The 57,671-nt window shown below is 69.5% G+C and carries 47 protein-coding genes (1 of these 47 running past the window's edge); 21 read left to right on the top strand and 26 right to left on the bottom strand.

All coding sequences use genetic code 11. The features are described from left to right. Positions 1–38 precede the first annotated feature (38 nt). The gene (locus tag QF027_RS36125; RefSeq protein WP_306975188.1) at positions 39–404 is read left to right on the top strand and encodes an NTP pyrophosphohydrolase; all 366 of its coding nucleotides are present in this window, start codon (positions 39–41) and stop codon (positions 402–404) included. Positions 405–568: 164 nt separating this feature from the next. Here QF027_RS36125 and QF027_RS36120 read toward each other — a convergent pair whose 3' ends face one another. The 10 genes from QF027_RS36120 to ngcE all read right to left on the bottom strand — a co-directional run bounded on the left by QF027_RS36120 (position 569) and on the right by ngcE (position 14,104). Further along, positions 569–1,999, bottom strand: a complete 1,431-nt coding sequence (locus QF027_RS36120; protein ID WP_307079323.1) for an ArnT family glycosyltransferase — start codon at positions 1,997–1,999, stop codon at positions 569–571. A gap of 74 nt (positions 2,000–2,073) precedes the next feature. Then, entirely contained in the window at positions 2,074–3,573 is a 1,500-nt protein-coding gene (locus QF027_RS36115; protein WP_306975193.1) for an amino acid permease, read from the bottom strand. Between the two features lie 136 nt (positions 3,574–3,709). Continuing rightward, positions 3,710–5,629, bottom strand: coding sequence for a 1-deoxy-D-xylulose-5-phosphate synthase (gene dxs, locus QF027_RS36110; RefSeq protein ID WP_307079321.1), 1,920 nt, complete (start codon positions 5,627–5,629; stop codon positions 3,710–3,712). A 132-nt stretch (positions 5,630–5,761) separates the two neighbouring features. Further along, a complete protein-coding gene (locus tag QF027_RS36105) occupies positions 5,762–7,093 on the bottom strand; it encodes a sugar ABC transporter permease (RefSeq protein WP_306975197.1) in 1,332 nt (443 codons plus the stop codon). After that, positions 7,090–7,881 carry an ATP-binding cassette domain-containing protein gene (locus QF027_RS36100; RefSeq protein WP_306975199.1) on the bottom strand — a complete coding sequence of 264 codons (792 nt, stop codon included), beginning with the start codon at positions 7,879–7,881 and terminating at the stop codon, positions 7,090–7,092. Before QF027_RS36100 ends, QF027_RS36105 begins: the two co-directional genes overlap by 4 nt. A gap of 273 nt (positions 7,882–8,154) precedes the next feature. Further along, entirely contained in the window at positions 8,155–9,246 is a 1,092-nt protein-coding gene (locus QF027_RS36095; RefSeq protein ID WP_306986498.1) for a sugar ABC transporter substrate-binding protein, read from the bottom strand. Between the two features lie 133 nt (positions 9,247–9,379). Further along, positions 9,380–10,579 carry an ROK family transcriptional regulator gene (locus tag QF027_RS36090; RefSeq protein WP_307082628.1) on the bottom strand — a complete coding sequence of 400 codons (1,200 nt, stop codon included), beginning with the start codon at positions 10,577–10,579 and terminating at the stop codon, positions 9,380–9,382. Positions 10,580–10,772: 193 nt separating this feature from the next. Continuing rightward, positions 10,773–11,696, bottom strand: coding sequence for a carbohydrate ABC transporter permease (locus QF027_RS36085; RefSeq protein WP_306975201.1), 924 nt, complete (start codon positions 11,694–11,696; stop codon positions 10,773–10,775). A 4-nt stretch (positions 11,697–11,700) separates the two neighbouring features. Next, positions 11,701–12,627 (bottom strand): carbohydrate ABC transporter permease, encoded by a 927-nt coding sequence (locus QF027_RS36080; RefSeq protein ID WP_306975203.1) that lies wholly within the window; start codon positions 12,625–12,627, stop codon positions 11,701–11,703. 16 nt (positions 12,628–12,643) lie between these two features. Beyond that, positions 12,644–14,104, bottom strand: coding sequence for an N-acetylglucosamine/diacetylchitobiose ABC transporter substrate-binding protein (gene ngcE, locus QF027_RS36075; RefSeq protein WP_306975205.1), 1,461 nt, complete (start codon positions 14,102–14,104; stop codon positions 12,644–12,646). 408 nt (positions 14,105–14,512) lie between these two features. On the opposite strand from ngcE, the gene QF027_RS36070 reads away from it, so the two are divergent. Together QF027_RS36070 and QF027_RS36065 are read left to right on the top strand one after the other, a co-directional pair. Then, on the top strand, positions 14,513–18,241 hold the full coding sequence (locus tag QF027_RS36070) for a GH92 family glycosyl hydrolase (RefSeq protein WP_307082626.1): 3,729 nt from the start codon (positions 14,513–14,515) through the stop codon (positions 18,239–18,241). Between the two features lie 20 nt (positions 18,242–18,261). After that, a complete protein-coding gene (locus QF027_RS36065) occupies positions 18,262–20,208 on the top strand; it encodes an alpha-glucuronidase (RefSeq protein WP_307079318.1) in 1,947 nt (648 codons plus the stop codon). A gap of 167 nt (positions 20,209–20,375) precedes the next feature. On the opposite strand, the gene QF027_RS36060 is transcribed toward QF027_RS36065, so the two are convergent. From QF027_RS36060 to QF027_RS36035, 6 genes are all read right to left on the bottom strand, one after another. Continuing rightward, positions 20,376–22,385, bottom strand: a complete 2,010-nt coding sequence (locus tag QF027_RS36060) for a beta-galactosidase (protein WP_307079316.1) — start codon at positions 22,383–22,385, stop codon at positions 20,376–20,378. Beyond that, on the bottom strand, positions 22,382–23,005 hold the full coding sequence (locus QF027_RS36055; RefSeq protein ID WP_307082624.1) for a DUF624 domain-containing protein: 624 nt from the start codon (positions 23,003–23,005) through the stop codon (positions 22,382–22,384). The genes QF027_RS36060 and QF027_RS36055 overlap by 4 nt, the downstream gene beginning before the upstream one ends. Before the next feature lie 149 nt (positions 23,006–23,154). Then, positions 23,155–24,666: a GH39 family glycosyl hydrolase gene (locus QF027_RS36050; protein ID WP_307082622.1), complete on the bottom strand. Its 1,512-nt coding sequence runs from the start codon at positions 24,664–24,666 to the stop codon at positions 23,155–23,157. Further along, the gene (locus QF027_RS36045) at positions 24,666–26,321 is read right to left on the bottom strand and encodes an ABC transporter substrate-binding protein (protein ID WP_307079314.1); all 1,656 of its coding nucleotides are present in this window, start codon (positions 26,319–26,321) and stop codon (positions 24,666–24,668) included. The genes QF027_RS36050 and QF027_RS36045 overlap by 1 nt, the downstream gene beginning before the upstream one ends. A 37-nt stretch (positions 26,322–26,358) precedes the next feature. After that, positions 26,359–27,231, bottom strand: coding sequence for a carbohydrate ABC transporter permease (locus tag QF027_RS36040; RefSeq protein ID WP_306975212.1), 873 nt, complete (start codon positions 27,229–27,231; stop codon positions 26,359–26,361). Next, on the bottom strand, positions 27,225–28,205 hold the full coding sequence (locus tag QF027_RS36035; protein WP_306975214.1) for an ABC transporter permease: 981 nt from the start codon (positions 28,203–28,205) through the stop codon (positions 27,225–27,227). Before QF027_RS36035 ends, QF027_RS36040 begins: the two co-directional genes overlap by 7 nt. 203 nt (positions 28,206–28,408) lie before the next feature. On the opposite strand from QF027_RS36035, the gene QF027_RS36030 reads away from it, so the two are divergent. Then, on the top strand, positions 28,409–29,422 hold the full coding sequence (locus QF027_RS36030) for an acetylxylan esterase (RefSeq protein ID WP_307079313.1): 1,014 nt from the start codon (positions 28,409–28,411) through the stop codon (positions 29,420–29,422). A gap of 339 nt (positions 29,423–29,761) precedes the next feature. Here QF027_RS36030 and QF027_RS36025 read toward each other — a convergent pair whose 3' ends face one another. Further along, positions 29,762–30,826, bottom strand: coding sequence for a lytic polysaccharide monooxygenase (locus QF027_RS36025; RefSeq protein WP_307079311.1), 1,065 nt, complete (start codon positions 30,824–30,826; stop codon positions 29,762–29,764). 196 nt (positions 30,827–31,022) lie between these two features. Continuing rightward, a complete protein-coding gene (locus tag QF027_RS36020) occupies positions 31,023–31,604 on the bottom strand; it encodes an HD domain-containing protein (RefSeq protein WP_307079309.1) in 582 nt (193 codons plus the stop codon). Between the two features lie 594 nt (positions 31,605–32,198). On the opposite strand from QF027_RS36020, the gene QF027_RS36015 reads away from it, so the two are divergent. Beyond that, on the top strand, positions 32,199–32,336 hold the full coding sequence (locus QF027_RS36015) for a hypothetical protein (protein ID WP_306975223.1): 138 nt from the start codon (positions 32,199–32,201) through the stop codon (positions 32,334–32,336). A gap of 29 nt (positions 32,337–32,365) precedes the next feature. Here the strand turns inward: QF027_RS36015 and QF027_RS36010 are convergent, their stop codons facing one another. The 3 genes from QF027_RS36010 to acnA all read right to left on the bottom strand — a co-directional run bounded on the left by QF027_RS36010 (position 32,366) and on the right by acnA (position 37,512). Next, the gene (locus tag QF027_RS36010) at positions 32,366–33,937 is read right to left on the bottom strand and encodes a sensor histidine kinase (RefSeq protein ID WP_307079307.1); all 1,572 of its coding nucleotides are present in this window, start codon (positions 33,935–33,937) and stop codon (positions 32,366–32,368) included. Beyond that, positions 33,934–34,659, bottom strand: a complete 726-nt coding sequence (locus tag QF027_RS36005; protein WP_306975227.1) for a response regulator transcription factor — start codon at positions 34,657–34,659, stop codon at positions 33,934–33,936. Before QF027_RS36005 ends, QF027_RS36010 begins: the two co-directional genes overlap by 4 nt. A gap of 135 nt (positions 34,660–34,794) precedes the next feature. Beyond that, positions 34,795–37,512: an aconitate hydratase AcnA gene (acnA, locus tag QF027_RS36000; RefSeq protein ID WP_307079305.1), complete on the bottom strand. Its 2,718-nt coding sequence runs from the start codon at positions 37,510–37,512 to the stop codon at positions 34,795–34,797. Between the two features lie 314 nt (positions 37,513–37,826). Between acnA and QF027_RS35995 the strand changes: the two genes are divergently transcribed. The 3 genes from QF027_RS35995 to QF027_RS35985 all read left to right on the top strand — a co-directional run bounded on the left by QF027_RS35995 (position 37,827) and on the right by QF027_RS35985 (position 40,064). After that, positions 37,827–38,027: a DUF4236 domain-containing protein gene (locus QF027_RS35995; protein WP_307079303.1), complete on the top strand. Its 201-nt coding sequence runs from the start codon at positions 37,827–37,829 to the stop codon at positions 38,025–38,027. Between the two features lie 83 nt (positions 38,028–38,110). After that, on the top strand, positions 38,111–39,640 hold the full coding sequence (locus tag QF027_RS35990) for a helix-turn-helix domain-containing protein (protein WP_307079302.1): 1,530 nt from the start codon (positions 38,111–38,113) through the stop codon (positions 39,638–39,640). Positions 39,641–39,713: 73 nt separating this feature from the next. Further along, positions 39,714–40,064 (top strand): hypothetical protein, encoded by a 351-nt coding sequence (locus QF027_RS35985; protein ID WP_306975233.1) that lies wholly within the window; start codon positions 39,714–39,716, stop codon positions 40,062–40,064. A gap of 523 nt (positions 40,065–40,587) precedes the next feature. Here the strand turns inward: QF027_RS35985 and QF027_RS35980 are convergent. Next, a complete protein-coding gene (locus QF027_RS35980) occupies positions 40,588–40,980 on the bottom strand; it encodes a DUF6114 domain-containing protein (protein ID WP_307079300.1) in 393 nt (130 codons plus the stop codon). Positions 40,981–41,077: 97 nt separating this feature from the next. Between QF027_RS35980 and QF027_RS35975 the strand changes: the two genes are divergently transcribed. From QF027_RS35975 to QF027_RS35955, 5 genes are all read left to right on the top strand, one after another. Beyond that, positions 41,078–42,577, top strand: a complete 1,500-nt coding sequence (locus QF027_RS35975) for an MFS transporter (protein ID WP_307181186.1) — start codon at positions 41,078–41,080, stop codon at positions 42,575–42,577. A 49-nt stretch (positions 42,578–42,626) separates the two neighbouring features. Continuing rightward, a complete protein-coding gene (locus QF027_RS35970; RefSeq protein WP_307079296.1) occupies positions 42,627–42,905 on the top strand; it encodes a hypothetical protein in 279 nt (92 codons plus the stop codon). A gap of 9 nt (positions 42,906–42,914) precedes the next feature. Continuing rightward, positions 42,915–43,484, top strand: a complete 570-nt coding sequence (locus QF027_RS35965) for a TetR/AcrR family transcriptional regulator (RefSeq protein WP_306975242.1) — start codon at positions 42,915–42,917, stop codon at positions 43,482–43,484. 290 nt (positions 43,485–43,774) lie between these two features. Continuing rightward, positions 43,775–43,921: a hypothetical protein gene (locus QF027_RS35960; protein ID WP_307079294.1), complete on the top strand. Its 147-nt coding sequence runs from the start codon at positions 43,775–43,777 to the stop codon at positions 43,919–43,921. 420 nt (positions 43,922–44,341) lie between these two features. After that, a complete protein-coding gene (locus QF027_RS35955; RefSeq protein ID WP_307079293.1) occupies positions 44,342–46,987 on the top strand; it encodes a glycosyl hydrolase in 2,646 nt (881 codons plus the stop codon). A 33-nt stretch (positions 46,988–47,020) separates the two neighbouring features. On the opposite strand, the gene QF027_RS35950 is transcribed toward QF027_RS35955, so the two are convergent. Continuing rightward, positions 47,021–47,275, bottom strand: coding sequence for an acetyl-CoA synthetase (locus tag QF027_RS35950; RefSeq protein ID WP_306975246.1), 255 nt, complete (start codon positions 47,273–47,275; stop codon positions 47,021–47,023). A gap of 526 nt (positions 47,276–47,801) precedes the next feature. On the opposite strand from QF027_RS35950, the gene QF027_RS35945 reads away from it, so the two are divergent. After that, positions 47,802–48,191 carry a TOBE domain-containing protein gene (locus tag QF027_RS35945; protein ID WP_307079291.1) on the top strand — a complete coding sequence of 130 codons (390 nt, stop codon included), beginning with the start codon at positions 47,802–47,804 and terminating at the stop codon, positions 48,189–48,191. 17 nt (positions 48,192–48,208) lie between these two features. On the opposite strand, the gene QF027_RS35940 is transcribed toward QF027_RS35945, so the two are convergent. Continuing rightward, the gene (locus QF027_RS35940) at positions 48,209–48,898 is read right to left on the bottom strand and encodes a M24 family metallopeptidase (RefSeq protein WP_307079289.1); all 690 of its coding nucleotides are present in this window, start codon (positions 48,896–48,898) and stop codon (positions 48,209–48,211) included. 212 nt (positions 48,899–49,110) lie between these two features. Between QF027_RS35940 and modA the strand changes: the two genes are divergently transcribed. The 4 genes from modA to QF027_RS35920 all read left to right on the top strand — a co-directional run bounded on the left by modA (position 49,111) and on the right by QF027_RS35920 (position 52,644). Next, positions 49,111–49,935 carry a molybdate ABC transporter substrate-binding protein gene (gene modA, locus QF027_RS35935; protein WP_306975252.1) on the top strand — a complete coding sequence of 275 codons (825 nt, stop codon included), beginning with the start codon at positions 49,111–49,113 and terminating at the stop codon, positions 49,933–49,935. Then, positions 49,932–50,795: an ABC transporter permease gene (locus QF027_RS35930; protein ID WP_306975254.1), complete on the top strand. Its 864-nt coding sequence runs from the start codon at positions 49,932–49,934 to the stop codon at positions 50,793–50,795. Before modA ends, QF027_RS35930 begins: the two co-directional genes overlap by 4 nt. 176 nt (positions 50,796–50,971) lie before the next feature. Next, entirely contained in the window at positions 50,972–52,063 is a 1,092-nt protein-coding gene (locus tag QF027_RS35925; RefSeq protein ID WP_307079287.1) for an ABC transporter ATP-binding protein, read from the top strand. A 386-nt stretch (positions 52,064–52,449) separates the two neighbouring features. Beyond that, on the top strand, positions 52,450–52,644 hold the full coding sequence (locus tag QF027_RS35920; RefSeq protein WP_057611223.1) for a DUF5999 family protein: 195 nt from the start codon (positions 52,450–52,452) through the stop codon (positions 52,642–52,644). A 409-nt stretch (positions 52,645–53,053) separates the two neighbouring features. Here the strand turns inward: QF027_RS35920 and QF027_RS35915 are convergent, their stop codons facing one another. After that, positions 53,054–53,452: a RidA family protein gene (locus QF027_RS35915; RefSeq protein ID WP_307079283.1), complete on the bottom strand. Its 399-nt coding sequence runs from the start codon at positions 53,450–53,452 to the stop codon at positions 53,054–53,056. Next, positions 53,449–54,621: an acyl-CoA dehydrogenase family protein gene (locus QF027_RS35910; RefSeq protein WP_307079281.1), complete on the bottom strand. Its 1,173-nt coding sequence runs from the start codon at positions 54,619–54,621 to the stop codon at positions 53,449–53,451. Before QF027_RS35910 ends, QF027_RS35915 begins: the two co-directional genes overlap by 4 nt. 135 nt (positions 54,622–54,756) lie before the next feature. Here QF027_RS35910 and QF027_RS35905 point away from each other — a divergent pair, with 135 nt between their 5' ends. The 3 genes from QF027_RS35905 to cysC form a co-directional block, all read left to right on the top strand. Continuing rightward, a complete protein-coding gene (locus QF027_RS35905) occupies positions 54,757–56,349 on the top strand; it encodes an AMP-binding protein (RefSeq protein ID WP_307079279.1) in 1,593 nt (530 codons plus the stop codon). Positions 56,350–56,364: 15 nt separating this feature from the next. Beyond that, complete coding sequence (locus QF027_RS35900) at positions 56,365–57,177, top strand: PaaX family transcriptional regulator (protein ID WP_306975266.1); 813 nt, start codon at positions 56,365–56,367, stop codon at positions 57,175–57,177. Positions 57,178–57,290: 113 nt separating this feature from the next. Further along, a protein-coding gene (gene cysC, locus QF027_RS35895; protein ID WP_306975268.1) for an adenylyl-sulfate kinase crosses the window boundary here: on the top strand, positions 57,291–57,671 show its 5' portion. 171 nt of this gene lie beyond the right edge of the window; only the first 381 of its 552 coding nucleotides appear in the window; it begins with the start codon at positions 57,291–57,293; the stop codon falls past the right edge of the window.

Here is a 57,671-nt window from a genome sequence, read left to right as displayed (position 1 = left end):
GCCGTCTTCGGGTGGGCCGGTCGTGGGACGCTGGACGCATGAGTGACGTGCTGCTGGTCGTCGTGGATGCCGCGAACGTCGTCGGGTCGGTGCCGGACGGGTGGTGGCGGGACCGGCGGGGGGCGGCGGAGCGGTTGCGGGACCGCCTGGCGGTGGACGGGGTGCCGGGGCGGGACGGTGCGGTGGAGATCGTGCTGGTGGTGGAGGGGGCGGCTCGCGGGGTGGAGTCCGTGCCGGGGGTTCGGGTGGAGTCTGCGGTGGGAAGCGGCGACGATCGGATGGTGGAACTGGTGGCGGAGGCGGGTGAGCGGCCGGTGCTGGTGGTCACCGCTGATCGTGAACTTCGGCGGAGGGTCGGGGAGTTGGGGGCGGAGGTGGCGGGGCCGCGGACCGTTCGTCCGTGAGCGCCTTCCCCGACGTGCCGCGCTGTGTCGTGTGGCGGCTGCGGGCCGGTGGGGGCCTGTCGCGCGGTTCCCCGCGCCCCTGAAGGTGGGTCCAGTGCACGTGCCTCAGGGGCGCGGGGAACCGCGCGACCAGCCACGACGCACCCGCAGCCGACCATGAACCCCTACCGCCGTTTCACGTACAGCACCGCCCCGTCCACCGTCCCCGCCTCCTCGTACCCCGCCGCCAGCAACCGCCGTAGGCCCCGCACCCGTTCCGGCGCGTACGGCTTGCCGCGGGAGTCGTCCACCACCAGGGCCGCCGAGACCGCCTCCCGCCGGAACACCGTCCATGTACCCCGCACGGCATACCTCTCCCCCACGCGCCCGCCGTCCCGGCCCCCGCTGTAGTTCGTGAGGAGACCCGCCGTCAGATAGCGGGTGGCCGGCGCCCGGTCCGCCAGCCAGTACGTCTCCGGGTGCATCCCCCAGACCAGGACCGGATCGCCCGGCGGCGTACGGGACGACACCGCCTGCGCGACACGGCGTGCGTGGTCGAGGTCGGTGCGAGGGGCCAGCACACCCCACGTCAGGAACAGCGCGCACGCGCAGGCCGATGCGAGCACCGCCGTGAGCGTGCGGTCGTACGGCACCGCGCGCAGCGCCCCCGTGGCCAGGAGCGCGGCTGGCGGGAGGAGTTGGAGGTAGTAGTGGCCGAAGAAGTGGAGGCCGAGCAGCACTGCTCCCGCCGACGCGAGCAGCCACAGCCACAGATCAGTGGTCGGTGCGCGCCGGGCCCGTACGACAGGCGCGATCAGGCCCGCGCAGGCCACCGCCACGATCCCGGTGTTGACCAACCCCCGTCCCAGTACGTGGAGTTCGGAGCCGGTCAGCGTCGCGTACGCCCCCGAACCCGTCACCGTCCAGAACAGGAAACCCGCCGGGTCCGTCACCAGCGCCGCGCACAGCACCGGCGTCAACGCCCCCGCCACGAGCCGCTGCGCCGCCCGTCGTCCCGCCCCCGAGGCGACGTACAGCCAGAGCACGGGCAGCAGCACCGCCCCGCCCGTCTGCTTCGTGAGGAACGCGCACGCGACCGCCGTTCCCGCCGCACCCCAGCGCCGCCGGTCCGCGCACCACATCGCGGCCGCCGTGCAGGGCAGGAGGAACACCTCGAAGGTCGCGGCCTGCGCGTCCTCGGGGTTCAGGCCGACGGAGATCAGCAGATACAGCACTCCGGCGGTACGGCCGGACGTGTCGCCCCAGCGGCGGCGGGCCAGGGAGGCCAGCAGGACGGCGGTGAGGAGTTGGGCCAGGACCGCCAGGACCCGCACCCCGGCCAGCGTGCCGGAGCCCGTCACCGCGAACGCGGCCTCGTAGAGCCACGGTACGAACGGCGGCTTGCGGTCGACGACCGTCTCGTAGAGCTGTCCGCCCTGCGCCAACAGCCGTGCCTGTACGGCGAGATAGCCCTCGTCCGGGTTCCAGAGGGGGCGCGTGAAGGACGGGACGCGCGTCACGCAGGCCAGGGCCGCGAGCGGGGGCAGCAGTCGGCTCCAGTACGCCGTACGGGAACCGGGTACGGAATGTGACGGGAGCAGGAGCTCTGCAGGCATGAGCAGCACGCTATCCGGCCCCGCACATCCTCACCGAACAGGACATACGGGGCCGGGGAGGCGGAACGTATGTGTTACTCCGTGTCGTTGGCCGTCGCCGCCGCGCGCCGTCCGAGAAGGCTGTGGCTACGGCCGTAGAGGAAGTAGACGAGGAAGCCGATGACCATCCAGATCGCGAACCGCAGCCAGGTCTCGGCCGGCAGGTTGAGCATCAGCCAGAGGGAGGCCAGGACCGAAAGGATCGGGATGACCGGCACCCAGGGGGTGCGGAAGGCGCGGGGCAGGTCGGGGCGGGACTTGCGGAGGATGACCACACCGATGGCGACCACCACGAACGCGAACAGGGTGCCGATGTTGACCAGTTCGGCGAGTTCGCTCAGGGGTGTGAAGCCGGCGACGATCGCGATGATCACGCCGAGCAGGATGGTCGGACGGTGCGGGGTCCTGAACTTCGGGTGGACGTGGGAGAAGAACGTCGGCAGCAGTCCGTCGCGGCTCATCGCGAAGAAGACCCGGGTCTGGCCCAGGAGCAGGATCATGCAGACCGTCGTCAGGCCGACGGCGGCGCCGAAGCTGATGAAGCCCGCGAACCAGGGGTGGCCGGTGGCCTTGAAGGCGTCGGCGAGCGGGGCCGTGACGGACAGGTCGGTGTACTTCTGCATGCCCGTCACGACGATCGAGACGGCGACGTAGAGGGTCGTGCAGATGAGGAGGGAGCCGAGGATGCCGCGGGGCATGTCGCGCTGCGGGTTCCTGGTCTCCTCGGCAGCCGTGGCCACGACGTCGAAGCCGATGAAGGCGAAGAAGACGACGGAGGCGGCGGTGAAGATGCCCATCACGCCGAAGTTGGAGGGTGCCCAGCCGAACATCAGCTGGATCAGCGGTGACTGGAGACTGTCACCGGCCGCCACCTCCTGGGCCTTCGGGATGAACGGGTCGTAGTGGTCGCCCTCGATGAAGAAGGCGCCCGCGATGATCACGGTCAGCACGACCGTCACCTTGATGGCGACGACGATCGAGGTCACGCGCGCGGAGAGCTTGGTGCCGAGCACGAGGATGCAGGTCAGCACCAGGACGAGCGCGGCGGCGAGGATGTCGAAGCCGAAGCCGTCGGCCCCGTCGCGGCTGCCGAGCGCCTCCGGCAGATGCCAGCCCGCGTTGTCCAGCAGTGAGGCGATGTAGCCGGACCAGCCGACGGACACCACCGCCGTGCCCAGCGCGAACTCCAGGACCAGGTCCCAGCCGATGATCCAGGCGGGCAGTTCACCGAGGGAGGCGTAGGAGAAGGTGTATGCCGATCCCGCCACCGGGACGGTGGAGGCGAACTCGGCGTAGCAGAGCGCGGCGAGCGCGCAGACGACGCCGGCCACGACGAAGGCCAGGGCCACCGCCGGTCCGGCGTTGTTCTTGGCGACGGTGCCGGTCAGGACGAAGATGCCGGTGCCGATGATGACGCCGACGCCGAAGACGGTCAGATCCAGCGCGGACAAGGACTTCTTGAGCGCGTGTTCTGGCTCCTCGGTGTCGAGGATGGACTGCTCGACCTTCTTCGTCCGGAAGAGGGTGCTGCTCACGGGTACCTCCCACGCTGTGTCGTCCTCGACATGATCGAGAGGGGGCGTAGGTCGTATGCCCCGGCGCGGGGGGATTCACGCGAATGGGCCGGCCGTACCACTGTCACGAGTGGTACGGCCGGCCCATTCGGCCGTGTCAGTCGCGGGCGGGCTCCGCCTCGGCCGCGCTGTCGCTGTACCGCCCGTCCAGCCTGGAGACCAGGCCGGTGACCTGGCGGGCGATGTCGGGGGCGGTGAGGCCGATCTCCGCCATGACCTCGGCACGGGAGGCGTGGTCGAGGAAGCGCGGCGGGATGCCGAAGTCGCGCAGTGGGACGTCGACGCCCGCGTCACGCAGGGCCTGCGCGATCGCCGAGCCGACGCCGCCGACCCGGCTGTTGTCCTCGACGGTCACGACCACGCGGTGCCGCTCGGCGAGCGGGGCCATGGCCTCGTCGACGGGCTTGACCCAGCGCGGGTCGACGACGGTGGTGGAGATGCCCTGCTTGTCGAGGAGCGTGGCGATCTCCAGGCACATGGGGGCGAGGGCGCCGACGGAGACGAGGAGCACGTCGGGTGTGCCGGTGCCCGGCTCGCGCAGGACGTCCATGCCTCCGACGGTGCCCACGGCGGGGACGGCGGGACCCACGACGCCCTTGGAGTAGCGCAGCACGGTCGGCGCGTCGTCGACCTGGACGGCCTCGCGCAGCTGGGCGCGCAGTTGTTCGGCGTCGCGCGGGGCGGCGAGCCGGAGCGTCGGGACGACCTGGAGCATCGACATGTCCCACATGCCGTTGTGCGAGGCGCCGTCGTCGCCGGTGACGCCGGCCCGGTCGAGCACGAAGGTCACACCGCACTTGTGCAGGGCGACGTCCATGAGGACCTGGTCGAAGGCACGGTTGAGGAAGGTGGCGTAGACGGCGAAGACGGGGTGCAGGCCACCGGTCGCGAGGCCCGCCGCCGAGACGGCCGCGTGCTGCTCGGCGATGCCGACGTCGTAGATGCGCTCCGGGAAGGTGTCCGCGAACCTCTTCAGTCCGACCGGCTGGAGCATGGCCGCGGTGATGGCGACGATGTCCTCGCGCTCCCGGCCCAGCTTGACCATCTCGTCGCCGAAGACGGAGGTCCAGCTGGCCGCGGAGGCCTTGATCGGCAGGCCGGTGTCCGGGTGGATGGGGCCGATGCCGTGGAAGCGGTCGGCCTCGTCCTGCTCGGCGGGCTCGTAGCCGCGGCCCTTCTCGGTGAGGCAGTGCACGATGACCGGGCCGCCGAACCGCTTGGCGCGGGCCAGCGCCGACTCCAGCGCCTCGAGGTCATGGCCGTCGATGGGGCCGACGTACTTCAGGCCGAGGTCCTCGAACATGCCCTGGGGCGCGATGAAGTCCTTGAGGCCCTTCTTGGCCCCGTGCAGGGTCTCGTAGAGCGGCCTGCCGACGACGGGGGTGCGCTCCAGCAGGTCCTTGCCGCGGGCGAGGAAGCGCTCGTAGCCGTCGGTGGTGCGCAGGGTGGCCAGGTGGTTGGCGAGGCCGCCGATGGTCGGCGCGTAGGACCGCTCGTTGTCGTTGACGACGATGACCAGCGGCCGGTCCTTGGCGTCGGCGATGTTGTTCAGCGCCTCCCAGGCCATACCGCCGGTCAGGGCACCGTCACCGATCACGGCGACGACGTGGTCGTCCCGTTTGAGCACCTGGTTGGCCTTCGCGAGCCCGTCGGCCCATCCGAGGACGGTCGAGGCGTGGCTGTTCTCGATGACGTCGTGCTCGGACTCGGCGCGCGAGGGGTAGCCGGACAGCCCGCCCTTGGAGCGCAGCTTGGAGAAGTCCTGCCGCCCGGTGAGCAGCTTGTGCACATACGCCTGGTGGCCGGTGTCGAAGAGCACCCGGTCCCTGGGCGAGTCGAACACCCGGTGCAGGGCGATGGTCAGCTCGACCACACCGAGGTTGGGGCCGAGGTGGCCGCCGGTCTTGGAGACCGCGCCGACGAGGAAGCTCCTGATCTCCCCCGCCAGCTGGTCCAGCTCCTCAAGGCTGAGCCGGTCCAGATCACGCGGTCCCCTGATGCGGGTCAGCAGCGGCACCCGTGCCTCCTTGCAGTAGAGCTGATCGAGCTTTGCCGGGCGTGTCGAGTCTAATGTTCTGCGAGAACAATCTTGCCCGGCACCTTGTGGGTGCCGGGCAAGGGGATCGACCCGAAGGGGCGCGATCAGGCGCTATCCGCGACCGGCCGCCTTCTGAGACTTTCGAGACACCGAGTCGATGACGACCGCTCCCAGCAGAACACCACCGGTGATCATGTACTGGATCGACTGGTTCATGTTCAGCAGGTCCAGACCCGTCTGGATCGACTGGATCACCAGCATGCCGAGCAGCGCCGACCACACCGAGCCACGCCCACCGAACAGCGACGTACCACCGATGACGGCCGCCGCGATGGCGAGCATCAGCGTGTTGCCGCCGCCGGCGCTCAGCGTCGCGCTGGCGGTCTGACCGGCGAAGAACATACCGCCGATGGCCGCGAACCCGCCGGAGATGGCGAAGACGGTGATCCGGATCATGGGCACGCTGATACCGGCACGACGGGCCGCCTCGATGCCGCCGCCGACCGCGAAGACCTTGCGGCCGTACGTGGTACGACGCAGCACGAAGTCCACGATCACCAGCGCCGCCAGGAAGATCACCAGGGCGTTGGAGACACCCGCGGCGTCGTTCAGCACGGCCGCCGTCAGGAAGGACGCCACCGCGAGCGCGCCGACGCGCACCAGGATCTCGCCGGTCGGCCGGAAGGGCACGCCCGCGGCCTTGCGGCGCCGCTGCTCGCCGAAGTTGCCGACCAGGGTCAGTACGACACCGAGACCGGCCAGCAGGTACGCGCCGATGATGGCCTGGTCCATGAAGAACGAGTTCTGGCCGAGCAGGTGGACCGGACCCGAGTCGGACGGGATGTTGATGGTGCCGCTGGAGCCCAGCAGCCACAGCATCAGGCCGTTCCAGCCGAGGAAGCCGGCCAGGGTGACGACGAACGCCGGTACCCCGATCTTGGCGAAGAACCAGCCCTGCAGCGCACCGACGGCGATACCGGTGAGGACCGCCAGGACCAGCGCCAGCCAGGCGTTCATGCCGTGTTGCACGACGTACACCGCGAACAGGGTCGACGCCAGACCGCTGACCGAACCGACCGACAGGTCGATCTCGCCGAGCAGCAGGACGAACACCAGGCCGATGGCGAGCATGCCGGTGGCCGAGAGGTAGTAGCTGATGTTCGAGAGGTTGTCGGCGCTCAGGAAGCGGTCGTTCTGCAGCTGGAAGATCGTCCAGATGACGATCAGTCCGATCACGACCGGCAGCGAGCCCAGCTCACCGCCCTTGACCTTGCGCGTGAACTCGGTCCAGTAGCCCTTGAGGCCCTCTTCGCGGACCAGCAGCCGGGGGTCGACCACCGAGACCGGCGCGGCGGTGGGATCGTCGGAGGGGGCAACCGTCGACTGCTGTGCCTGCCCCTTCGTCCCGGCGTCCGCCTTGGAAACCTTGGATGTGTCGCTCACTTCGCGGCCTCCGTGCTGCGACGCCCCGCACGACGGGTCACGGCGTTGTCCGTGGCACCCGTGATCGCGGAGATGATCTCTTCCTGACTGGTGTCCTTCACCGAGAAGGAACCGTTGTTCCTGCCCAGCCGCAGCACGGCGACGGTGTCGGCGACAGCCTTCACGTCGGCCATGTTGTGGCTGATGAGGATGACGCCGAGGTTGCGCTCGCGCAGCCGCTCGACGAGGTCGAGGACCTGTGCGGTCTGCTCGACACCGAGGGCGGCGGTGGGCTCGTCCAGGATCACGACCTTGGGGTCGCCGATCAGGGCGCGCGCGATGGCGACGACCTGGCGCTGACCGCCGGAGAGGCTCGCGATCGGGATGCGCACACTCGGGATGCGGATGGAGAGCGTGCTCAGCAGCTCGCGGGCCTTCTGCTCCATCGAGACCTCGTCGATGATGCCGCGGCGCAGCAGCTCTCGTCCGAGGTAGAGGTTGCCCACCACGTCGAGGTTGTCGCACAGCGCGAGGTCCTGGTAGACCGTCGCGACGCCGAGTCCCTGGGCGTCGTGCGGCTTGTTGATGCTGACCGGGCTGCCGTCCCACTCGATGACGCCTTCATCGATGGGATGCACACCGGCGATCGTCTTGACCAGCGTGGACTTTCCAGCGCCGTTGTCGCCGACGAGGGCGACCACTTCACCGGCGTGGACCTCCAGTTCGACATCGGTGAGGGCCTGCACCGCACCGAATCGCTTGGAGACTCCGCGCAACGCCAGCACGGGCGTAGCGGACACGTTAACCATCTCCTTCGCCGCCTGACCGGCGGGGATGCCGCGCTTGGGGTAGGCGCGGAGGGGGTGTGCTTTTAGCACTTACTTACGAGTTGTGCTGTCAGCACGGATTTACAAGTCGAACATGCGCGCGGCCGATGCCTCTTGGCAACGGCTGCGTCCGCGATGCTTCCGTCCGGCGCCCGCCCCGCAGCGGGGTATGAAGGCGGTGCGGGCGCCGGACAGGCTCTGTGCCTGCCAGTCGGGGCGGGTCCTCGAAGGACTCGCCCCGGGGCTCAGCGGCTCTTACTGAAGGCCGGCCTTCTTGCACGCGGCGGCGTAGTTCGCGGTGCAGATGTCGGCGACGGTGTACAGACCGTCCTTGACGACCGTGTCCTTGATGTTCTTGACGGTCACCGAGACCGGCGTCAGCAGCTTGGCCTGGACCTTGTCACCGGAGCCGCTGGTGACCTCGGTGTCGGCCAGGGACTTGATGTCCTTGCCCTGGAGCAGGTTGACCGCGAGCTCGGCGGCGGTGTCGGCCTCCGGCTTGTAGGCCTTGTAGACCGTGGAGGACTGGGTGCCGGCGACGATCCGCTGGATGGCCGCGAGCTCGGCGTCCTGACCGGTCAGCGGGATGGTGCTGATGCCCGCACCCTTGAGGGTGTTGGCGATACCACCGGCCATGCCATCGTTGGCGGCGTAGACGCCCGCGATGTTCTTGGCGCCCAGTTGGGTGATGGCCGCGGACATCTTCTGCGCGGCGACGGTGTCCTTCCACAGGCCGGACTGCTCGTAGGCGATGTCGACCTTGCCGTCGAGGACCTTGTGGGCGCCCTCCTTGAACTGGCCGGCGTTCGGGTCGGCGTCGTCACCGTTGATCATGACGACCTTGGACTTCGCGGTCGCCTTGGAGCCGAGCGCGTCGAGCAGGGCCTGACCCTGGAGCTCGCCGACCTTGACGTTGTCGAAGGAGACGTACGCGGAGACCGGGCCCTGGGCCAGACGGTCGTACGCGACGACCTTGACGCCCTTGCTCACCGCGGAGGCGATGGAGGACTTGATGGCGGCGGAGTCCTGCGCCGAGACCACGATCACCTTGACACCCTTGGTGACCATGCTGCTCATCTGCTGGGCCTGCTTGCCCGGGTCGGCGGCGGCGTTGGCGTAGGAGACGGTGCAGTCGCTGCACAGCTCCTTGACCTTGGCCTCGAAGTACGGCTTGTCGAACTTCTCGTACCGCGCCGTGACGTTGTCGGGCAGGAGCAGGCCGATCGACTTGCCGCCCGAGCCCGAGCTGCTGCTGTCGCTGCCGTTGTCGTCGTCGCCGGCCTTGCCACAGGCGGCGGCCGAGACGGCGAGCGCCGAGATCGCGACGGATACGGCCACACGACGCATGAGCGTGTTCACTTTTGAAACCTCCCTGACGAGGCCGCGTCGTTGCGGCCGAGGTGGCTGGAAGTCAACTCGGCCGCACGTGCGACGTCAAGAAGTAAATACTTAACGAGATGGCAACGGCGTCCTGCGTTCTCTAAGTGAAGGCAGGTGTCGCTGCGTGCAGCGTGCTGTCCAAAAGGGTCGAATCACCCATCTCGCTGAGTGCGAGGGCGAGTGCTCCGAGCACCTCCGCACGACCCCCAAGTGCCCCGGGAAGCACGCTCAGTTGGCGTGCCGCACTGGGGATCGCATAGCGGCCGACAGACTCCCTGATCGGCCCGAGCACCAGCTCACCGGCCTCGGCGAGATCACCGCCCAGGACGACTCGGCTCGGGTTCAGCAAGTTGCAGAGATTGGCGACTCCACTGCCGATGTGTCGGCCGACGTCGGCGATCACCCGACGGCAGCCAGGGTCTCCGTCCCGTGCGAGTCGAACAACGCCTTCCATGGTGAGATCGGTGCCGTGGCTGGACTGGAGGAGCGGGAGCACATAGCGCGCGGCCGCGAAGGTCTCCAGACAGCCGCGGTTGCCGCAACGGCAGACGGGGCCGGACTCATCAAGAGTAATATGCCCGATTTCTCCCGCTGTGCCACCCGGGCCCCGGTAGATCTTGCCGCTGATGACCAGTCCGGCGCCCACACCGCTCGCGACCTTGATGTACGCCAGGTCCCGCACCCCCCGGCCACTGCCCCAGACCAGCTCACCCAGGGCGCCCAGGTTGGCGTCGTTGTCCACGTGCACGGGCACGCCCAGGCGCGCCTGGAGCTCCTCGGCGGGCTTGGTGCCGATCCAGCCCGGCAGGATGGCGGAGGAGCCCAGGGAGCCGGACTCCAGGTCGATGGGGCCGGGCACGCCGAGGCCCACCCCGGCGATCTTCGAGCGGTCCACGCCGGTCGCCTCGATCAGCCGGTTGACCAGCTGTTCCGCCCGGTCGAAGCCCTGGGTGGAGGAGGCGTCCACGTCCAGCGGCTCGGACTCCTCGGCCAGCACCTGATGGGCGAGGTTCCCGATCGCGACGCGCAGATGGGTGTGCCCGAAGTCCACCCCTATGACGATGCCGGCGTCCCCGCTCAGGGAGACCGCGCGGGCCCGCCTGCCACCCGCCGAGGTGGGCGTGACCTCGACGGTTCCGCCTTCCTTGAGCTCGCGGACGATGTTGGAGACGGTCGCGGCGGACAGTCCCGTGGTGCGTGCGATCTCCGCCTGCGTGAGCGACCCGGCCAGCCGGACGGCACGTACGACCCGCTCCAGGTTGGCTCGGTGCAGTGACGACTGCGACCCCGGAGTCTCCACGACGACCTCCTGCGCGCGGGACCGCAGCGATGAGGCCCCGTCTATGTCCAACTAGTGAACTCTAAGCTGAGCCGTTAGGGTCGCCTCCCGTCAAGAGGTTGAACAGTATCCGCGTTCTTGCCCATGCCGAAGGGGCGCCGCCCGTTCAAGATCCGGATCTTGAAGGGGTGACGCCCGTGCGGGCGGCCGAGCTCTACTTCAGGGCGCCCGCCGTCAGTCCGGCCACCACCTGTCGCTGGAAGATGATGTAGGCCACGAGGACCGGGATCATCGCCATCACCAGACCGGCGAACAGGCCCGACCAGTCGCCCTTGTAGCCCTGGCTGGCCGCGAGTTGGACCAGCCCCTGGGTCAGCACCCGTTTGTCCGGGTCGGTGTTGAGCACCGTCGGCAGCATGTACTGGTTCCACTGGCCCAGGAAGTTGAAGATCCCCACGCTGATCAGGCCCGGCTTGGCCATCGGCAGCATGATCTGGAAGAACGTCCTGGAGTGCGAGGCCCCGTCCACGAAGGCCGCTTCCGCCACCGAGGTCGGCAGGGTGCGGAAGAACGCGGTCAGGAAGAAGACCGTGAACGGCAGTGAGTAGGCGATGTAGACCAGGATCAGACCGTGGATCGTGTTCAGCAGGCCCATGTTGTTCACGACGTAGAACAGCGGGACCAGCGCCAGCATGATCGGGAAGCTCATGCCGCCGATGAACAGGAAGTAGATGAAACGGTTGCCCGGGAAGTCGAACCGGGCCAGCACGTACGCCGCCATCGAGCCGAGCACCAGGGTGCCGATGAGCGAACCCGCCACCACCAGAATGGTGTTGAGGAAGTAGTCGCTCATGTTGGCGTCGGTCCAGGCGCGCGACCAGTTGTCGAAGTGCAGCTTGTCCGGCAGCGCCCAGGGCGAGTTGAAGATAGAGCTGTCGTCCTTGAAGGACGTCATCACCGCCCACAGCAGCGGCATCACGACCATGAACGCCCACAGGATGAGCATTCCGTGCGAGAAGACGTTGAGGACGCCGCCCTCCTTCTTCTCCTTCCGGGCCGGGCCGCCTCGGGTGTCGGTCTTGGCGACGGGAGTACCGGACTCGGCCGGTACGGGGGCAGGGGTGTCGGTCGTCTTCATCGGATCAGTACTCCAGCCGCTCGCGCCGGCCCAGCCGCATCACCAGCGCGGCGAACGCCAGCGTGACGACGAGCAGGGCGACGCCGATGGTGGTGGCATAGGCGGCCTGCCCGTCACGGAACGCCTTCTGGTACACGTACAGGACCATGACGGTGGTCGAGTAGTCGGGGCCGCCGGGCCCGGTCGTCATGATCTGTACGACCGCGAACGACTCGGCGCCGAGAGCCAGGATGCCCATGTAGACCCAGCCGGACTGCACGGTGTCCCACAGCAGCGGCAGGGTGATCCGGAAGAACGTGCTGGCCCGCCCCGCCCCGTCGAGCAGCGCGGCCTCGTACAGGTCCGCCGGGATGGAGGCCATACCGGCGCTGAACAGGACCACGAAGAAGCCGACCGTGGACCACACGAGGACCGCCATCACGGCCCACAGGGCGAGGCTCGGGTCGCCCAGCCACAAAGGCTGGACGCTGCCGAGCCCGATTCCGCGCAGGATCGAGTTGATGGCACCGCTGTCCGGGTTGTACGCGAAGGCGAACAACAGGGCGACGATCGCGATCGAGAGGACCTGCGGGAAGAAATACACGATCTTGTAGAAGGAGGAGCCCCGGACACCGGTGACGACCGGGCCTCCCCTTCTCTTCCGTCCGCCGACATTGATCATGAAGGAGAAGAACAACGCCAGGCTGATCGTCACCAGCGGCAGCACGAGCGCGAAGATCAAGCTGTGCTGCAAGGACTTCCAGAAGATCTCGTCGTCCAGCATCCTCCGGTAATTGTCCAGGCCGACCATCTTGAATTCGGGGCTCAGGCCGGTCCAGTCCGTGAACGAGTAGTAGATGGACTGGATGAACGGCCAGACCACGAATAGCGCGTACAGTCCCAGGGGCAGCGCCAGAAACCCCACGATGAACCGGTACTTGCCGTGCTGCATCGCCGCTCCGTTGCCGTTACTGGTGCTTGTAGTGCTTGATCGACGAGTCCTTCGCGGCCGCGTCGGCGAAGCCCTGGATCTTCTTGATGGCCTCCGCCGGAGTGAGCCGTCCTGCCATCATCTCGCCGAGGCCCGCCACACCGATCTGCTCCTTCTGGAGCTGGACGTACCAGTCCTGCAGACGCGGGTTCACCACGTTGTCGCCGGCCTTCTCCAGCGCGGCCACACCGGACTTCAGGCCCGGGGTGAGGGTGATGCCGTCGGTGCCGCCGTTGTAGGCGGTCAGGGACTTGACCTTGGACGTGAAGTTCTTCGAGGACGCCTCGCTGAGCATGATGCGCAGCTGCTCCATGCCGCCCGCGGTGTTCTTCGCCTTGGCCGGGACGATGAAGGGTTCACCGCCGGAGGCCCAGATGGTGCCGAAGGGCATCTTGTCGGAGGAGTCGATGCCGGTGGGCGCGGAGACCGCGAGGTCGAAGTCCTTGGGGATGACGTTGGCCGACTCGTTCTCCACCCAGGAGCCGTTCGGGATGAACAGCGCCTTGCCCTGGGCCCAGGCGGTCTGCGACTGGATGTGGTCGAGGCCGGGGGTGCCCTTGAGGACGTAGCCCTTCTTGTAGAGCTCGTAGTAGGCGTCGAAACACGCCTTGACCGCCGGGTTCTTCCAGGCGTTCGGCTCCAGGTTGTCGATGGCGTCGAGGACCTCGACACCGCCGACCTTGGCGATCATCGGGTAGAGCGAAAAGGGGATGTAGTACGGGTACTTGCCCGCGTACGTCCAGCCCGCCATGCCCTTCTTCTTGGCCTTCTCGCACACCGCGAGCATCTGGTCCCAGGTCTCCGGGTACTGCTCGTCGAGCGAGTCGAGGGCCTTCTGGGAGTACCAGACGCCGTAGACCGTGTAGGCGTAGTACATGATCCACACCGGGTCGCCGTCGAACTGGCCCATCTCGACGATGCCGGGGCGCAGGGTGTCGCGGACCTTCTTGTTCGGGTCGTCGTAGGACGGGGCGTCCAGGAGCGGGGTGAGGTCGGCGAGCTGGTTCTTGCCGACCAGGACGCCCATGTCCATCTGCTCGGCGCCGGAGTTGTCGATGAGGTCCGGCGGGGTGCCCTGGTTGAAGCGGGGCTGGAGCGTGGACTGGATCTTCTGGGTGGCGGAGAACTTCACCTTGGCCTTGGGGAAGTTCGTCTCGTAGATCTTCACGGCGTCCTCGGCGTACTCCTTGCCGAAGCCGCCGTCGAACAGGACGAACTCCATCTGCGCGGTGTCGTTGACGGCCAGGGGGTTCTTGGCGGTCTTCTTGCCCGCCTTGGCCTTGTCACCGCTGTCGTCGCCGCCACTGCTGGCGCACGCGGACAGAAAACTCATCGTCGGGACGGAGATCAGACCGAGTGCGGCCGACCGCTTGATCAGATCGCGGCGGCCTACACCCGCGCTGCCGTTGTTGCTGTTCTCGGCGGAAGTGGATCCCATGCTCAAGTCCTCGCCTTCTCCAGGACTCAGGCGGTGAACCGGATCCTCCCCGGCACCGCGGTCAGGTCAAGCAGGTTCGTACAAGAGGGGTGAATCGCCGACAGGTATAGTCCACTTCCGGTCGGCGGAGCAAGATCGAACGCAATGTTGGCCTCGGGTGTTCTCTAGTTGAGACCTCGCGGAAATATGAGCGCCCTGTGCGAAGCTTGCCGGAAAAATCCGCGACATACGCCCCGAATGCCACAGCCAACCCCCTTGACATCCCTGTCCACTTGGGCCACTACTGATCCTTGCACGGATTGTGTGACAACGTTGTCCGTCCTTGTGCAGGGAGGGTACTCGCCGATGGCTCGGTACAGAACTCGGCTCAGACGTAGTACGGCGGTCGTGATCACGGCCGCCTTTTGCGTGACCGTGGGCTCGCAGGGCGCGGCGGTCGCCCTGCCCGAGGCCCCGGCCCCGGCGGACCGGGGATTCACCTCCTCCTTCGAGGCCGGCGAACCGGCACCCGACTGGACCAGCAGCGTCGACGGCGACCGGGCTTCCGGCGTCGACGGCGGCTACAGCACCGGCATCCCGGGCAATGTCACCGACCAGGTCACGGACGTCCGGGCGAGCGCCGAGAACCCCGGCGGCGGCGAGGTGAAGGAGAACCTCGTCGACGGCGAGCCCGGTACCAAGTGGCTGGCCTTCGAGTCCACCGGCTGGGCCGAGTTCGACCTGGCCGAGCCGCTCAAGGTCGTCACCTATGCGCTGACCTCGGCCAATGACTTTGCCGAGCGTGATCCCAGGGACTGGACGCTGAAGGGCTCGACGGACGGCAAGGACTGGAAGACCCTCGACACCCGCTCCGGCGAATCGTTCGACGAACGGTTCCGGACAAAGTCGTACGACATCGCGGATCCGGCCGAATACCAGCACTTCCGGCTCGAGATCACGAAGAACAACGGCGCCTCCGGCATCCTCCAGCTGGCCGATGTGCAGTTGTCCACGGGCGGCGGCGAGGGGCCGGTGCCGTCGGACATGCTCTCGCTGGTCGATCGCGGTCCGAGCGGGTCGCCCACCGCGAAGGCGGGCGCCGGATTCACCGGAAAGAGGGCCCTGCGTTACGCCGGACGGCACACCGCGGACGGGCGGGCGTACTCGTCCAACAAGGTCTTCGACGTGGACGTGGCGGTGGATCCGCTGACCCGGCTGTCGTACCGGATCTTCCCGTCGATGGCGGACGGCGACCGGGACTACGACGCGACGAACGTCTCCGTGGACCTGGCCTTCACCGATGGCACCTTCCTGAGCGATCTCGGGGCGCGTGACCAGCACGGATTCGCGCTGTCGCCCCAGGGGCAGGGCGCTGCCAAGGTGCTCTACGTCAACCAGTGGAACAACGTGGTCTCGCGGATCGGGTCGGTCGCGGCCGGGAAGACCGTCGACCGGATCCTCGTCGCGTACGACTCCCCGAGCGGGCCGGCGAGGTTCCGGGGCTGGCTGGACGACGTGACGCTGGAGCGGGCCGCGCCGGAGAGGCCGAAGGCGCATCTGTCGGACTACGCGCTCACCACCCGCGGCACCAACTCCAGCGGCGGCTTCTCGCGCGGCAACGACTTCCCGGCTACGGCCGTGCCGCACGGTTTCAACTTCTGGACGCCGGTGACCAACGCGTCCTCGCTGAGCTGGCTCTACGACTACGCCCGCGCGAACAATGCGGACAACCTGCCGACGGTCCAGGCGTTCAGCGCGAGCCATGAGCCGAGTCCGTGGATGGGCGACCGGCAGACCTTCCAGGTGATGCCGTCGGCCGCCTCGGGCACTCCGGACACCGGCCGTGAGGCGCGGGAGCTGGCGTTCCGGCACGAGAACGAGACCGCGCGGCCGTACTACTACGGGGTGCGGTTCGCGAACGGGCTGAAGGCGGAGATGACGCCGACCGACCACGCGGCGGCCCTGCGCTTCACCTACCCGGGCGACGACGCGAGCGTGCTCTTCGACAACGTGACGGACCAGGCGGGGCTGACGCTCGACAAGGACGCCGGGGTGATCACGGGGTACTCGGACGTGAAGTCCGGTCTGTCCACCGGGGCGACCCGGCTCTTCGTGTACGGCGTCTTCGACAAGCCGGTGCAGGACGGTTCCGCCGCCGGGGTCAAGGGCTATCTGCGCTTCGACGCCGGTTCGGACCGGACGGTCACGCTGCGGCTCGCGACCTCGCTCATCAGCCTCGACCAGGCGAAGGACAACCTGCGCCAGGAGATCCCGGACGGCACGTCCTTCGAGACGGTCCGGGACCGGGCCCAGCGGCAGTGGGACCGGCTGCTGGGCAAGGTCGAGGTGGAAGGTGCCACGCAGGACCAGCTGTCCACGCTGTACTCCAGCCTGTACCGGCTGTACCTGTACCCCAACTCGGGCTTCGAGAAGGTCGGTTCGAGGTACCAGTACGCCTCGCCCTTCTCCCCGATGCCGGGCCCCGACACCCCGACGCACACCGGGGCGAAGATCGTGGACGGCAAGGTGTACGTCAACAACGGTTTCTGGGACACCTATCGGACGACGTGGCCGGCGTACTCGCTTCTGACGCCCTCTCAGGCCGGCGAGATGGTCGACGGGTTCGTCCAGCAGTACAAGGACGGCGGCTGGACCTCGCGCTGGTCCTCCCCCGGGTACGCGGACCTGATGACCGGCACCTCGTCGGACGTCGCCTTCGCGGACGCGTACGTCAAGGGCGTCGACTTCGACGCGGAGTCGGCGTACGACGCGGCCCTGAAGAACGCGACCGTCGTGCCGCCGTCGTCCGGCGTGGGCCGCAAGGGCATGGAGACCTCGCCCTTCCTCGGCTACACCAGCACCGACACCCACGAGGGCCTGTCCTGGGCGCTGGAGGGCTACCTCAACGACTACGGCATCGCGCGGATGGGCCAGGCGCTCTACGCGAGGACCGGCGAGAAGCGCTACAAGGAGGAGTCGGAGTACTTCCTCAACCGGGCCCGCGACTATGTGAACCTCTTCGACGCGAGGGCGGGCTTCTTCCAGGGCCGGGACGCCGACGGCAAATGGCGTGTGGAGTCGTCGGGTTACGACCCACGGGTGTGGGGCTACGACTACACCGAGACCAACGGCTGGGGCTACGCCTTCACCGCCCCGCAGGACAGCCGGGGCCTCGCCAACCTGTACGGCGGCCGCTCCGGGCTCGCGGAGAAGCTGGACGAGTACTTCGCGACGCCCGAGACGGCCTCGCCGGACTTCGTCGGCTCCTACGGCGGGGTCATCCACGAGATGACGGAGGCGCGGGACGTGCGGATGGGCATGTACGGGCACTCCAACCAGGTCGCCCACCACGTCACCTACATGTACGACGCGGCCGGTCAGCCGTGGAAGACGCAGCGCAATGTCCGTGAGGTGCTGTCCCGCTTGTACGTCGGCAGCGAGATCGGTCAGGGCTATCACGGTGACGAGGACAACGGCGAGCAGTCGGCCTGGTATCTGTTCTCGGCGCTGGGCTTCTACCCGTTGGTGATGGGCAGCGGCGAATACGCGGTCGGCTCACCGCTGTTCACCAAGGCGACGGTCCATCTGGAGAACGGGCGGGACCTGGTGGTCAGGGCGCCCAAGAACAGCGCACGGAACGTGTATGTGCAGGGGCTGAGGGTCAACGGCCGTGCGTGGCAGTCGACTTCACTGCCGCACTCCCTGCTGGCCCGCGGTGGTGTCCTGGACTTCGACATGGGTCCCCGTCCGTCGAAGTGGGGCACGGGGAAGAACGCGGCTCCGGCGTCGATCACCCAGGACGACGAGGTGCCCACGCCGCGTGCGGACGTGCTCGTCGGTGACGGGCCGTTGTTCGACAACACCTCGGCGACGGACTCGGCCGTGACCTCGGTGGATCTGCCGGTGTCCAAGAAGGTCAAGGGCGTCCAGTACACGGTGACGTCGTCCTCGGACCACACGAAGGCGCCGAGCGGATGGACCCTCCAGGGCTCGGACGACGGGACCAGGTGGAAGACCCTGGACCGGCGGTCCGGGGAGTCCTTCGCATGGGACCGGCAGACACGGGCGTTCACCGTGAGGTCTCCGGGTACGTACGGGACGTACCGTCTGGTGCTCGACGGCGAGGCGGTCCTGTCGGAAGTCGAACTGCTCGCCTGAGCAGCAGCGTTGGGGGTCTCATGCAGGGTGTCGATCCGGCCTGGCTGCCGGACGGGGCGTTCCGGCCGATCGGCACCCGGCGGACCCTGATCCGTGGCTCGGGTCCACTGGTGGACACGGTCCACGGGGAGGTGGCCGAGGCATGCGAGCGGTTCGGGGGGAGCGTCTCGCGTGAATCCGGTTCGTACGACCTGGTGTTGGAGCTGGACGGTGACGACGGCTCCGAGGGGTTCGTGTACGAGCGGGGTGACGGGTGTACGACCGTCACCGCGTCCGGCGCGCGCGGACTGCTGTACGGGTTCTTCCATGTCGTACGGCTCGGGGAGACGGCGTTCCTCGGTGATGCTCGACGCACGTCGCATCGACCCGAGTCGGCGCTGCGGATGCTCGATCACTGGGACAACGTGGCCGTGCATCCGGTCATGGGGCAGGTGGAGCGCGGGTACGCCGGCGGGTCACTGTTCTGGGAGGACGGGCGGGCGCGTGGGGACCTGGAGCGGGTGCGGGCCTACGGCAGGCTGCTGGCGGCCTGCGGGATCAACGCCGTGGCCGTCAACAACGTCAACGTGCACGCGACCGAGGCTCGGCTGCTGACCGACCGGATCGGTGAGGTGGCCGACATCGCGGGCGCGTTGCGGCCGTACGGCATCCGGACGCATCTGTCGGTCACGTTCGCCGCGCCGGTCGTGCTGGGCGGGCCGCCGAGCGCGGATCCGCTGGACGAGTCGGTGCGGGCGTGGTGGGCCGAGGCGACCGCCCGGGTGTACGCGGCGATCCCCGACTTCGGCGGGTTCGTGGTGAAGGCCGACTCCGAGGGACAGCCGGGCCCGTTCGCGTACGGGCGCAGTCACGCGGACGGCGCGAACATGCTCGCCGCCGCGCTCGCGCCGCACGGCGGCACGGTCCACTGGCGGGCCTTCGTCTACAACCACCACCAGGACTGGCGGGACCGCTCGACGGACCGGGCACGGGCCGCGTACGACCATTTCGTGCCGCTGGACGGGGAGTTCGCCGACAACGCCGTCCTCCAGGTCAAGCACGGGCCGATGGACTTCCAGGTGCGGGAGCCGGTCTCCCCGCTGATCGGGGCGATGCCCGGCACCCGGCTGGCCGTGGAGTTGCAGGCGACGCAGGAGTACACCGGGCAGCAGCGGCATGTGTGCTGGCTGGGGCCGATGTGGAGCGAGGTGCTGCGGTTCGGGATCGACGGGAAGTCCTCGGTGGGCGCGCTGGCGCGTGGCGGGCTCGTCGCCGTGGCGAACGTCGGGGACGACCCGTTCTGGACGGGTCATCCGCTGGCTCAGGCGAACCTGTACACCTTCGGCCGGCTCGCCTGGGATCCGGACGCCGACCCGCACCAGGTCCTCGACGAGTGGATCCGGCTCACCTTCGGGTCCGGGCCTGCACTCGCGGCGGGCGTGCGCTCGATTCTGGACGGCTCATGGCGGACGTACGAGAAGTACACCGCTCCCCTCGGTGTGGGGTTCATGGTCCAGCCGGGGCACCACTACGGGCCGAGTGTGGACGGCTACGAGTACAGCCCCTGGGGCACCTATCACTTCGCCGACCGCGACGGCGTCGGTGTCGACCGGAGCGTGGCGAGCGGGACCGGGTACGCGGGGCAGTACGCGAAGCCCTGGGCCGACGTGTACGAATCGTCTCTCTCGTGCCCCGACGAGCTGCTGTTGTTCTTCCACCACGTGTCGTACAGGCACATGCTGCACAGCGGCAAGACGGTGATCCAGCACATCTACGACACACACTTCGAGGGCGTGGCGGAGGTCGAGGCAGCCCGGGAGCGGTGGGCCTCGCTGGTGGACCTCGTGGACCCGGCGCGCCACGCACGGGTGGCGGAGCGGTTCGAGGAGCAACTCCGCAGCGCCCGCGAGTGGCGCGATCAGGTCAACAGCTACTTCTTCCGGAAGTCGGGGGTGGCGGATGAGCTGGGGCGGACGATCTACCTGTGATCTTGCGCAGTGCTCCCCCGTTCACGGGGGAAGTGAAGCGCGTCTCGATACTGCTCTGGCTTCGGCTGGGGCACGGATCTGTGCTGTTGGCCTCAGCCAGGTCACATGGGGCGCTCCCGCCACCGTAAGGCAGGCAGGAATCTCCCTCGTTCATGAGGGAGAGCACTTCAATGAGCACGGAGTACGGCGACGCCCAGCGGGTCGAGGGTGAGAGGGTCGCCCGCCTCCACCTTCTTGCCGCTGAGCAGGTCGGTCGCGGTGGTGTGGGCCGTCAGCCCGGCCGGCTGCGCCGCATGGTTGAGGAGGAACAGCAGGCGGGCTCCGCCGGGGGCGACCCGGGCGGCCGTCTCCAGGCCCTCGTGGTCGGCGTAGGGGCCGATCAGGTCGTGGCGGGACAGGACGCGGCGGACCACCTGGTCGACGCCCGGCTGGTCGAGGGCGGTGGCGACGTACCAGCCCTCGCCCCGCCCGTAGGCGTTGCGGGTGACGGCGGGGGTCCCCGCGTAGAAGTCGGAGCCGTAGGTGGCGACCGTCTCGGCACCCCGGGGCTGCACGATCTCGAAGACGAGCCGTCCTGCTGAGGCGAGCTGGGGGATGGGCTGGGCGAACTCCGCCTGGCGGGAGTCCCATTCGTCGATCCGGATGCCCATGAGCGGGGCGAGGGGGCCGGGGACGTCGGTGAGGAAGGCACGGTCGTGTTCGTCGACGCGGCCGGAGAGGAAGGTGGCCAGGACCGTGCCGCCGCGCTCCGCCACCGCTTCGAGGCGGGCGGCGAGGTCGCCCTTGACCATGTGCAGGACGGGGGCGAGGACCACGTCGTACGGGGTGAGGTCGGCGGTGTGCGGGACGACGTCCACGTCGGCGCCGGCCTCACGGGCGGCCCGGTAGTAGGCGTGGACCACCTCCTGGTACTTCACCAGCCGCGAGGGGCCGTCGGAGATCTCCAGGGCCCACCAGCTGTCCCAGTCGAAGAGCAGGGCGGTGCGGGCGGGCGTGCGGGCACCGAGGGTCGCGTCGCCGAGCGTCTCCAACTCCACGCCCAGCGCCGCCACTTCACGGAACACCCGGGTGTCGTCGCGGCCCGCGTGGCCGATGACCGCCCCGTGGTACTTCTCGCAGGCTCCGCGGGAGGCGCGCATCTGGAAGTAGAGGGCCGCGTCGGCGCCGTGGGCGATCGCCTGGAAGGTGGTCAGGCGCAACTCACCGGGCCTGCGCAGGGGGTTGACGTCACGGCAGGCCGTCGTGGACGGGGTCTGCTCCATGAGCCAGAAGGGGGCTCCGTCCTTGAGGCCGCGCATCAGGTCGTGGGCCAGGGCGGCCCTGGTCGGCGGGGCGTCCAGGGGCGGGTAGCTGTCCCACGACGCGAAGTCGAGGTGGGGTGCCCAGCGGTGGTAGTCGAGAGGGCGAAACATGCCCATGAAGTTGGTCGTGACGGGGGTGACCGGATCATGGGTGCGGATCACCTCCTTCTCGGCGAGGAAGCAGCCGAGCAGGGCGTCGGTGGTGAAGCGGAAGTAGTCGAGCGTGATGCCCTGGAAGGCGGTGTGGTCCGGGCCCCGCCAGTGCTCGGTGAGGGCGTTGGGCGGCTCGATCTCCTCGAAGGAGGTGTAGCGGTGCGACCAGAAGGTCGTCCACCAGGCGTCGTTGAGGGCGTCGAGGGTGACGTACTTGTTCCGCAGCCAGTGCCGGAAGGCGTCGGCGCACAGGTCGCAGTAACAGACGCCGCCGTACTCGTTGTTGATGTGCCAGGCGAGCAACGCCGGGTGCTCCGCGTATCGTTCGGCGAGCCGCGCCGCCATCGCGGTGGCGCGTGCGCGGTACGCCGGTGAGCTGGGGCAGAAGTTGTGGCGCTGGCCGTAGCGGTGGCGGCGGCCCTCGAAGTCGGTGCGGTTCACCTCGGGGTATGCCTTGGCCAGCCAGGGCGGCAGGGCTGCCGTACCCGTGGCCAGACAGACCTGCCGGCCCTCGGCCGCCGCCCGGTCGAGAACACGGTCGAGGACCGTGAAGTCGTAGGTGTCCTCGGCGGGTTGGGTGACCGACCAGGAGAAGACGCCCACGGTGAGGGTGTCGATGCCGGCCCGGGTGAACAGTCGGTGGTCCGCGTCCCAGAACTCCTGTGGCCACTGCTCGGGGTTGTAGTCGCCGCCGTACGGGATCTTGGAGCTCGACGGGCTCATGTGGTGAAGTCCTCCTGGGTCTCGGCGATCACCGGACGGCTGCTGTGCAGCAGGGACAGCAGCAGCGGGGCGGCGAGCAGCGCGGGCAGGGCCTCGGTCAGTACGGCGGTCCCGGCGGCGGTCAGGACGAGCAGCGAGGCGGCGCCGAGAGTGGCGCTGCGGTGCCGGAACAGGAAGTGTCCTGCGAGGCGTGCGGTGTCCCTCGCCCGGAAGGCGAACAGGGCGGTGAGGACCAGCGCGTGTGCGCCCCAGAGCAGCGAGCCGAGGCCGATCGCCGCGAGCAGCACCGCCCACCAGCCGGGCAGGCCGGTGGCGGTGAAGTGGGTCAGGGTGAAGGCGATGACCGTGAGCCAGGCCAGCAGGGGTGTCCACAGCTTCAGGGAGGGGACGGCGTTGAGGCGCCAGCCGCGCCAGTAGGCACGGGCGGGGTGGAGCTCGGTGAGGTCGCGGTCGCGGTGCTGGAGGGCGTACAGGGCGGCGGCCGTCGCTGGACCGAGAGGCAGCAGGCATACGGCGGCGAGGGGGAGGTTGGCGGGGGCGGGGCTCAGCAGGAGCAGACCCGCGAGGCCCGGGGAGGCGGCGACGAGGAGCAGGGCCTCGACGGTGACGAGGGTGTGGATGAGGGCGGCGGCGCGGGAGAGGGAGCCGGTGCCGAAGGAGGGAGCGGCGGAGGCGGCGGGGTGGGGGGCGGGAGATGGGCTGACATCGGGCCCGGGGTTGCGCCGCACTCGGCTCGCTCTGCTCACCTCGGTCAGTCCGCTCACCTCGCTCACTGCGCCTCCGTCCCCAGCAGTCGGCGTTCGTCCCACCACTCCGGTGCCTCCTCCACGACCGGGGTCACCTCCACGAGCGTGATCTCGTGGCGGGCCAGCGTCAGGTCCAGTACGGTCCGGTCGTCCTCCACCGGCAGCCGCAGGTGCTGCCGGCCGGGCTCGGCGGCTTCGTGGAGTACGTCGAGCTGGTGCGGGCCGGGTGAGCGCGGGCTGCCCATCCGCTGCCAGGCCGTGCGGGCGTTGCCGTGCTCCTCGTCGACCACGGACCGCCGTACGAACGCCTCCCGCGCACCCCGCACCGGCACGGACAGGCGCAGCCGGTGCCCGGACGGCCCGGGTGTCCGGCCGCTCGCGTCGACCGGCGCCCAGGCGAGGACGGTCACCCGGCCGTCGGGGTGCCGGGTGACCAGGTGGTCGGCGCCCCGGGTGAGCAGGTCGGGGCCCATGCGGGCCATGAAGGCGTACAGGTGGTACGTCGGCTTCTTCACCTGTCGGTGGGTGAGCAGACCGAAGCCGCCGTGGAAGAGAGCCGTGGGAGGCCCTGCCTCCTCGAACATGTCGCTGAAGGTCCAGTACGAGAAGGAGTCGACGTGGTCGCCGCCGCGTGCGAGGACCGGTGCCAGGTACGCCGCGTGGAAGGCGGTGTCGTGGACCGGGTTGTCGGGGCGGTAGGAGGAGTTGAACTCCGTTATGTGGACGGGGAGTTCAGCCAGCCGGGTGCCCTTCAGACGCTCGCGGGGCGTGGCGAACTGGTCCAGAAGGTCCTGGGCCGGTGCCAGGGTCTGGTGGGTGCCGAAGGGGACATGCTGCGCGGGACCGGAGGTGTAGGCGTGCTTCGACACGAAGTCGACCGGGACGTCGCGCTGTGCGGCGAACTGGGCGAAGTGGTCCAGCCACTCGTCCGCGGCCGGCGAGATCGCGGGGCCGCCGACCTGGAGATCCGGGTCGACGTCCTTCACCACGCCCGCCGTCACCTCGTAGAGGCGGTGATACGCCTTTTCGTCCGCGCCTTCCCAGAAGTCGGGCAGGTTGGGCTCGTTCCACACCTCGATGGGCCAGGTGCGTACCTCGTCGAGGCCGTAGCGGTCGATGAGATGCCTGAGTGTCGCCCGGACCAGGTCGGCCCACTCCTTCTCGGACCGGGGCGGGGTGACGTTCCCGTGCCACCAGAACACGGTCTGCTCCCCCGACGCCAACTCCGTGGGCATGAAGCCGAGTTCGAGGAAGGGCCGGATGCCGAGTTCCAGGTAGGCGTCGACGACCTGGTCGACGTACGTGAAGGAGTGCCGGACGCGGCGGGTGCCCTGCCACTCGTACGGCCGGTACACGCCCATGCCGTCGCTCAGCAGTCCGTGTCCCCGGATGTACCGGAAGCCGATCTCGCGCTGGAGCAGCTTCAGGGAGTCCTGGTAGTCGCGGCGCAGGGCGAGTTCGATCCGGCCGGTACCGACGCAGTGCCGCCAGGCGTCGGACAGGGGGCCGGACGGCTCGGCGGGGACGCGGAAGATCACCCGTTCTCCTTCTTGAACCGGTCGTGCGCCTTGTTGTGCAGGTCGAGGAGTTGCTGCATGTTCTTCGCCTTCAACTCGGCGACGAACGCGCCCCATTCGGACATCGGGCGCTTGCCGAGCACGAACTGGAGGGTGTTCTGGATGGCGTGGTCCTTGAGCGGGGTGTCCCAGAGGGTCGCCTGTTCCTGCTCGAAGGACTGCAGCGGGTGGGCCGGGTCGACGGGCAGTCCCTTGCGCTGGGACATGACGTCCTGGAACTTCTTCTCGTCCGGGCTGAAGTTGGAGGACACCAGCTCCCAGCTGCCGCCGTAGGTGAACACGCCGTTGAAGAAGCCGTAGTCCTTCTGGAGGTCCTTCGGGGCGTCCGGGTCGGAGCCCATCAGTGAGATCCCGGGCTTCAGCGTGTACGTTCCGCCGGACTCGGTGTAGGTGACGCCCTCCACGCCCCACTTGCAGAACTTCTGGCCCTCGTCGGAGTACCAGAGCCAGTCCACGAACTGCATCATCGCGACGAAGTCGGCGCTCTTGAGGGCCTTGCTGGAGATCATGACCCCGTTCTCCAGCCGGATGCCGCTCAGCAGGACCGGGCCGGCCGGGCCGAGGGGCACCGGGACCATCTCGATCTTCGAGCCCTTGACCTGCTTGTTCAGGTTGTAGCGGTAGTTCTGCACCAGCTCCTGCGGATTGGCGCTGATCACGTAGGACTTCTCGGCCAGCAGCTTCTGCACGGCCTGGTCGTCCTGCTGGGTGAAGCTCTCGGGGTCCAGCAGCTTCTCGGCGACGATCTTTCTCAGGTACTCGATCATCTGCCGGTAGGCGTCCTGGGTCGCGGTGAAGACGAACTTCTGCGCCTTGGTGTCGAAGCTGAGATTGTCGTAGGTCCAGCCCGCTTTGACGCCGTACGCCTGGCCGAGGTAACTGAACAACGCGCCGCACGGGAACGGGGTGTTGGTGCTCCAGCGGTCGGTCCACGGGTACTTGTCGGGGTACTCCGCCTTGAGTGCCTTGAGGACGTCGTACACCTCGTCCCAGGTCGTGGGCAGGGTCAGTCCGTGCTTGTCGAGGATGTCCGTGCGGAAGGACAGCGAGTAGCCGGACCGGGGCCTCTCGTGCAGGCCGGGCAGCAGGTAGTACTTGCCGTCGGACTGGCGGATGGAGTCGAGTTCCGGCTCCAGGTGCCACTTCTTCACCTTGTCCCGGAAGTTGGGCATCAGGTCGACGTACTCGCTGACCGGGAGGATCGCGCCGGAGGACACGAACGCCACCTCCGCGGGGTGGTACGTCTTCGGGATCAGGAAGGGTGCGTCACCCGCGCCGATGAGGACGCTGCGCTTCTTCTCGTAGTCGGCCAGCGGGACGTCGAGGGGCTTGATGGTGACGCCGGTGCGCTTGGTGACCTCCTTCCAGAACAGCCAGGTGTTCTTGAGGGGGTAGACCGGGTTGTCGTTGTGCAGAAGGGAGAAGGACAGCGCCTTGGTGGCCTTGAACTGCTGCCCGGCCCGGTACTCCTTCATCGCCCCGTTCTGCTTCTTGGAAAGGTCCTTGGAGTCGCCTCCGTCCTCTCCACCGCCGCAGCCGGTGAGGCTGGCGAGGCCGATGAATCCCGCGGCGGCCAGGATCTGACGCCGTGACAGCTGTCCGGTGTTCTCCACGGATACTCCCTTGTTCCGTAAGTACATTGATGGACTGTCAGCCCTTGACCGCGCCGAGCATCACGCCCGAGACGAAGAAACGCTGGACGAACGGGTACACGCAGATGATCGGCAGCGCGGTGAGCACGATCGTGACCGCCTGGATGCTGGCGCCGACCTGGCTGAGCTCCGCGGTTCCGGCGCCCGCGTTGCCGCCGCCGGTGGCGCCCGCGATGAGATTGCGCAGATAGACGGTGACCGGCATCAGGTCGGAGTGGTCCATGTAGAGGAACGCGCTGAACCAGGAGTTCCAGAAGGACACCGTGTAGAAGAGCACCATGGTCGCCACCACCGCCTTGGACAGCGGCAGCACGATCCTGAGCAGGATGCCGTAGGTGCTCAGGCCGTCGATCTGCGCGGCCTCCTCCAGCTCGGTCGGCAGGCTCTCGAAGAAGGCCTTCATCACCAGCAGGTTGAAAACGCTGATCGCGTTGGGCAGCGCGATGGCCCAGACGCTGTTCTTCAGCCCGAGGTGGGTGACCAGGAGGTAGTTCGGGATCAGACCGCCGGTGAAGAACATCGTGAACACGGCGATGCCGACGAGCAGCCCGCGCCCTCTGAGGTGCTTCTTCGACAGGACGTAGGCGTAACAGGTCGTCAGGACCATGGCCACGACCGTCGACACGACGGTGTAGAACACGGTGTTGCCGTAGTTCCGCCAGAACATCGAGTCCTGGAACACGATCCGGTACGTGGTGAGGTTGAACCCCTTGGGCCACAGGGCCACTTCTCCGGCCCGGATCTGCCGCTCGCCGCTGAAGGACCGGGCGAGGATGTTGACGAAGGGGTAGAGGGTCACCAGCACGACGAGGGTGAGGATCACCCCGTTGACGCCCTGGAAGACCCGGTAGGAACGGCTCGGCTTCACCACAGGCTGGTCCCCACTGTGCGGCGCGAGAGCGTGTTGGCGGTGGTGATCAGGACCAGGCCGATGACCGCCTCGAACAGCCCGATGGCGGCGGCGTAGCTGAAGCTGTTGGATTCCACGCCCGCCCGGTACACATACGTCGAGATCACGTCGGCGGTCGGGTAGGTCAGCGGGTTGTACAGGAGCAGGACCTTCTCGAAGCCGACCGCCATGAAGGTGCCGACGTTGAGGATCAGCAACGTGACCATGGTGGGGCGGATGCCGGGCAGGGTGACGTGCCAGATCTGCCGCCAGCGATTGGCGCCGTCGATGCGCGCGGCCTCGTACAGGTCCTCGTCGATGGTGGTGAGTGCGGCGAGATAGAGGATCGTGCCCCAGCCCGCGGTCTGCCAGATCTCCGAGCCGACGTAGATCGTGCGGAACCAGCCGGGTTCCTGGATGAAGCGGATCTCGTCGTGGCCGAGCCGGCCGAGGGCGTGGTTGACCGGGCCGTCCGTGGCGAGCATCTGCAGGGTGAGGCCCGCGACGATCACGATCGACAGGAAGTGCGGGAGGTACGACACCGACTGCACGAACCGCTTCAGGGAGCGTCGGCGCACCTCGTTCAGCAGCAGGGCGAGGACGATCGGGATCGGGAAGCAGAACACGAGCGTGAGCCCGCCGAGCCACAGGGTGTTGCGGAACACCTGCCAGAAGGTCGGGTCGCTGAGGAACATGCGCACATAGCGCAGCCCCACCCAGTCCTCGCCGAACATCGAGCCCCCGGGCTCGAAGCGCCGGAACGCGATCACGTTGCCGATCATCGGCAGATAGCGGAAGACCAGGAAGAACAGCAGCGGCAGGACCGCCAGCGAGTACAGCTGCCAGTCGCGGCGCAGGGCCCGGCGCCATCCGCTGCGCGGCGCCGGGCGGGCGACCGCTCCGGACGGTTCTTCGATGCCGGGTGGTGGAGAGGCCGACTTGACGGATGTGCTCATGCTCGGTCCTCTCAGACGGAGGCACGGAACCGAAACTTTCGAGCTGTTACCGGTAACTGCGCGGCAACTTAGAGGCACGAAGAAAGCGCTGTCAATGGGTCAGACGTGAGATACCTGGGGCAGGAGTGGGGTAGGACAGAGAGACCAAGCCCCAGCCCAGTCCGCAAGTTTCACTGGTTGGACCGACTCATGCGAGGTGTCCTGTGCCTGCGTTCGACCTGCCGACGAGGGAGCTGGAGCGGTACCGTCCCGATGTCCAGGAGCCCCCGGACTTCGACGGGTTCTGGCGTGACACCGTCAAAGAGGCGGCGCAGACGGATGTGTTGGTGTCGGTGCGCCCGGCGGAGAGCGGGCTGCGGCTGACGCAGACCTGGGACGTCACCCTCCGGGGCTTCGCCGGCGATCCGGTGCGCGCCTGGTACAGCAGACCGGCCGGGGTGGGCGAGCCCCTGCCGGCGGTCGTCGAGTACGCCGGTTACGGCCGCGGGCGCGGCCTGCCGCACGAGCGGCTGACCTGGGTGAACGCCGGGTACGCGCATCTGCTGATGGACAACCGCGGGCAGGGTGACCAGTACGGCAACGGCGGGGCCACCCCCGACCCGCACGCCTCGGCACCGGGCGGCCCGGGACCGGCGGCCCGCGGCCTGCTCGACCCCCGTGACTACCACTACCGGCGGCTGATCACGGACGCGGTGCGCGCGGTGGCCGCGGTGCGCGCCCTTCCGGGAGTGGACGCGTCCCGCGTCGCGGCCGTCGGCAACAGCCAGGGCGGCGGGCTGGCGCTGGCCGTCGCGGGACTGGTGCCGGACCTGGCGGCGGTCCTGGTCACCGCGCCTTTCCTGTGCGGCATCCGACGGGCCCTGGATCTGACCGACGCGAGCCCGTACGGCGAGATCAGCACGTACCTCTCCGTGCACCGGGGCGCACAGGAGGCCGCGTACCGCACCCTCGCGTACATGGAGGGCGTCTCCTTCGCACGGCGCGCCGCCGCCCCGGCCCACTTCGGGGTCGGCCTGCGCGACACGGTGTGCCCGCCGAGCGGGGCGTACGCGGCCTTCAACCGCTACGGCGAGCTGACCGGTGTGGACCCTCGCAAGGAGATCCACGCCTATCCGTACAACGGCCACGAGGGAGGCGACGCGGTGCAGGTGCGGCGCCAACTCGACTGGCTCGGCGAGGTGTTGGAGCCAGGCCCGGTCAACCCACAGCCAGGGTGAACACGTGCAGGTCCGTGTTGTCCGGCAGCTTCACGCCGGCGACGCTCCTCCCTTGCGGTGCCTTGATCATGGAAGACCGCGTACGGCCGAAGGAGCGCGCGAGGGGGTCACCCGGGCGGTCCCGCCAATGGCCCCAACTGATTTGACATCGTTGTCCGTTGACGCGGTAGAGTCATGTACAGACCACTCGACAACGTTGTCGCGCGTCGCGTCGTCCCAAGCCATGCATCATCCGTGTCGGCCACCACCCCCTGCGCCGGCACGGCTCGCGGACCCGGTGGCGCACAGCCCCACCGGGTCCGCCCTGAGCGGAAGGTTCGAGCACGTTCTGACGGTGACTCAGCCGACCCGGCAGGGAAGCGTCGTGGCCGTGTCACCTCCGGAGCCGGTGACGACGTAACCGAACGTCGTACTCTGCCCCGGACTGAGCGAGCCGTTCCAGTTGGCGTTGTGGACCATCACGTCCTCGCCGGTGTAGGTGGCGTTGCCGTTCCAGAGACTGTCGACCTTCTGCCCGATCGGCAGGGTCCAGTCGACCATCCAGCCCAGCATCGGGACGTCGCCGGAGTTGGTGACGGTCACCTCGGACTGGTAGCCGCCGCTCCAACTGCCCGTGGTCTTACGGGTGGCCGTGCAGGTGCCGGGTACCGGTTCGGTCGGGTTGCCGGGTTCGTGGATGCCGGTGACCTCGCCGTTGCCGCCGTCGAAGACGACGTCGGAGCAGGAATAGAAGGTCTCCGCGCTGTCCGAACGCTGCCAGACCATGTAGATGATGTGGCGGCCGGACTTGTTCGCCGGAAGCTGCCCCGTCCAGGAGTAGTTGGCCTCGACCGTGCCCGGGCTGCCGTTGAGCGGCGGGTGGTCGACGCTGAGGAACGGCTGGGCCTCCATGTCGTCCCAGGTGAGGGTCTTCTTCGGGTCGAAGCCGTCCTTGGTGACGTAGACGTAGAACCAACCCGGGTGCGCGGCCCAGGCGTTGTAGGAGAAGTCGACCGTCTTGCCCGAGGTGAGGTGGGTGAGCGGCCAGTCGTCGCGGGCGGCGTTGAAGCCGGTGAAGTTGGTGTTGCCTCCGCTGCACAGCTCGCCGTCCGGCACGAAGCCGCGGGTGCGGCCGGCGCCGTCCGAGCGGAGCACGGAGAACCAGTTGTAGAACGGTGTGGTGCCGCTGACCGCCTGCGCGTTCCTGCAGGCCGGGTTGACCGGCTTGATCTCACCGGTGTCGGTCAGCCCGTCCTGCCAGCACAGGAAGGTGCGGCTGGCGGGCTTCATCGGGGTGCCGTGGGCCTCGGCCTTGCCGCCGGTCGTGAGGACGAGGCTGAGGGCGGGGAGGGTGGCGAGCAGGGAGACGAGGACCAGGAAGAGGGCTCTGGGGCGGGTCACCCTCGATAACTTTGTCAGGATCATGACAGTCCAGTCCGTTCCTTGAGGTACGGGCCGTTGCGGGTGTGTGGATGCCGTGGGGTGGGGGCGGCATGCGGGCGGGTTCCGGTCCGTCCGAATGGGAGCGCTCCCACCCCACGTGTTGCGGAAGTTAGCGCGAACCGGAGCGACTGTAAACAGTTGGCGCTCCTCCATCTGTACGATCATGCGCGGGCGCCGGTCACACCGGGTAGGCCGCCTGGAAGGCCAGCCGCTCCTGCGCGTCTTCTCCTACGGTCGTCAGCGCGTCGTCGAACTCCATGAACTCCTCCCACACCGTCCGCCCGCTCGCCCCGGCGAGCCTCCTGACCACGAGATCCTCCAGTTCGGGGACCCGTTTGTTCTTCCAGATCTTGTCGGCGACGGCGACCAGCAGGTCTTCGAGGCCGATGTCCGGGAGGGTCCAGGTCGCGTGGGTGGCGGCGAAGCGGGCCAGGTGCGGGGGGACGCCGTGGGCCAGGAGGAGGTCCTGGCCGGCCTTCTCGTGTGCGGAGCCCGGGCCGGAGAGTTCGGAGGCGTGCGCGGTCTTGCCTATGTCGTGCGTGGCGGCGCCGAACAGGACGGCGTCGCGGTCGAGGTGGAGCGTGGGATGCTGTCGCGCCAGCCACTCCGTGAGCTCGTACGCCACGTCGTGCACCAGCCTCAGGTGGGCCGCCAGACGGGGCGGGGCGTCGAGGGTCCGGAGGAGGTGAGCCGCATCTTCGGGGAGGGGGCGGGGGCCCGGGTCGTGGAGGGCGCGGTGGAGGAGTTCGGGGGTGGTCACGCGGTAAGGGTAGGGGCGGAGGCCGGAAGTCGGGGGCGGCGCAGGGTGGTGGCTGGGGGGACCTCTCGGGAGCGGTCGGATGGGCGGGAGTCGCGGTGGTGGGGCTTGGTCGGGTCCCATCGGGGGCTTGCGCCCAAAGCCGGCCGGCCCCGACGGCAGTCTCGGTCCTATGGCCCGCTCAGCCTCTCCGCGGGATCGGACAAGAGCCGGTGGCAAAAGCAGATCTTGTTCGTTGATGATCTCGTGCCGTGGGACGTGGTGATCTGACGCATGGCCAGTGGACCTGGCGCCGGCCGATGGACGGCATACGGTGGCGGACCGGGACGGGCGCACCCTGGCCCGCATGTCCCGGCCCGGACGCGAACGACCCCGCAACCAGTCTGACCGGATGCCGGGCCGACACGGCGTATGACTCCCGCCGCAACCGGTACGAGCGCAGGTCTGCCAGGTATGACAGGCTCGCCGTTCGCCAGGAAGCGACCGCACTGATCGCAGCCCTCGATGAGTGGCTGCGCCCTGCGCTTTCACCTGAAGTGCCGGGGCTGCGTGCCTCTGCAGGTAGCGAGTCGGTGCCTCTCACTGTTGGATATGGGCGTGCCGAAGAGCGATGACTACGCGAGAACCAGTGTTCGACTGACCGTCTGGGGCTGTCTCGCCGGGCTGGCAGTGGCACTCGCCATTCCGGTGACCACAGTGGTGACCGTCCTGCTGTTCGGGATGCCGACACCTTAGAGCTGCGCTCGCGCGGCCGGCGCGCGCCCTCACCGGACGGTCGGCTCCGCGAGTCGCGGGGGTTTCTCGCGCAGTTTGCCGCGCCCCTGTGAGCATGACACCGAGGCCGGATTTCCTGCGACCGCTCGCTCCTCCAAGCCGGCCGCCGTGGCCGTCGGGAGTTCGATCGTGAACTCCGATCGGCCGGGGGTGCTTTCGACCCGGATGCGGCCTCCGTGGGCGGCCGTGATCGCCGCCGCGATGGCCAGGCCCAGGCCCGAGCCGCCGGATCTGGCGTCAGCCCGTGAGCGGGACGTGTCCGCTCGGGTGAAGCGTTCGAAGACCGTGGGGAGGAGGGCGGGCGGGATGCCCGGGCCGTTGTCGCGGACTCGGATCACGCAGCGCTCGTCCGTCGACTCCACCGACGCCACCACCCTCGTGCCCGCCGGCGTGTGCATCCTCGCGTTGGACAGCAGGTTGGCCACCACCTGGTGCAGGCGCGCCTCGTCGCCGGTGACCAACGCCGGGGCGTCCGGGCTCAGTTCGAGCTGCCAGTCATGGCCGCCGGCTGCCGCCCGCGCATCCCACACCGCCTCCGCGACCAGCGCCGCCAGGTCGACCTCGCGGGACTGAAGGGGGCGGCCCTCGTCGAGGCGGGCGAGCAGGAGCAGGTCCTCCACCAGACCCGTCATCCGCGCCGACTCCGCCGAGACCCGGCGCCAGGCCAGCACCGGCTCGATCCGGTCGGTGCCGTGGTTCATCAGCTCGGCGTATCCGGCGATCGAGGCGAGGGGCGTACGGAGTTCGTGGCTGGCGTCGGCGAGGAACCGCCGCATGCGCTCCTCGCTGCGCTGCCGTTCGGCGAGGGAGGACTCCACGTGGTCGAGCAGATGGTTGAGCGCGGCGCCGACCTGGCCGGCCTCGCTGTCGGGGTCGGTGTCCCCTTCCGGCACCCGGGTCAGGCCGGTGACCTCGCCGTGTCCGAGCGGGGCGCGGGACACCTCGACGGCGGTGGCGGCGACCCGGCCGAGGGGGCGCAGCTGCCGTCGTATGACCACCGTGCAGACGCAGCCGGCGGCGACGAGCCCGGCCACGGCGACGCCTGTCTCGATCATCACGAGTCCGCTGATCATGTCCTGGACGTCGTCCATGGGCAGGCCGGCGAGGATCCGGACGCCTCCGTCCACGAGGACGGTGACCCGATAGGTGCCGAGGCCGGGCACGGTCCGGGTGTGCATCGCGCCGTCGGCCCGCACCCCGGCCAGGGCGGCGCGCTGGTCGGTGCCGAGGTTCTGGTTGGGGGCGTCCTGGACGACGACGGCCGCGGAGACGATGGCGCCGTCCTCGTCGAGCCGGGCGGCGAGCATTCCGGCGGGCTGCCCGCTCTCCCTCAGGAACGTCAGATCGTCCTGGAGGTTCTCGTGCAACGAGGCTCCTCCCAGGGCCCGTTCGGCGGTGTCGAGGACGCGGTCGTCCAGGTTGCCCATCAGATAGGCGTGCTGGAAGAGCGTGGTGATCAGGCCCATCGCGACACAGACGACGACCAGGGTGGCAGTGACGAAGACGAGCAGGCGGGTACGGATGGACCGGGTGCGCGTCCTCGCTTTCGGGCGCCGGCTCATCTCCCGTCCTCCGCGGCCCTGATGGCGTACCCGAGGCCACGCACGGTGTGGATCATCGGTGCCCGTCCCTTGTCGATCTTCCTGCGCAGACTGGAGATGTAGACCTCGACGAGATTGCCGCCGCCGTCGAAGGAGCTGCTCCAGACGTGGTCGAGGATCTGCGCCTTGCTGAGCACCTGGCGTGGATGGCCGAGCAGCAGACCGAGCAGGTCGAACTCCTTCGCCGTGAGCTGGACGGGCACACCCGCCCGGCGCACTTCGCGGGTGTCCCCGGTCATGACGAGGTCGCCGAGCACGTGGACGGAGTCGTCGGTGCGGCCGTCCCGGGACGCGGCCCGGCGCAGCAGTCCGCGCAGCCGCAGCACGACCTCCTCCAGGGAGAAGGGCTTGGTGACGTAGTCGTCGGCGCCTGCCTCCAGGCCGTCGAGGCGGTGTTCGAGGGCATCGCGGGCGGTGAGCATGAGGACGGGCAGCTTCGGGTTCTCCTGGCGCAGCCGGCGCAGCACCTGGAGGCCGTCCAGGTCGGGCAGCATCCCGTCGAGCACCACGGCGTGCGGTGCGCAGCCGCGCGCCGTACTCAGTGCGCTGCGCCCGTCGAGCGCCGTATAGGGACGCCAGCCCGCCTCGGTGACGGCGACGGACAGCACTTCGTTGAGTGCGGGCTCGTCGTCGACGATGAGCACTCTTGCTCGGCCGGTTCGGGACCCGGAGGTGCCAGTCATGTACCGATCGTGTCCCCGTGGGCTGAGGGAATCCTGTGTTCCACCTGAGGGTGGGTGATGACCTGCGGCGGCGGGGTACGGCGAAGGGCCGCACCCCCGTCACCGGGGGTGCGGCCCTCAGGCGCCCGAAAGGACTTACTTGCGGATCAGGCTGCGCAGCACGTACTGCATGATGCCGCCGTTGCGGTAGTAGTCGGCCTCACCGGGGGTGTCGATGCGGACGACCGCGTCGAACTCGACGCCCGTGTCGGTGGTGACCTTGACCGTGCGCGGCGTGGTGCCGTTGTTGAGCTCCTCGACACCGGTGAAGGAGAAGGTCTCCTCGCCGGTCAGGCCGAGGGACTCGGCGCTCGCGCCCTCCGGGAACTGCAGCGGCAGGACACCCATGCCGATGAGGTTCGAGCGGTGGATGCGCTCGTACGACTCGGCGATGACGGCCTTGACGCCGAGGAGCGCGGTGCCCTTGGCGGCCCAGTCGCGGGACGAGCCGGAGCCGTACTCCTTGCCGGCCAGGATGGCCAGCGGGATGCCCTGCTCGATGTAGTTGCGCGAGGCGTCGTAGATGAACGACACCGGGGCGTCGGCCTGGGTGAAGTCGCGGGTGTAGCCGCCTTCCGTGCCCGGCGCGATCTGGTTGCGCAGGCGGATGTTGGCGAACGTGCCGCGGATCATGACCTCGTGGTTGCCGCGGCGCGAGCCGTAGCTGTTGAAGTCACGACGCTCCACACCGTGCTCGGTGAGGTACTTGCCGGCCGGGGTGTCGGCCTTGATGGCACCGGCGGGCGAGATGTGGTCCGTGGTCACCGAGTCGCCCAGCTTGGCGAGCACGCGGGCGCCGGTGATGTCGGAGACCGGGGTGGTCTCCATCGTCATGCCCTCGAAGTACGGGGGCTTGCGGACGTACGTCGACTGCGGGTCCCACTCGAAGGTGTTGCCGGTCGGGATCGGCAGCGCCTGCCACTGGGCGTCGCCCGCGAAGACGTCGGCGTAGGACTTGTTGAACATGTCCTCGCCGATGGCGTTCGCCACGACGTCGTTGACCTCGGCCTCGGAGGGCCAGATGTCCTTGAGGTGGACCGGGTTGCCGTCCTGGTCGACGCCCAGGGCCTCGCGCGTGATGTCCACCTTCATGGAGCCCGCGAGGGCGTACGCGACGACCAGCGGCGGGGAGGCCAGGTAGTTCATCTTGACGTCGGGGTTGATCCGGCCCTCGAAGTTCCGGTTGCCGGACAGGACCGCGGTGACCGCGAGGTCGTGGTCGTTGACGGCCTTGGAGACCTCCTCCGGCAGCGGGCCGGAGTTGCCGATGCAGGTGGTGCAGCCGTAGCCGACGAGGTTGAAGCCGACCTTGTCGAGGTAGGGGGTGAGCCCGGCCTTGTCGAAGTAGTCGGTGACGACCTTGGAGCCCGGGGCGAGGGTGGTCTTGACCCACGGCTTGCGGGTCAGGCCCTTCTCCACGGCCTTCTTCGCGACGAGCGCGGCGGCGACCATGACGTACGGGTTCGAGGTGTTGGTGCAGGAGGTGATGGCCGCGACCGTCACCGCGCCGTGGTCGATCTCGTAGGTCGAACCGTCGGGGGCGGTCACGGTGACCGGGTTGGACGGAGCGCCGTTCGGGGCGACGGCCGGGGCGTCGGAGGCCGGGAAGGACTCCTGACCGGCCTCGTCCACGTCGTCGACGTAGTTGCGGACGTCCTGCTTGAACTGCTCGGCGGCGTTCGCGAGGACGATGCGGTCCTGCGGGCGCTTGGGGCCGGCGATGGAGGGGACGACCGTGGAGAGGTCGAGCTCCAGCTTCTCGGAGAAGTCCGGCTCGGCCTTCGGGTCCAGCCAGAGACCCTGCTCCTTGGCGTACGCCTCGACGAGCGCGAGCTGCTGCTCGGAGCGGCCGGTGAGCTTGAGGTACTTGATGGTCTCGTCGTCGATCGGGAAGATCGCGGCGGTCGAGCCGAACTCCGGCGACATGTTGCCGATGGTGGCGCGGTTCGCGAGGGAGGTGGCGGCGACGCCCTCGCCGTAGAACTCGACGAACTTGCCGACCACGCCGTGCTTGCGGAGCATCTCGGTGATGGTCAGCACGAGGTCGGTGGCGGTGGTGCCGGGGGTGAGCTCACCGGTCAGCTTGAAGCCGACGACGCGCGGGATGAGCATGGAGACCGGCTGGCCGAGCATCGCGGCCTCGGCCTCGATGCCGCCGACGCCCCAGCCCAGCACACCGAGGCCGTTGACCATGGTGGTGTGCGAGTCGGTGCCGACCAGCGTGTCGGGGTAGGCCTGACCGTTGCGGACCATGACCGTACGGGCCAGGTGCTCGATGTTCACCTGGTGGACGATGCCGGTGCCGGGCGGGACGACCTTGAAGTCGTCGAACGCGGTCTGGCCCCAGCGCAGGAACTGGTAGCGCTCGCGGTTGCGGCCGTACTCCAGCTCGACGTTCTGCGCGAAGGCCTCGTTCGTGCCGAACTTGTCGGCGATGACGGAGTGGTCGATGACCAGCTCGGCCGGGGAGAGCGGGTTGACCTTCGCCGGGTCGCCGCCGAGCTCCTTGACGGCCTCACGCATGGTGGCGAGGTCCACGACACAGGGCACGCCGGTGAAGTCCTGCATGATCACGCGGGCCGGCGTGAACTGGATCTCCTGCGACGGCTGGGCCTTCGAGTCCCAGCCGCCGAGCGCGCGGATGTGGTCGGCGGTGATGTTCGCGCCGTCCTCGGTACGGAGCAGGTTCTCCAGGAGAACCTTGAGGCTGTACGGCAGGCGGGCCGAGCCCTCCACCTTGTCCAGCCGGAAGATCTCGTACGACTCGTCGCCCACGCTCAGCGTGGCGCGGGCGTCGAAGCTGTTCGCCGACACGACAGTCTCCTTCATTTTTGTGCGCTTACCACCGCATCCTGCCGCCACGCCGTCTTGGCCGATCTGCTAAGGTAAGGCTAAGTTAGGTACGCCTTACTGCCAGACCCAGCGAAAGCGTGCGACTGCGGTACGCCTCGGCAGATATCTCGATGTCGAGATAACTCTAGTACATGAGGCCGGGATGGTCATGCCCGACTTCCCTGTGATGTCCGCCGCCACGGTCCCCGGGTCGGCGCGGTCGCGGTCATCAGTTCGCCAAGTCGGGGTAGGCGGAGGGAGTTGGGAGCACCAGACCGACCCGAGGGGAGACCCATATGGGCCTCACGTTCCGCAAGAGCTTCCGGATCCTGCCCGGCGTGCGGCTGAACATCAACCGGCACTCCTGGTCCATCACCACCGGCGGCGGCAAGCACGGCCCGCGGCACACACACAACAGCACGGGACGTCGTACGACATCGATGGATCTGCCCGGACCTTTCGGGTGGCGCCGCACCCGTACCGCCAAGCGCCACTGAGGCTCCCTCCGGCCCGCGGAGGTCCCTCACCCGAATGCACTCCCCGGAATGCGCCATCTCATATCTGAGATAGCCTCAAGCTCATGGCAGACGACTACCTCGTACGCATCGGCAAGCTCATCCGTGACGCCCGGCAGCACCGGGGCTGGACACAGTCGCAGCTTGCCGAGGCGCTCGGCACCAGTCAGAGCGCCGTCAATCGCATCGAGCGCGGCAACCAAAACATCAGCCTTGAGATGATCGCCCGTATCGGTGAAGCACTGGACAGCGAAATCGTCTCTCTGGGCTACGCGGGCCCCATGCACCTGCGCGTGGTCGGCGGTCGGCGGCTGTCCGGCGCGATCGACGTCAAGACGAGCAAGAACGCGTGTGTGGCCCTGCTCTGCGCCTCGCTCCTCAACAAGGGGCGCACGGTGCTGCGCAGGGTCGCCCGCATCGAGGAGGTCTACCGCCTCCTGGAGGTGCTGAGCTCCATCGGGGTCCGCACCCGCTGGATCAACGACGGAGTCGACCTCGAACTCGTGCCGCCGACCGAGCTGAACATGGACGCCATCGACGCCGAGGCCGCCGTCCGCACCCGCTCCATCATCATGTTCCTCGGTCCGCTGCTGCACCGTATGGACAGCTTCAAGCTGCCCTACGCCGGCGGCTGCGACCTCGGCACCCGGACCATCGAGCCGCACATGATCGCGCTGCGCCGGTTCGGTCTGGACGTCGCGGCGACCGAGGGCCAGTACCACGCGCGCGTGGACCGGTCGGTCCGCCCCGGCCGTCCGATCGTGCTGACCGAGCGCGGCGACACCGTGACGGAGAACGCGCTGCTCGCGGCCGCCCGCCACGACGGCGTCACCGTCATCCGCAACGCTTCCTCCAACTACATGGTCCAGGACCTGTGCTTCTTCCTGGAGGCCCTGGGAGTGAAGGTCGAGGGCATCGGCACCACCACGCTCACCGTGCACGGCGTACCGCACATCGACGTGGACGTCGACTACTCCCCCTCCGAGGACCCGGTCGAGGCGATGAGCCTGCTGGCCGCGGCCGTGGTGACGGAGTCCGAGCTGACCGTGCGCCGGGTGCCCATCGAGTTCCTGGAGATCGAGCTCGCGGTCCTTGAGGAGATGGGGCTCGACCACGACCGTACGCCTGAGTACTTCGCGGACAACGGCCGTACCCGGCTGGTCGACCTCACGGTCCGGCCCTCCAAACTGGAAGCGCCGATCGACAAGATCCACCCGATGCCGTTCCCCGGCCTGAACATCGACAACGTCCCGTTCTTCGCGGCCATCGCGGCGGCCGCGCAGGGTCAGACCCTCATCCACGACTGGGTCTACGACAACCGGGCGATCTACCTGACGGATCTGAACCGGTTGGGCGGGCGCCTCCAACTCCTCGACCCGCACCGGGTGCTGGTGGAGGGCCCGACCCGCTGGCGTGCCGCCGAGATGATGTGCCCGCCGGCCCTGCGCCCCGCCGTGGTCGTCCTGCTGGCGATGATGGCGGCCGACGGCACGTCCGTGCTGCGCAACGTCTATGTCATCAACCGCGGTTACGAGGACCTGGCCGAGCGGCTCAACTCGGTGGGGGCGCAGATCGAGATCTTCCGGGACATCTGACCCGCCCGTCCGACGATGCCGTACGTCGCCACGAGCAGCTTCGCGGTCGGCCTCACCGTGGGGTGCCGTACCCGTGGATCCCCGGGATGACGAGCTGTCCGCCTGTCTGTCCGGCCTGGTCGATGTCCGCGTCGTCCAGGCCGAGTCGGAGCCTGAGGCCAAGGTTCCCGATCGTGTCGAGGCGGCTCCCCTTCATCTTCCACGGCTCGGCGGAGAAGCGGCCGGCACTCGCCTCCTCGGGGGCCTTGAGGTCGCGCAGGGGCGGGCGGCCCCCCTGGCGGTCCCGGACGTGGACTCCGGTGGGAGCGACGGCTCGGCAGCCCGGTGGCCGGCAGGTGGAGCCGGAGTCGTGGGCAGCAGCGGGTCGGACGGTGCGGTGGCCTCGGGTGTCGGGGTGACCGAGCTGGGCGAGGGGCTTGCGTGAAGATCCGGACTCTGCTGCTCGGCCCCGTCGTCGAGGAGCCCCAGGGGGGCGAGGATGCCCGCGCGCCTTGTGGGGGCGGAGGTCGCGTCGGCTGAAGGGGTGGCAGCGGGCGCTGGAGAGAGGCTCGGTGACGGGTCGGCCGTGGGCTCCGACGGCCTGTCCGACCCGCCCGCGGAGTCGGCGCCGGAGTGGGCGCCCGACGTGCCGGGATCAGCGGACGGCGCGGGGCTTGCGGGAACCTCCGTCGCCGACGTCGGCGCGTCTTCGGGGCGGTCGCAGTCGGCGCCTGCGGCCTCATCCACTTCAGAAGCGGAATGAGCCGCGATCGCGCTCGTATCGGCGGCGGGCACGCGTTGACTCCCGAGGATCAGGGCCGTCGGCAGCGCGGTCAGCGCGAGAGCCCTCCCGACCGGCAGGCGCAGGCGCGTCAGCGCGGACGTACGGGGGCCGGCGTGACGGCCTCTCGGCGGTCCGGCGAGGCGGGGTTCTGCGGCCTCGTCGCGGATGTCGTGTGGCCGACCGGTCATTCCCCAGCCCTCTCCTCGGGGCCGGCGGCGGCCGACGCCCCCTCGGTGGGGCCGGGCGTCTCCACCGGGCGTACGTCCACCGGGCCCCAGGAGGGGGCCAGGAGCCCGCCCGTGGCCGCGAACAGCGTGCCGCCGAAGAAGCCGCCGAAGCTGGAGAGGGGAAGCGACAGCACGCCGAGGACCACGGCGACACAGCCGGCGAAGAACCTGATGATCGGCTGGAACCGCAGGAGTCCGGCCAGGACGATCAGGGTCAGGCCGATGACCAGGGAACCGGCCCTCGCCATGGTGGACATCGCCACGGACAGCGCGCCCAGGGACAGGTTGAAGAACGGGATCGGCAGCGGGCAGCAACTCCCGGTCCGACGGGGGCCCCGGCGGGAGACCACCCGCTCACTTGCGCCGCGGAAACCGATCTGTTTTCCTAGGTGGAAACAGATCGGTTTCCTACCGGTGTTCGGACCATGACCAGCGACAAGGGAAAAGATGACCACCACCTACGACCGTGGGGCGCCCGCCTCCGGGACAACAGACCCGGGCCGCCGCGGCTCACACGCCGTGCGCTGGTGGGTGCTCGTCGTGCTGGGCGTGGCACAGCTCATGGTCACGCTCGATGCGACCGTCGTGAACATCGCGCTGCCCGCCGCGCAACACGACCTCGGTTTCAGCGACGGCAGCCGGCAGTGGGTCATCACGGGTTACGCCCTGGCATTCGGCAGTCTGTTGTTGCTCGGCGGGCGACTCGGTGACCTGTTCGGCCGGCGTACCACCTTCGTCATCGGCCTGATCGGTTTCGCGGCCGCATCCGTCGCCGGTGGGGCGGCCGGCAGCTTCGACGTCCTCGTCGCGGCACGTGTGGCCCAAGGACTCTTCGCCGCGCTGCTCGCGCCCGCGGCGCTCTCGCTGCTCAGCGTGACCTTCACCCGACCGTCCGAGAGGGCGAAGGCCTTCGGCATCTTCAGTGCGCTGTCCGGTGCGGGCGGCGCGATCGGACTGCTGCTCGGCGGCATGCTCACCGAATGGGCGTCGTGGCGCTGGGTGATGTATGTGAACGTCGCCTTCGCGGCAGTCGCGCTCGTCGGCGCGCTGCTGCTACTGGCCAAGCCTGCGGTCACCGAGCGGCCCAAGCTCGACATTCCGGGGACCATCGTGGTGAGCGCCGCGCTGTTCGCCATCGTCTACGGGTTCGCGCACGTCGAATCCACCAGTTGGACCAACCCGGTCACCCTCGGCTCCATGATCGTCGGCGTGGTGCTGCTCGCCGTGTTCGTGTGGCTGGAGTCCAGGGTCGCGCATCCGCTGCTGCCGCTGCGACTCGTGCGGGACCTGACCCGCGGCGGTTCGTTTGTGGCCGTGTTCGTCGTGGGCATGGGGATGTTTTCGATCTTCCTGTTCCTGACGTATTACCTCGAGGCCGGCATCGGCTACTCGCCGATCAAGACCGGTCTGGCGTTCCTGCCGATGGTCGGGGGAATCGTCGCCGCGGCGACCACGGCGCCTTCGCTGTTGCTGCCGAGGGTCGGTCCGAAGATCGTGATCTCCGCGAGCTTCCTCGTCGCCGCGACCGGCATGGCCCTGCTGACCCGACTCGCGCTGGACAGCGGCTACGCCACCGACATCATGCCCGGGATGATCCTGCTGGGTCTCGGCCTCGGCGGAGTGATGACCACCGCGTTCCAGGGTGCGACCGCAGGCGTGCACCACGAGGACACGGGCGTCGCCTCGGCACTGATCAACACCAGCCAGCAGGTGGGTGGCTCGATCAGCACGGCCCTGCTGACCACCGTCGCCTCATCGGCCGCGGCCGACTATCTGTCCTCGCACAAGGCCGGCGCGCTGACCGTGGCGCAGGCCGGGGTCGAGGGCTACACGGCCACTCTGGCGTGGGGCGCCGGGTTCTTCGTGGTCGGTGCGGTGCTCGCGGCGTTCCTGATACCGAACGCGCCTCTGGCGCCGTCGGAAGGCGAGCCCGTCATCGCGCACTGAGCTGCACATTGCGGGCACGTTCCGTCAACTCGGCGCCAGACTCACGTGGTTGGCGGAACGCGCCGAGGCTGACGGACAGGTGGGTCAGGGCGGCGCGATCACCGTCACGGGGATGAGCGCCGCCCGCCTGCCGCTGCTGTGGCTGCAGGCGCCCCACCCCATCGAGGCACTGCCGGGCTTCTGTCGCCTCTTCGCCGCGTTCGTACCACTGCGGCAGATCACCGGCGGCATCCGCTCGATCCTCGGCTACGACCCCAGGGCGACGTGGGCCTGGCCGGGGGCAAGCGGCGTAAACCGATCAGTTTTCATTTGGTGGGAAGCGAGTTAACCTCACCGTATGACCACCGAGGCGAAGTCAAGTTCCAGGGAGCGGCTGCTGGAGGCGGCGGCCAGGCTCACCTACCGGGATGGTGTCGGCATCGGCGTCGACGCGCTGTGCAAGGCGGCGGGGGTGTCCAAGCGCTCCATGTACCAGCTGTTCGAGAGCAAGGACGAACTGCTGGCCGCGAGCCTGGAGGAGCGCGCCGCCGCCTTCGTGGCCGGGCTCCTGCCCGCGGCGGACGACGGCCGTTCACACCGCGAGCGGATCCTGCACGTCTTCGAGCAGTTGGAGTCGCAGGCCGGTGCCCCCGAGTTTCTGGGCTGCCGGTATCTGACTGTTCAGGTCGAGCTCAAGGACCAGAGCCACCCTGCGAGCCGGGTGGCCCACCGGATCAAGGCGAACCTGACCGGCTTTTTCCGTTCCGAGGCCGAACAGGGCGGCGCGAGCGATCCCGACCTGCTGGCCCGTCAGCTCATCCTGGTCTTCGACGGCGCCAGCGCCCGCGCGGGAATCCAGGCCGACAACCTGACCGGGCTCATCGCGCCCACGGTGACGACCCTGCTCGACACGGCAGGCTTGCACTGACGCGACTCTCACGGTTTCGCGCCCTGTTGCCGCGATCAACCACCTGCATGCGTTCACCATGGCACGGAGGCCCGCTCGCTGACCTGCTCCGCCCTGCCCCGCCCCGCCTGGACTGCACGGGCCCGCTGGGCCCTTGTTTCGACACCACGGAAAGCCGACCGCCACGAGACGGAGCACCGGGTCGCTGCGCGTCACCACAGCGCTCCGTCCCACCTTCGCCAGGACCCCGCAGGTACCGCGAAGCCCCACGCGGCACACAGGACGGCGACACGCACGCCGTCTTCGCCACCGTGACCGTCGCGACGGCGACCGACGCGAGGCCGACGCTGCGCTGCATCGCCGGTTCCGTGACCGGACCCGCGAGCGCGCCGCACCGTGTCGTTCCCACCCGGGCCTTCGACAAGCAGATCAGCAAGCTCAGCCGGCCGGCCGGCTGACGCCCGTCCGCCGAGGCGGAGGCGGAGTCGACCCCCAGGTCCATCCCGCCCATGTCGCTCATGTCGCCGATGTCTCCACCGTCCGGGACACCCGCACACCGCTACGAGGAATCCACCGATGAGGCCGAGCGCACCGGTGCGGTCGGGGTGGGCCGGCCGGGGAGGCGCTGTCGGGCCGGGAACCCGGCAAGAAGCGCGACCCCGGGCACCCTCGGTCCCCGCTTCGCCAACGGTCCGATCGCGGTCGTCGACACCGTCGGCCGACCGGGCCCTGCTCTGGCCGCCAATCCCTCCCCCGATCGACGTCCAGTACACGAAGTGACAGGCCCCGGTCAAAGGCTTCCCAAGTGCCGGACACTTCCTCCCACCCGTGGTCGGGTCCCAACGAAGGCCGTACGTATGCCTGTTTGGGAGGACCTCGTGTCAGCACCGACCCGTAAGAGACGATGGCTCACGACCTGGGCCATCACCGCATCCGCCGCACTCGTCGCGATACCCGCAAGCGCCGCGTCCGGCCAGAGCAACAGCCCCTTCGGCGCCCGCGCGCTCGCTCAACTCGCCGCCGAACGCGCGGACTCGGTGGGCGCCATGAGCCCCAAGGCGAAGGCCGAGGACGGCGACGACGGCAACGAGGCCGACGAGATAGCCGAGGGCGCGGACCAGTACGCCGAGGCGCGCACCTCACCCGGGATCGTCGCGCCGGGGGCGTACGGGGCCGCCTGGAGCAGCCTGACCAATCTGCCGAGCACCGGCGGCAGTTGGCGCGGCGTCACCGACCTGCCGTACAACTCGGACGATGCGCGCTACCGGGACATCGACTCCAACTCCAGTGGCGGTTCGGGCAATGTGACGGGCCGTATGGCGGCGATGGCCGCCGATGACGACGGGTACGTGTACGCCGGCAGCGCGGGTGGCGGCGTGTGGCGGTCGCGGACCGGCGGGGGGCACTGGCAGGCCATCAGTGACGGCCTGTCCTCGCAGTCCACGGGCGCGCTCGCGCTCGACGGGGGCGGGCGGCTGTGGCTGGGCACCGGCGAGGCGACGACCAACGCGGACGCGTACCTCGGCAGCGGCGTCTACGTCCTGACCGATCCGCACCACGGTACGTTCTCCTCCCGCAGCCGGGTCGGCGGCGACGAGCTGGAGAGCACCACGGTCCACCAGCTGCGCTTCGGCGGCGGCAAGGTGTGGGCGGCGACCGGCAGGGGCGTGTGGAGCCACTCCACGAAGACGCTGAAGGGCGCCTGGAAGCTGGAGTTCGCGCCCAACCCGGACTATCTGCCGGGCGGTTCGCAGGCGAAGGACCCGAGCGCCCCGTACAAGAACATCGCCAACGACATCGCGATCGACCCGAAGAACCCGAACAAGGTCGTCCTCGCGGTCGGCTGGCGCAGCGGTGACGACTACAACGGCTTCTACACCAAGGGCGCGGACGGCACCTGGACCCGGATCACCAGCGGCCTGGGCGACCTGCCCGCCGACCCGGACAACGTCGGCAACGTCACCTTCGCCCGCTCCGCCGACGGCTCCCGCTACTACGCCGTCGACCAGTCCCCTGAGCAGCTGAACACCAACCCGGACAGCGGTCTTGAGGGCTTCTACGTCTCCAAGTCCGGTTCGCCGACCGGGCCGTGGACGAAGATCGCCGACTACCAGGGGCTGGCCGCGTCCGGCTCGGCGCTGACCTCCAGCGGCTACATGCCCGGCGTCCAGGCCTGGTACAACCAGTTCCTCACCGTCGACCCGGCCGACCCCGAGCATGTCTACGCCGGGCTGGAGGAGGTCTACGAGACCAAGGACGGCGGCGGCACCTGGTCGACCGTCGGCCCGTACTGGAACTTCGGCTTCTCCTGCTGGAGCATCGACCCGGCCAAGCAGACCGGCGACTGCAACGCGACCACCCACTCCGACCAGCACGGCGTCGCCATCGGCCGCTACCACGGCAAGAGCTTCGTGTACGTCGGCAACGACGGCGGCGTCTACAAGCGGCCGGTCAACGGCTCCCAGGACACCTCCGGGCACGCCACCGACTGGACCTCGCTGAACGACGGCACCATCGACACCCTGCAGTACTACTCGGTGGGCATCGGCAAGGACCTGGACCACGGCGGCGTCTCCGTCACCGGCGGCCTGCAGGACAACGGCCAGTCCGTCCTGCGCAGCAACGACAAGGTGATGGGCTCCAACTTCGGCGGCGACGGCGGCGACACCCTCACCGACCCCGCCAACGGCTGCAACATCGCGGAGGAGTACGTCTACCTCTCCATCCAGGTGACACAGAACTGTGCGGTCAACGACGGCAGTTGGATCGACGACGCCGCCAAGGCCACGTCGTACAACGTCGCCCCGGCCGACAACGCCACCGGCGAGGCCCGCTTCATCGCCCCGCTCGCGGCCGACGCCAAGAACCCCTCGACCTGGATCGCGGGCGGCCGTCACGTGTGGGTGCAGACCCACGGCTACGCCATCCGCAGCGGCGATGAGTGGACCAGCCTGTACGACCTCGGCGAAGGACACACCGCGACCGCCGTCGCCACCTCCGGCGGCAAGGTGTACGCGGCCTGGTGCGGCCCCTGCAACAACCAGGGCTTCACCCGCGGGATCTCCGTCGGCAACGCGGACGGCACCGGCTGGCACGACATCGCCCTGCCCGTGGACGGGACCGTACCCAACCGCTACCTCAGCGGCTTCGCCGTCGACCCGAAGAACGCCGACCACGTCTACCTCACGGTCAACGGCTTCTCCCGGCAGTGGACCGAGGGGCCGGGCGCGGGCGTGGGTCACGTCTTCGAGTCCAAGGACGGCGGCACCACCTGGAAGGACATCTCGAAGAACCTCCCCGACGTGCCGGCCGACTCCGCGGTCGTCACGCCGAACGGTGGTCTCGCCGTGGGCACCGACCTCGGCGTCGTCTACCGGGCGCCGGGACGTACGACCTGGCAGCGCGTCGGCAACCTCCCTGCGGTCGCCGTGCTCCAGGTGAAACTGAGCCCCGACGGCAGCACGCTGTACGCGGCCACCCACGGCCGCGGCATCTACGCGATCAAGCTGCGCGACTGCGGCTGACAACGGCGCGACAGGGGTGGCCCGGCTTCCGGGTCACCCCTGCGTCGGGTACGGCAGCACGTCCACGTGCAGTGTGAAGGCGACCCGCGCCGCGCCCGCCATGTCCGGCGCCTTTGCTCGCGCGGTGACCTGGGCCGTACCGCCCCGGGTGCCCGCGCACCGCAGGGAGGCGCGGGCCGTGCCGTCCGCGTCCACCCGCCAACCGGACGCCAGGACGAAGGCCGGCGCGGAACTGAGCACGGCCGTCCACCGCCTGTCGTCCGTCCGGGGCTCCAGGACGAGGGACACGACGGCTCCCGGCCGCAGGCACAGCCGCTGGACAACCGCGTCACCCGGGCTGAAGAGGACCTCCGCACGCCCGGAGACACAGCTCGCCGCCGACGGAGGCGGCGCGGCGGCCGATCCGGACGGGTTTTCGGACGGGCTCCCTCCAGTCGGGCTCACGGACGAGGACGGGGACGCGGACGGAACGGCGGACGCGCGAGTCGGCGTACCCCCCGACGGCTCTGTCGCACCGCCGCTGCCTCCCGAAGGCCCCGAAGGCCCTCCCGCCGACGTACCGCACGCCACCAGGACGGCGGCCCCGGCTACCGCCCACACTCCGGCCCACCACCGCATTCCGACACCTCCTGGCCCTCGTACGGACACCAGCATGCCCCTTCGACGCGGATTCGGGCCCGCTCGTCGGTGGTCAGAAGCGCATCGCGTACGAGATGCGGCGGGCAGGTACTCGGTGCGCCGTGCCTCGTGGAACCGGTCGTCCTGTTCCAGGACCTCGCAGTCCCGTCGGTGTTGATCGCCTATCTTGGCGCGTATGCAGTCCTACACGATCGGCCAGGCGGCGCGTCTGCTCGGAGTGAGCCCGGACACCGCGCGGCGGTGGGCGGACGCCGGCCGGGTGGCCACCCATCGGGACGAGACCGGACGCCGCCTCATCGACGGGAAGGACCTGGCCGCGTTCTCGGTGGAGTTGGCCAAGAGCGGCGGCGAGGAGACCTCGTACACCTCGGTCCGCAACGCCTTTCCCGGCATCGTCACGGCCGTGAAGCTGGGCGATGTCGCGGCCCAGGTGGAGATCCAGGCAGGCCCGCACCGACTGGTGTCCCTGCTGACGCGGGAGGCCGTGGAGGAACTCGGCCTGGAGGTCGGGGTGGAGGCCACGGCCCGCGTGAAGTCGACGAACGTGCACATCGACCGCGCCTGAGCGGGAGTCGTGCGGGGTCAGAGGGTGAGCAGTTCCTCGTGGAAGCCGCCGAACTGCCGTTGTGTGTCGACGAGATGGATCTCCAGGATCCAGTGGCAGCGGCCTCCGGCTTTGTCGGTACGGCGCAGTGGGGTGCCGTTGGCGGGCGCGATGTACGACTCCACGTCGGCGCCGTCGATCCACTCGTGCGGGAACTCGCCGACCAGGTGGCCCGCGTGCCAACCGCCCAACTCCCAGCCGGACGTGGCGGCCAGCCGCTCGATCTCGGCGTACAGCCGTGCGCCGGTGATGTCCGGGTCGGCCTCGAAGCGGCTCCGGCCCGCGGCGAAGATCTTCGGCAGGTCGTCGCGGAGGCGGTGCTTGACCGGGTCGTCGCCGAGGACGAAGGTCCGGCCGAAGTCGGCCTCGTACTCCTCGAAGATCGGGCCGAAGTCGGCGAAGACGATGTCGTCCGTGCCGATCACCCGGTCCGGCGGGTTCTCCCGGTACGGCTCGAGCGTGTTCGGTCCGGAGCGCACGATCCGCTTGTGCCAGTGCCGAGTGGTGCCGAACAGCTCGTTCGCCAGGTCCCGGATCCGGTCGCTGACCGCCCGCTCCCCCTCCCCCGGCGCCACCAGCCCGCGCTCCTCGATCTCCGCGAAGAGTCGAACGGCCTTCGCCTGAGCGTCCAGCAGCCTGGCCGCGCGCGTGGGTTCGTCGTCCGCCATGGGGGCGAACGTAATCACCGGGATCGCCCCCGGCAACGGGATTACCGCATCCCGTACGAACGCACATGCCACCCTGATGAATCAGGTTTCAAGCTCATGCGATGCGACAGCTGACTTTCACCTCGCATCTGCGCCAGTATCGTGGATCGTGGAAGGTCCGCAAGGACCGCAGGTGAAGGTGTCCGTCAGGACCCAGAGGGAGTGGACCCGTGATGACCCGTACCGCGCGTCGGAACCGCCGGACCCTGCAGGTGACCGGGGCAGGCGCCGCCGCGCTGCTGGCCGTCAGCGCCTGCTCGTCGTCCGGCTCGGGCTCCTCGTCCACGACGTCGGACTCCTCCGCGTCCACCTCGGACAAGCTCTCCGGCACGGTGACCGTCTTCGCCGCCGCCTCCCTCGAGGAGAGCTTCACGACGCTGGGCAAGCAGTTCGAGCGGGCCCACCCGGGCACGAAGGTGACCTTCAGCTTCGGCGGCAGCGACTCGCTCGCCGCGAGCATCACCGGCGGCGCCCCGGCGGACGTGTTCGCCTCGGCCAGTCCCAAGACGATGAAGATCGTCACGGACGCCGGGGACGCCTCCGGCACGCCCGCCACCTTCGTGCGCAACCAGCTGGAGATCGCCACCCTGCCCGGCAACCCGGACCAGGTCGCGTCGCTGAAGGACCTCACGAACCCGGACCTGAAGGTCGTGCTGTGCGACAAGGAGGTGCCCTGCGGCGCCGCCGCCCAGAAGGCCCTGGACGCGAGCGGGCTGAAGCTCACGCCGGTCTCCTACGAGCAGGACGTCAAGGCCGCGCTGACCAAGGTCGAGCTGAAGGAGGCCGACGCGGCCGTCGTCTACAAGACCGATGTGCACGCCGCGGGTGACAAGGTGGGGGGCGTGGAGTTCCCCGAGTCCGCCGACGCCGTCAACGACTACCCGGTCACCGTGCTCAAGGGCGCGCAGAACACCGACGCGGCCAAGGCGTTCATCGCGCTCGTGCGGTCCACCGAGGGCCAGAAGGTCCTGACCGATGCCGGGTTCCTGAAGCCGTGACCCGCGCAGACCTGCCCGAGGCCGCGCCCGAGACCCTCCGGGGCGGGCCGCGGCGCCGGCGTGTCCGAACGGGTGCGGTCGGCCGCGGTGTGCCGCTGCCGCTGCTCGTGCCGGCGCTGATCGGTCTGGCGTTCCTGATCGTGCCGCTGGTCGCGCTTCTTGTACGGGCGCCCTGGCGCAGCATGCCCGAGCAGCTGACCAGCGCCGATGTGTGGCAGGCGCTTCAGTTGTCCCTGGTCTGCGCCACGGCCGCCACCGCGGTGAGCCTGGTCATCGGGGTTCCGCTGGCCTGGCTGCTGGCCCGCGTCGAGTTCCCCGGCCGCGGCCTGGTCCGGGCCCTGGTGACCCTGCCGCTCGTCCTTCCGCCGGTCGTCGGCGGTGTCGCGCTGCTCATGGCGCTGGGCCGCAACGGGGTCGTGGGCAAGTGGCTCGACGCCTGGTTCGGGATCACGCTCCCCTTCACCACGGCCGGGGTCGTGGTCGCCGAGGCGTTCGTCGCGATGCCGTTCCTCGTCATCAGCGTGGAGGGAACCCTGCGGGCCGCCGACCCGCGGTACGAGGAGGCGGCGGCGACCCTGGGCGCCTCCCGCTTCACGGCGTTCCGCCGGGTCACGCTGCCGCTGATCGCACCGGGCATCGCTGCGGGCGCGGTACTGGCCTGGGCGCGGGCGCTGGGCGAGTTCGGCGCGACGATCACTTTCGCGGGCAACTTCCCGGGCCGTACCCAGACCATGCCGCTCGCCGTCTACCTCGCCCTCCAGAGCGACCCGGAGGCGGCCGTCGCCCTCAGCCTGGTCCTCCTGGCCGTGTCCGTGGCGGTGCTGGCGGGGCTGCGCGATCGTTGGATGACGGCGGGATGAGCGATACGGGTGCCGGCGGGGAGGGCGGGGTCGGTGGTGAAGGGACTGCTGGGGCCGGTGCAGGCAGGGCCTGCGGCAGAACAGTCCGACGGTCGGGACCAGTGACAGCCGGGACCAGTGACAGCCGACCGGCGGGAGCCGAGGCCTCCCGTCCGACGGGGAGCGGAGCGCGCCCGATGAGCGAGAAGACTCGAGCCGCCGCCCCCGGCGTCCGCCCCGGCACCGCCCCCGGCGGCCTCGACGCCCGTCTCGTCGTGGACCGCGGCGCCTTCCGCCTCGACGTTTCACTCACCGTCGCCCCCGGCGAGGTGGTCGCCCTCCTCGGGCCGAACGGTGCCGGCAAGACCACCGCCCTGCGCGCACTCGCCGGTCTGACGCCGCTCACCGACGGTCATCTACGGCTGGACGGCACCGCGTTGGAGCGCACGCCGCCGGAATCCCGCCCCGTCGGCGTCGTCTTCCAGGACTATCTGCTCTTCCCGCACCTCACCGCCCTCGACAACGTCGCGTTCGGCCCGCGCTGTCAGGGCGCGACCAAGGCGGCGGCCCGTGCGGGGGCAGCCGCCTGGCTGGAGCGAATGGGTCTCGCCGCCCACGCGGGCGCCAAACCGCGCAGGTTGTCCGGCGGCCAGGCCCAACGCGTGGCCCTGGCACGCGCGTTGGCGACCCAACCCCGGCTGCTGCTCCTCGACGAGCCCCTGGCCGCCCTCGACGCCCGCACCCGGCTGGAGATCCGTGCCCAACTGCGGCGCCACCTGGTGGAGTTCGAGGCCGTCGCCGTACTCGTCACGCACGACCCGCTGGACGCCATGGTCCTCGCCGACCGTCTCGTGGTCGTCGAGCACGGCGAGGTCGTCCAGGAAGGCGCCCCGTCCCACATCGCCCGCCATCCGCGCACCGACTACATCGCCCAGCTGGTCGGCCTGAACCTCTACCGGGGCGAGGCCGACGGCCACACGGTCCGCCTCGAAGCCGGACCCGCGCTCACCACCACGGACGACCTCTCCGGACCCGTGTTCGTCGCCTTCCCGCCGAGCGCCGTGACCCTCTACCGTGAACCGCCCGCCGGCTCCAGCGCCCGCAACCACTGGCGCTGCGAGGTGGCCGGCCTGGAGACCCACGGCGACCAGATCCGCGCCGACCTCACCGGCGAGCTCCCCCTCGCAGCGGACCTCACCGCGGTGGCCGCGGCGGAACTCGACCTGCACCCGGGCGCGGAGGTCTGGGCGGCGGTGAAGGCGGCGCAGACACACGCGTATCCCGTCTGACACGGCTCCCCGCGGTCCGAGTCGCCGACTCGCCGACTCGCCGACTCGTCGGGGATCATGCGCTGCGGGCGCTCTCGCCGAGGCGGAGGGACACGCTCGGACGCACCGCACGCCCTGAACGCCCGGAACACGCGATCGGTCCCCGTTCTGCAGCGGCAGCGGCAGCGGTGGCGAGGGCGGAGCGCAGGAGCAGGGGGCGAACGGGGCGGACGGGGCGGACGGACATGGTGGCGAGTCCGCACCGAGCGTCGTGGAACCGTCCGAGAGTTGTCCGCGTGTTGTCACGCTTCATGCTGGGCCGTTCCGCTGAGTGCGCGACAGGAGCATGGTCTACCCATACGGATACGGACCCCATGGGGACGGTCCCGCCAATATGGAGGTGCGCCATGTGTTCTCACCGGTCTTCGTGCGCTTCGTCCGACAGCACCACCCCGCACATCGTCGCGGCCCATCCCGAGCAGGGCTGGAACCTGCTGTGCAACGGCGCGATCGTCTTCGACGACAGCGGCGAGCTGCTGCCCGACGGCCGGATCGTCGCGCCGCACCGGGTGCCGGCCGGACAGCTGGCCGTCGCCGCCTGATCAGTTCCCCGCGATGAACTCCCGCAACGCTGAGGCATGACGCCCCGGCTGATCCTCGGCGATCGGCGTCCGCGAGCCCCGGTCTCAAGCAGCAGCCACCTCTGCGGGAGGAGTCCGGCCGGGCGACGATCACGGGTGACGTGTTCGGTGATCCGGATGCGCGTCCCCGCGACGCCGTAACCCCCGTCGGGTCCCCACGTCCGCCCCCAGCGCCCCCAGCGCCCGCAGCCGCCGTCGACGATCTCGTCCGGCACCGGCCGCCCGGTGAGCCGGCCGATCCCGACCGGCGGCCCGAGCAGCGGCTTCGGCCCCGGCGCCGGCACCAGGAACGCCACCCCGCCGGACACCCGGCAGGCCGCAGGCCACCCCGAGCACCTTCCCGACGCCCGGTCCGGGCATTCCGGCGATGCTAGGGCAGCACCGCGAAGCCGTCGAGTTCCACCGCCGCCTGGTCGTCCCACAGCCGTACGACCTCCACGACCGCCATCGCGGGGTAGTCCCGGCCCGCCGACTCCCGCCAGATGCGGCCCAGTTCAGGGGCGTGGGTGCGGTAGGCGGCGATATCGGTGGCGTAGACGGTGACGCGGGCGAGGTCGGACGGAGTGCCACCGGCGGCCGCCAGGGCGGTGAGGAGGTTGCCGAGCGCCTTCTCGAACTGCTCCGGCAGGGATTCCCCGACCACCTTGCCGTCGGCGTCGAGAGCGGTCTGCCCCGCGAGGAAGACCACCCGGGACCCGGTGGCGACGACCGCGTGCGAGAAGCCGGTGGGCGGGGACAGTTCGGGCGGGTTGATGCGCTCGGCGGTCATGAAGCCTCCATCGTCTCTACGGCTTCCCCGACTTCCCCGGCCTTCACGGTCGCCAGTTCCGCGTACAACTCCTTGGCGATGATGCCCCGTTGCACCTCGCTCGCCCCTTCGTAGATACGCGGGGCGCGCACCTCCCGGTACAGATGCTCCAGCAGATGACCGCGCCGCAGTGCGCGTGCGCCGTGCAGTTGGACCGCGCTGTCGACGACGTACTGCGCGGTCTCGGTCGCGAGCAGCTTCGCCATCGCCGCGCGCTTGGGCACGTCCGGGGCGCCTTCGTCGTACGCCGTCGCCGCCGCGTACACCATGAGGCGGGCCGCGTCCGTGCGCAGCGCCATCTCGGCGACCGTGTGCGCGACACTCTGAAGATCGCTCAACTTGCCGCCGAAGGCGTCCCGTCGGGAGGTGTGCGCGAGGGTCGCGTCCAGCGCCGCCTGTGCCATGCCGACCGCGAAGGCGCCGACACTGGGCCGGAAGAGGTTGAGGGTGCCCATGGCGACCCGGAAGCCGCGGTCGACCTCTCCGAGGACGTCGTCGGCGCTCACCGGCACGGCGTCGAAGGCGAGGGCGCCGATGGGATGCGGGGAGAGCATGTCGAGGCCGGTACCGCTGAACCCGGGCCGGTCCGCGGGCACGAGGAAGGCGGTCACCCCCCGGGCGCCGGCGTCGGGGGTGGTCCGCGCGAAGACGGTGCAGAAGTCGGCCTCGGGGGCGTTGGAGATCCAGCACTTCTCCCCGGTGAGCCGCCAGCGGGAGGGGCCGTCGGGGACAGCGGACAAGGACAGCGCCGCCGCGTCCGATCCCGCCCCCGGCTCGCTCAGCGCGAACGCGGCCACCGCGCTGCCCTCGCTCACCGCCGGCAGCCAGCGTTCCCGCTGGGCCGCAGTGCCGTACGCGTGGACGGGGTGGGCGCCGAGACCCTGGAGGGCGAGGGCCGTCTCCGCCTCCGTGCAGGCGTACGCGAGGGATTCCCGCATGAGGCACAGATCCAGCGCGCCGGAGGTGAACAGGCGCTCCAGGAGGCCGAGTTGGCCCAGCTCGGCGACCAGCGGACGGTTCACACGCCCCGGCTCGCCCTTCTCCGCGAGCGGGCGCAGCCGTTCCGCGGCGAGGGTGCGCAGCTGCGCACACCGGGCGGTCTGGGACGGTTCGAGCGAGAATGCGGGCATTGCCGGTCCCCTCTCTCGACAGGGCCCTACGACAGTATCGCGTGCCGTTGACTGTCGTCATCAACACGATACGCTCCTTGTGCGAGCCCACCATCGACGCCCACAAGGCGGCCCACGGCAAGGGGGCGACCCGCCATGAACGTCTCGGCCCACGTCGACACCTTCGCGCGCGACCACCTCCCGCCCCCCGACCAGTGGCCGGAGCTCCGTTTCGACCTTCCGGAGCTGCGTTACCCCGATCGGCTGAACTGCGCCGCCGAGCTGCTGACGGGCCCGTCCGACGACCGCCCGGTGTTCCACACCCCGGCCGGGGACACATGGACGTACGGCACACTGCGCGCACGCGTCGACAGGCTCGCGCATCTCCTCACCGGCGACCTCGGGGTCGTCCCCGGCAACCGTGTCCTGCTGCGCGGCCCGACCACACCCTGGCTCGCGGCCTGCTGGCTGGCGGTGCTGAAGGCGGGCGCGGTCGCCGTGACGGTGCTGGCCCAGCAGCGGCCGCACGAGCTGGCCACGATGTGCGAGATCGCGCGCGTAGAGCACGCCCTGTGCGACATCCGCGCCGTCGACGATCTCGCCAAGGCCGAGATACCGGGTCTCAGGATCACGACGTACGGGGGCGACGCCCCCGACGACCTCCTGAACCGCGAGGCGCCCGGGATGCCGTACCCCGCCGTGGAGACCGCGGCCGACGACGTGGCGCTGATCGCGTTCACCTCCGGGACCACCGGGCGGCCCAAGGGCTGTATGCACTTCCACCGAGATGTGCTCGCGATAGCCGACACCTTCTCCAAACATGTGCTCAAGCCACATGTGGCCGATGTCTTCGCGGGCAGTCCCCCGCTCGGTTTCACCTTCGGACTCGGCGGCCTGGTGATCTTCCCGATGCGCGCGGGCGCCAGCTCGCTCCTGCTCGAACAGGCCGGTCCCCAGCAGCTGTTGCCGGCCGTCGCCGAACACCGGGTCTCGGTCCTGTTCACCGCCCCCACCGCCTACCGCGCGATGCTCGACCAACTCGACGCGTACGACGTCTCGTCGCTGCGCCGCTGTGTCTCCGCGGGAGAGAACCTGCCCGCGGCCACCTGGCAGGCCTGGCAGGAGCGGACCGGGCTGGGGATCGTCAACGGCATCGGCGCCACCGAGCTGCTGCACATCTTCATCTCCGCCGCCGACGAGCACATCCGGCCCGGGACGACCGGGGTGCCCGTACCCGGCTGGCACGCGCGCGTGGTCGACGAGACAGGTCGGGAGAAGCCCGACGGCGAACCCGGCCTGCTCGCCGTGCGCGGTCCCGTCGGCTGCCGCTACCTCGCCGATCCCCGGCAGCTGGAGTATGTGCGGGACGGCTGGAACAGCACCGGCGACACATACATCCGCGAGAAGGATGGGTACTTCCGCTATGTGGCCCGCGCGGACGACATGATCATCTCCGCCGGGTACAACATCGCCGGACCGGAGGTGGAGGACGCCCTGCTGCGGCACCCGGACGTGGTCGAGGCGGCCGTCGTGGGGCGGGCCGACGAGGCACGCGGTCAGGTGGTCGTGGCCTTCGCCGTCCTCAAGGAGGGCGCCGAGCGGGACGCCGAGGCGCTGCGCGCGTACGTCAAGACCGAACTGGCGCCCTACAAATGCCCGCGCGAGATCGTCTTCCTGGACGCGCTGCCGCGCACGGCGACCGGCAAACTCCAGCGGTTCAGGCTGCGCACCGTTGGTGACCAGCAGTGATCCACACGAACTAAGATGATCAACGTGTCCGACCAGCATGCACCACGGTCTCTCATCGTCACGCTCTACGGAGCCTACGGCCGCTTCATGCCGGGCCCCGTGCCCGTCGCCGAGCTGATCCGGCTGCTGGCCGCGGTCGGCGTGGACGCCCCGTCCGTACGCTCGTCGGTGTCCCGCCTGAAGCGGCGCGGACTGCTGCTGCCGGCCCGCACGGCACGGGGCTCAGCCGGGTACGAACTGTCACAGGAGGCCCGTCAGCTGCTCGACGACGGCGACCGGCGCATCTACGCGGTGACCCCGCCCGAGGACGAGGGCTGGGTGCTCGCGGTGTTCTCGGTGCCGGAGTCGGAGCGGCAGAAGCGGCACGTGCTGCGTTCACGGCTGGCCGGACTGGGCTTCGGCACGGCGGCCCCCGGGGTGTGGATCGCCCCGGCGCGACTGTACGAGGAGGCCCGGCACACCCTCCAGCGGCTGCGGCTCGACCCGTACGTCGACCTCTTCAGCGGCGAGCATCTCGGCTTCGCCGCGACCGTCGAGGCGGTGTCCCGCTGGTGGGACCTGGCCGCGATCGCCAAGGACCACGAAGCCTTCCTCGACCGCCACGCGCGCGTGCTGCGCGACTGGGAGGACCGGGCCGACACCCCGCCCGAGGAGGCCTACCGCGACTACCTGCTGGCCCTCGACTCCTGGCGCCACCTCCCCTACTCCGACCCCGGCCTGCCCGCCCCGCTGCTCCCTCAGGACTGGCCGGGTCGGCGGGCGGCGGCGGTGTTCCGAGGCCTGCACGAGCGGCTGCGGGACGCGGGCGCCACCTTCGTCGGTCTGTGATCCCAGGCACTCCACGGTCCCCCAAGACAACCCTCAGCTCCCTCTGTCCCTCTTCTCAAGTTTCTTGCCTAGCGTCCTCCGGGTCGTCGTGAGAGAGAAGAGGACCATTGCGCATGACCACCACGGCAAGGGCTCAGGGAGCCACCGTCTGGCTCACGGGGCTGCCCAGCGCGGGCAAGACGACCATCGCTCGTCTGCTCGCTGACCGCCTGAAGGCCGAGGGACATCGCGTGGAGGTCCTCGACGGCGACGAGATACGCCGTTTCCTCTCCGCCGGCCTCGGCTTCTCCCGCGAGGACCGCACCACGAACGTGCAGCGGATCGGCCTGGTCTCCGAGGTCCTCGCGCGCAACGGCGTCCTGTCCGTCGTCCCGGTGATCGCCCCGTACGCCGACAGCCGCGAGGCCGTCCGCACACGGCATGACGCGAGCGGCACGCCGTACGTCGAGGTGCATGTGGCGACCCCGGTGGAGGTGTGCAGCAAGCGGGACGTG

It is taken from the genome of Streptomyces canus (assembly GCF_030816965.1).
Lineage (GTDB): Bacteria > Actinomycetota > Actinomycetes > Streptomycetales > Streptomycetaceae > Streptomyces > Streptomyces canus_E.
The sequence above is the reverse complement of the archived record's forward strand: the minus strand, read 5'-3'. Positions and strand labels throughout refer to the sequence as shown.

Coding starts and splice junctions, on each gene's coding strand:
- QF027_RS36125 (WP_306975188.1), top strand. CDS start 39: ATGAGTGACGTGCTGCTGGTCGTCGTGGATGCCGCGAACGTCGTCGGG.
- QF027_RS36120 (WP_307079323.1), bottom strand. CDS start 1,999: ATGCCTGCAGAGCTCCTGCTCCCGTCACATTCCGTACCCGGTTCCCGT.
- QF027_RS36100 (WP_306975199.1), bottom strand. CDS start 7,881: ATGGTTAACGTGTCCGCTACGCCCGTGCTGGCGTTGCGCGGAGTCTCC.
- QF027_RS36095 (WP_306986498.1), bottom strand. CDS start 9,246: ATGCGTCGTGTGGCCGTATCCGTCGCGATCTCGGCGCTCGCCGTCTCG.
- QF027_RS36085 (WP_306975201.1), bottom strand. CDS start 11,696: ATGAAGACGACCGACACCCCTGCCCCCGTACCGGCCGAGTCCGGTACT.
- QF027_RS36080 (WP_306975203.1), bottom strand. CDS start 12,627: ATGCAGCACGGCAAGTACCGGTTCATCGTGGGGTTTCTGGCGCTGCCC.
- ngcE (WP_306975205.1), bottom strand. CDS start 14,104: ATGGGATCCACTTCCGCCGAGAACAGCAACAACGGCAGCGCGGGTGTA.
- QF027_RS36065 (WP_307079318.1), top strand. CDS start 18,262: ATGCAGGGTGTCGATCCGGCCTGGCTGCCGGACGGGGCGTTCCGGCCG.
- QF027_RS36060 (WP_307079316.1), bottom strand. CDS start 22,385: ATGAGCCCGTCGAGCTCCAAGATCCCGTACGGCGGCGACTACAACCCC.
- QF027_RS36035 (WP_306975214.1), bottom strand. CDS start 28,205: ATGAGCACATCCGTCAAGTCGGCCTCTCCACCACCCGGCATCGAAGAA.
- QF027_RS36025 (WP_307079311.1), bottom strand. CDS start 30,826: ATGATCCTGACAAAGTTATCGAGGGTGACCCGCCCCAGAGCCCTCTTC.
- QF027_RS36010 (WP_307079307.1), bottom strand. CDS start 33,937: ATGAGCCGGCGCCCGAAAGCGAGGACGCGCACCCGGTCCATCCGTACC.
- QF027_RS36005 (WP_306975227.1), bottom strand. CDS start 34,659: ATGACTGGCACCTCCGGGTCCCGAACCGGCCGAGCAAGAGTGCTCATC.
- QF027_RS35995 (WP_307079303.1), top strand. CDS start 37,827: ATGGGCCTCACGTTCCGCAAGAGCTTCCGGATCCTGCCCGGCGTGCGG.
- QF027_RS35990 (WP_307079302.1), top strand. CDS start 38,111: ATGGCAGACGACTACCTCGTACGCATCGGCAAGCTCATCCGTGACGCC.
- QF027_RS35975 (WP_307181186.1), top strand. CDS start 41,078: ATGACCACCACCTACGACCGTGGGGCGCCCGCCTCCGGGACAACAGAC.
- QF027_RS35965 (WP_306975242.1), top strand. CDS start 42,915: ATGACCACCGAGGCGAAGTCAAGTTCCAGGGAGCGGCTGCTGGAGGCG.
- QF027_RS35945 (WP_307079291.1), top strand. CDS start 47,802: ATGCAGTCCTACACGATCGGCCAGGCGGCGCGTCTGCTCGGAGTGAGC.
- QF027_RS35940 (WP_307079289.1), bottom strand. CDS start 48,898: ATGGCGGACGACGAACCCACGCGCGCGGCCAGGCTGCTGGACGCTCAG.
- modA (WP_306975252.1), top strand. CDS start 49,111: ATGACCCGTACCGCGCGTCGGAACCGCCGGACCCTGCAGGTGACCGGG.
- QF027_RS35925 (WP_307079287.1), top strand. CDS start 50,972: ATGAGCGAGAAGACTCGAGCCGCCGCCCCCGGCGTCCGCCCCGGCACC.
- QF027_RS35920 (WP_057611223.1), top strand. CDS start 52,450: ATGTGTTCTCACCGGTCTTCGTGCGCTTCGTCCGACAGCACCACCCCG.
- QF027_RS35915 (WP_307079283.1), bottom strand. CDS start 53,452: ATGACCGCCGAGCGCATCAACCCGCCCGAACTGTCCCCGCCCACCGGC.
- QF027_RS35910 (WP_307079281.1), bottom strand. CDS start 54,621: ATGCCCGCATTCTCGCTCGAACCGTCCCAGACCGCCCGGTGTGCGCAG.
- QF027_RS35905 (WP_307079279.1), top strand. CDS start 54,757: ATGAACGTCTCGGCCCACGTCGACACCTTCGCGCGCGACCACCTCCCG.
- QF027_RS35900 (WP_306975266.1), top strand. CDS start 56,365: ATGATCAACGTGTCCGACCAGCATGCACCACGGTCTCTCATCGTCACG.